We start from the raw sequence: 55734 nt of genomic DNA on the forward strand, positions 1-55734 counted from the left end.
ATGTAGCGCGCCGACAGGTCCACGGCGGTCTTGATGGCGTCATTGGTGTATTTGACGCTGTGGTGTTCCTCGAAATAGGGTTTGAGGCCCTTGAGGATCTTGACCGTGTCTTCGGTGGTCGGTTCCACCACGTCGATTTTCTGGAACCGGCGCGACAATGCGCGGTCCTTTTCGAAATGCTGGCGGAATTCCTTGTAGGTGGTCGAGCCCATGCAGCGAAGCTTGCCGCCCTGAAGCGCGGGTTTGAGCAGGTTCGAGGCGTCCATCGCCCCGCCCGAGGTGGCGCCCGCGCCGATCACGGTATGGATTTCGTCGATGAACAGCACCGCGTCGGGATGGCTTTCCAATTCGGTCACGACGGCCTTGAGCCGCTCTTCGAAATCGCCGCGGTAGCGTGTGCCGGCCAGCAACGCGCCCATGTCGAGGCTGTAGATCGTGGTGTTGGCCAGAACTTCGGGCGTGTCGCCCTTGACGATCTTGTGCGCCAGGCCTTCGGCGATGGCGGTTTTGCCGACGCCGGGATCGCCCACCAGGAGCGGATTGTTCTTGCGGCGGCGGCACAGCACCTGAATGCAGCGCTCGACTTCGGAATCGCGTCCGATCAACGGGTCCACGTCGCCGCGGCGCGATTTCTCGTTCAGGTCGACGCAATATTTGGCAAGCGCGGATTCACCGGCTTCGACCGCGTCGGATTCGGACTGCGTATGTGTGCTCTCGGTGTCGTTCTCTTCGGCGCCGCTGACAGGGCGGGCCTCGCCATAGGCGGGGTCCTTGGCAACACCGTGGGCGATGAAATTCACCGCGTCATAGCGCGTCATGTCCTGTTCTTGCAGGAAATAGGCGGCGTTCGATTCGCGCTCGGCGAAAATCGCGACCAGCACGTTTGCGCCGGTGACTTCGGTCCGGCCCGAAGACTGGACATGGATCGCCGCGCGCTGGATCACGCGCTGGAAGGCGGCGGTCGGCACGGCCTCGGAGCCTTCGATGTCGGTCACGAGGTTGGAGAGGTCCTCGTCGATGAACTCGACCAGGGTGCCACGCAAATCTTCGGTGTCGACGCTGCATGCCTTGAGAACGCGGGCGGCGTCGGGTTCGTCTATCAGTGCCAGCAGAAGATGTTCGAGCGTGGCGAATTCGTGCTGGCGGGCATTGGCCAAGGCCAGTGCCGCGTGGATTGCCTGTTCCAGCGTGTTCGAGAATGAAGGCACGAGGATGCTCCTTCTGATCTGGGTCGGAGACGTCGCCCCCGACCGTGGCCTCATAGTATTAAAGTTTGGTCGATATGGCCGTGGCTTCAAGTTTTTTTTGGACAAATCCGTTCACTTTCGCGGCGTGAGGCGGGATTTGCGGCATATCGGGCATCAGAACCGGTCCTTGCGGCGCCGGATTTCGGCAAACACCTCGGCTGGGTCCTTGCCGGTCATGTCGAGGTTGGCCTGAATCGCGGGGTCTGCGGCGCGCAGAAACGGATTGGTGGCCAGTTCCTCGGACAGTTTCGAGGGAACGGTGGGGTGGCCCTTGGCACGGGCGGCGTCCACCGCGGCTGCACGTGATGTAAGCGCGGGATTGTCGGGGTCAATAGTCAGCGCGAATTTTGCGTTCGCCTGCGTGTATTCATGGCCGGAATAGACGGTGGTTTCGGGGGGCAGGGCGGCGAGCTTGGACAGGCTGTCCCACATCTGTTCCATCGTGCCCTCGAACACCCGCCCGCAGCCGAGCGCCATCAGGCTGTCGGCGGTGAACACGGCGGCGCTTTCGGGGAAATGAAAGGCGATATGGCCGACGGTGTGGCCGGGCACGTCCATGACACGGCCGGTGGCGTTGCCGATGATGATCGTGTCTCCGTCCTCGACCGCGATGTCGAGGGGGGGCAGGCGGTGGGCGTCGGCGGCGGCGCCGATCACCCTGGCGGGCGCGTTTTCCAGCAGTTCGGGAAGGCCATCCACATGGTCGGCGTGATGATGCGTGATCAGCACATGACTGAGAAGCCACTCTTTTTCGTCCAGCATGGCGAGGATGGGCGCGGCTTCGGGGACGTCGATGGCCGCGGTCATGCCGGTATCGGGGTCATGCGCCAGGTAGGCGTAATTGTCCGAAAGGCAAGGGATGGTTTCGATCTCAAGGGTCATGGTGTTTTCCCGATTGCCGGTTAATGTTAAACCAAGACTGACCGATCATGGGCTTGGCTGCAATGCATCTGGACGTGCAGGACCTTCGGAACTTCTATTATCGCAGCCGATTGGGGCGGGCGGCGCAGAAGGCGGTGCGTGAAGAGGTGCTGCAGTTCTGGCCCGAGGCGCAGGGGCAGACGGTGGTGGGGTTCGGATTCGCGGTGCCCTTCCTGCGCCCCTACCTGCAGGATGCGCGGCGGGTGATCGGATTAATGCCGGGACCTCAAGGGGTTATCAACTGGCCGCAGGGGATGGCGAATGTCTCGGTGCTGTGCGAGGAGACCCTCTGGCCGTTGGAAACGGGCCGGGTCGACAAGCTGCTGGTGATGCATGGGCTGGAGACCAGCGAACACCCTGGTGCATTGCTGGAGGAATGCTGGCGGGTGCTGGGGCCGGGGGGATCGGCGCTGTTCATGGTGCCGAACCGGGCCGGGCTGTGGTCGCGCTCGGACAAGACGCCGTTCGGATATGGGCGCCCCTATTCGCAAAGTCAGCTTGAGAACCAGTTGAAATTGCACAGCTTTCTGCCTATCGGCCATGCGACAACCCTGTACCAGCCGCCCTCGGAAGGGCGGTTCTGGCGCAGGACGGCGGGGATGTGGGAGCGGCTGGGCGGACGGTTCTCGATGGTGGTGTCGGGGGGCGTACTGCTGGTCGAGGCGACCAAGCGGGTGCAGGCCCCGTCGGGGCCGGGATTGCGCGAGACGGTGCGCCGCCCGCTGGAGGTGCTCAAGCCCAAACCCAAGCCCGAGGCCAAGCCGGTCTGAGTTTCGTACGTTTTGTACGATGTGTACGCGGGTTTTGTACGAAAATCGGGGGGTGTTCGGAAATTTGCGTCCAACAGGGGCGCAAACCGGGGCGCTTGGGGCGTTGCGGAAACCGGCGCGCATCGGGGTAACGCCCGGTTAATCAGTTTGCGTCATAACCGGGGTGTCGGCGCGAGGTGGCGCTTGTGGCGACTGTCTGGAGGGAGGCCGGAGCCGACAAGGGGGGCTATGCTTAAGCCGTCGGCATTTTCCAAATGCGGGTAAGAGATTGGCTGTAAAATCTGGCAAAAACATCGTGATTGTCCAGCCTTCGGAGACAATCGTTAATGTGGCAAAAACAAGTCGACTTTACGACGGAAACATGGTTGTCTGCTGCACTATAGTTAACTCTATCGGCCTGCGGTTGTTTAGGTAGTTTTTTGGGGATTTGGATAATGAGATTGAAGTTTTTTGGAACGATTGGAGCGGCAGCGATCATGGCGCTGGGTTTATTCGCGGCAGGTTCTGCAAGTGCTGCCACACTCCAGTTCAGTAATCCGGGCAGTACGACGGCGCGTGCCCAAGTTGACTGCTCGTTTTGCGAGGTATGGTATATCAGTGGCTCGGATTATTCCGCTGAAAACTGGGGGAATGGATTCTGGAACGGGGAAGGCCCCGGCCCTGACGGCACGCTCTTTTCCAGAAGTCTGGTCAGCGGGACTGGCAACGATGACACGTCGCGCCGCGCTATAACAAACCTTGTACTCGGAACAAACTTCGTTGCAACGGACCGTACGGAAACTGGCGGCAATGCCAGTGTCTGGACCAGTTCTGCCGAAGCGCTGTTGGTGTGGATCGGCACGCAGGGCAACCCCAGTTCGCCGGATGTCTATCGCTACGCATTCATTCGCAACCAAGTAGCCGACAACACGTTCACCTGGACCGGCCTTTCAGGCGGTGGCGGCGGAAAGAGCGGTTACGATGGGTTCGGTACTGTGTCACCTGTTCCGCTGCCCGCGGCGGCGTGGATGCTCCTTGCCGGTCTTGGCGGTCTTTTCCTCGTGAAGCGGAGGACGAACGCCGCGGTGTGAGCGGTATTTCGTATCGGATTTTGGAATGGGGCGGCTGATCGGGCCGCCCCTTCTTGTTCCACTCTGTCACTGGATTGGTCAGGTCGCCTTTTTCCTTGATACCGAAAGACGGCACCTCGTCACGGTCTTTGTCGGGAAGTCGAAGCGGATTGCAACTGCACGGCGGCAACCGCTTCATCCTGTATTGCAACCATCCGCGCAAGGTGAGGTTGCTGGTCGGATCGAGCCCGTTTTGCTTAGTTCCAAGCGCGAAACAGAGCCGAAGGCGCCGCGCATCGCCATACCGCCCCTATGGGCTGGCGATGCGTGCACAGGCAATGGCAGCTAATCCCGCATAGCGACCATCGGCACCATGTCCGGCGATTGTCAGGATTGAAACCGCAGAGGTCTTCCCACCTGCGCGAAATAGAGGCCGAAGGCCGCCGCGCATCGCCAGACCGCCCGCACGGGCTGGCGATTGGGTGAGGTCCGCGCCCCGTTCTGGCCTCTTTCGGATTTGGCTGGGATAAACTGCAAAGAATGGCCGTTTGATCGCCATCCCGCGGTCTGGCGATGCGCGGCTTACGTTGAAAAACAGCAAAGTCCGCATAGCCGCCTATGACACCAAGTGAGGCTGGTGCCGAGCGAGCTTGTGCAGGTCTTTCTTCTGGCACGAAACAGCCGCCGCAGGCCTCTGAGTATCACCGGGCTATGGTTCGCTCTCAATATTGACAGTTTCATGCGGTATTTCCATGTTCCAGTCATGGAAAGTGATTTTGATCTGTCCCTCCTCATCAAGCTGACACCGTTTGGTATCCTTCTTCTCCTCGCTGTCTACTTCAATTTCATCCGACTGGACCCGAAGGGAGTGAAGCGGCTCGACAACGCGTTGAGAAATAATCGGGCGGTTCAGGCCATTCGAAACTATTTTGCCGGATAACAAGTCCCCGTCAGGCCCGTGCGCGGATCAGGCCGGGCAGGGAGCCGAGGGCGATGCCGATGCCGTCGGCCAGCAGGTCGGCCCATTCGGCGGAGCGTCCGAAAGAGGGCTGGATCAGTTCGATCGCGCCGCCAAAGGCCAGCGCCAGGGGCGCGAGCCAGAGCGCGCTGCGCGCCCGCACCCATGTCAGCGGCAGGACCAGTGCGGCGAAACCCGAGGCATGCATGACCTTGTCCATGTAAGGCATCGGCGGGCCGGGCGGCCCCGGCGGGCTGAGCGTGCCCCAGCCGATCAGGAGGGCGAGGGCGAGGGTGAGGGCGACAGCGGTTTTGTACGGCACGGGCGGGCGATCCTTGTGAAATCGGAGCGCGGACCGGGTTACACCGCCTTGCCGGGGGTGAAAACACCGGGTTTCGGGTGATAGCGATAACGACCGCGCCCGCCGCGCGGGCAAGGGTGACGCGAAGGAATCGCGAAAAGTCGGAAAATTCATAACATTTTCAATCGGCAAATTTTGCGCAAACGGTCGCACTTGGCGCAAGTGTATGAAAACATGTGGTATTCGATGGTGTGCAATGGTTTTCCTGTAGCTTGCTAGGTGCGCAAGGCTCTGCTACACCGCGTTCAAATTTCGGTGTTTTAATATCTGAATACCTGTCAACGCCCCCGGACGCATGGAAATGCTGTGCGCGAAACCGGGGCCAGAAAATCGGAAGGGTGGACGTGTCCGAACCAGCTTCGATCTCCTCCGGCATCGCCGAGCGCTATGCCACCGCCATTTTCGAGATTGCGAAAGAGAGCGAATCTCTGCCCAAGCTTGAATCCAACATTGCCGATCTCGCCGCCGCGCTGGACAGCAGCGAAGAGCTGCGCGAGGTCATCGCCTCGCCGGTGCTGTCGCGCGCCGGTCAGGGCAAGGTCATGGCCGCACTGGCCAAGAAGATGAAACTCGAACCGGCGATGGGCAACGGGCTGGCCGTGATGGCCGGGAAGCGCCGCCTGTTCGTGCTGCCGCAGCTGCTGACCCGGCTGTCGGACATGATCGCCGAGGACAAGGGCGAAGTCACCGCACAAGTGACCAGCGCCAAGGCGCTGACCAAGACACAGGCAGACAAGCTGGCGAAGACGCTGAAGGCGCGCGTGGGCAAGGACGTCAAGATCAATGCGACCGTCGATGAAAGCCTCATCGGCGGTCTCGTCGTAAAGGTGGGCTCGAAGATGATCGACACCTCGATCCGCTCGCGCCTGAATTCCCTACAGAATGCAATGAAAGAGGTCGGATAAATGGGTATCCAAGCTGCAGAGATTTCTGCGATCCTGAAGGACCAGATCAAGAACTTCGGCCAAGAGGCCGAGGTGGCCGAGGTCGGCCGGGTTCTGTCGGTTGGTGACGGTATTGCGCGTGTATACGGTCTGGACAACGTCCAGGCCGGCGAACTGGTCGAATTCCCCGGCGGTGTCATGGGGATGGCGCTGAACCTCGAAGCCGACAACGTGGGTGTCGTGATCTTCGGGTCGGACCGCGAGATCAAGGAAGGCGACACCGTCAAGCGCACCAAGTCCATCGTGGACGTGCCCGCCGGTGACGAACTGCTGGGCCGCGTCGTGGACGGTCTGGGCAACCCGCTGGACGGCAAGGGCCCGATCAAGACCGACAAGCGCCTGCTGGCCGACGTGAAGGCTCCCGGCATCATCCCGCGTAAATCGGTGCACGAGCCGATGGCGACCGGCCTGAAATCGGTCGACGCGATGATCCCGATCGGCCGTGGCCAGCGTGAGCTGATCATCGGCGACCGCCAGACCGGCAAGACCGCCGTGGCGCTGGACGCGATCCTGAACCAGAAATCCTATAACGACGCCGCCGGCGACGACGAGGGCAAGAAACTCTACTGCGTCTACGTGGCCATCGGCCAGAAGCGTTCGACCGTGGCGCAGCTGGTGAAGAAGCTGGAAGAGTCGGGCGCGATCGAATATTCGATCGTCGTGGCCGCCACCGCGTCGGACCCCGCGCCGATGCAGTTCCTGGCGCCCTATGCCGCCACCGCCATGGCCGAGCATTTCCGCGACAATGGCCGTCATGCCCTGATCGTGTACGATGACCTGTCCAAGCAGGCCGTCGCGTATCGTCAGATGTCGCTGCTGCTGCGTCGTCCGCCGGGGCGTGAAGCCTATCCGGGTGACGTGTTCTACCTGCACTCCCGCCTGCTGGAGCGTTCGGCCAAGCTGAACGAAGACAACGGCTCGGGCTCGCTGACGGCGCTGCCGATCATCGAAACGCAGGGCGGCGACGTGTCGGCCTTTATTCCGACCAACGTGATTTCGATCACCGACGGGCAGATCTTCCTGGAAACGGAACTGTTCTACCAGGGTATCCGCCCGGCCGTGAACACCGGTCTGTCGGTGTCGCGTGTGGGCTCGTCGGCCCAGACCAATGCGATGAAATCGGTTGCCGGTCCGGTGAAACTGGAGCTGGCGCAGTATCGCGAGATGGCCGCCTTTGCCCAGTTCGGGTCGGACCTCGACGCCGCCACCCAGCAGTTGCTGAACCGTGGTGCGCGCCTGACCGAGCTGATGAAACAGCCGCAGTATTCGCCGCTGACCAACGCCGAGATCGTCTGTGTGATCTATGCCGGGACGCATGGCTACCTGGACAAGATCCCGGTGGATCAGGTGGGCCGTTTCGAAGAGGGCCTGCTGAACCACCTGCGTGGCAAGCACCAGGACCTGCTGGACTTCATCACCAAGGACGACCCCAAGGTGAAGGGGGACGCCGAGGACAAGATCAAGGCTGCGCTGGACGAATTCGCCGCCGACTTCGCATAAGGGGGAGATAAGGCAATGCCGAGTCTCAAGGACCTTAAAAACAGGATCGAGTCGGTCAAATCGACCCGCAAGATCACCAAGGCCATGCAGATGGTTGCCGCGGCGAAACTTCGCCGCGCGCAGGACGCTGCCGAGCAGTCGCGCCCCTATGCCGAGCGGTTCAACGCCGTCATGGGCAAGCTGGCCGCCTCGGTGGGGGACAGCGACAGCGCACCCAAGTTGCTGCGCGGGACGGGGTCGGACGACGTGCACCTGCTTGTCGTGCTGACCGCCGAACGCGGGCTGTGCGGGGGCTTCAACGCCAATATCGCCAAGCTGGCGAGGGCCGAGGCCGAAGATCTGCGCGCCAAGGGCAAGACCGTGAAGATCATCACGGTGGGCAAGAAGGGCCGCGACGCGCTGAAGCGCGATCTGGGCGAGCTGTTCATCCACCATGTCGATCTGAGCGAGGTGAAGAATATCGGTTATGCGGACGCCCAGACGATCGCCGCCGATGTTCTGAGCCGGTTCGACGTGGGCGAGTTCGACGTGGCCAAGATCTTCTACTCGAAGTTCGTGAACGTCGTCAGCCAGGTGCCGACCATGCAGCAGGTCATCCCGTTCCAGGTGGACGCGGATGCAGCCGAAGAGGCCCCCGAGGCCAGTGTCGTTTACGACTATGAGCCGGACGAAGAGGGCATTCTTGCCGATCTTCTGCCGCGCGGCGTGGCCACGGCGATCTTCAGCGCGCTGCTGGAAAACGGCGCATCGGAACAGGGCGCGCGGATGTCCGCCATGGACAACGCCACCCGCAACGCCGGCGAGATGATCGACAAGCTGACCATCGAATACAACCGTTCGCGTCAGGCCGTCATCACGAACGAGCTTATTGAAATCATTTCGGGCGCTGAGGCGCTCTGACGAGAAACCGGAGAGACGAAACAATGGCAAACGCAAAAGGCACAATCACTCAGGTGATCGGCGCCGTGGTGGACGTTCAGTTCGACGACCACCTGCCCGAGATTCTGAACGCCCTCGAAACCGACAACAACGGCAAGCGCCTGGTTCTGGAAGTTGCCCAGCACCTGGGTGAAAACACCGTGCGCACCATCGCCATGGACGCGACCGAAGGTCTGGTCCGTGGTCAGGAAGTGGGCGACACCGGCGGCCCGATCACCGTTCCGGTGGGCGACGCCACCCTGGGCCGCATCCTGAACGTCGTGGGCGAGCCCGTTGACGAAGGCGCACCGATCAAGGCGAAAGAAAGCCGCGCGATCCACCAGCCCGCGCCGGAATTCAGCGAACAGTCCACCGAATCCGAAGTCCTGGTGACCGGCATCAAGGTGATCGACCTGCTGGCGCCTTACGCCAAGGGCGGCAAGATCGGCCTGTTCGGCGGCGCCGGTGTGGGCAAGACGGTTCTGATCATGGAACTGATCAACAACATCGCCAAGGTGCACTCGGGCTACTCGGTGTTCGCCGGTGTGGGCGAACGGACCCGTGAGGGGAACGACCTGTATCACGAGATGATCGAATCGAACGTGATCAAGCCCGACAACCTGGAAGACTCGCAGGTGGCGCTGGTTTACGGCCAGATGAACGAGCCGCCGGGAGCCCGTGCCCGTGTTGCCCTGACCGGCCTGACGCTGGCCGAGCAGTTCCGCGACCAGTCGGGGACCGACGTTCTGTTCTTCGTCGACAACATCTTCCGCTTTACGCAGGCGGGGTCCGAGGTGTCGGCGCTTCTGGGTCGTATTCCTTCGGCTGTGGGCTATCAGCCGACGCTGGCCACCGACATGGGCGCGATGCAGGAACGCATCACCTCGACCAAGCAGGGCTCGATCACCTCGATCCAGGCCGTCTACGTTCCCGCGGACGACCTGACCGACCCGGCCCCGGCCACGACCTTTGCCCACCTCGACGCCACGACCGTTCTGAGCCGTGCGATTTCGGAACTGGGTATCTACCCGGCTGTGGACCCGCTCGACTCGACTTCGCGCCTGATGGACCCCTCCATCGTGGGTGAAGAGCACTACAAGGTGGCCCGTGACGTTCAGGGTATCCTGCAACGCTACAAGTCGCTTCAGGACATCATCGCCATTCTGGGCATGGACGAACTGAGCGAAGAGGACAAGCTGACCGTGGCCCGCGCCCGGAAAATCCAGCGTTTCCTGTCGCAGCCCTTCGACGTGGCCAAGGTGTTCACCGGCTCGGACGGTGTGCAGGTGCCGCTGGAAGAGACGATCAAATCGTTCAAGGCCGTTGTGGCCGGCGAATACGATCACCTGCCCGAGGGCGCCTTCTACATGGTCGGCGGCATCGACGAGGTGCTTGCCAAAGCCGAGAAGATGGCTGCCGACGCGGCCTGATGAACGCCTGTCCGACCCCGGATCGCTTTGGTCCGGGGAAGGGCAAGACAAGGAGGCCCGAGAATGGCTGAAACAGTGCAATTCGATCTGGTGTCGCCCGAGCGGCGTCTGGTCTCGGTCGAGGCGACGGAGGTACGTATCCCCGGTGCCGAGGGCGATCTGACGGCCATGGCCCAGCACAGCCCGCTGATCACCACGCTGCGCCCCGGTATCCTGACGGTGTCGGGCCCCGAGGGTGAGGCCGAATACATCGTGACCGGCGGTTTTGCCGAGATCGGCGGCGACAGCGTGTCGGTTCTGGCCGAAAAGGCGATCCCGCGCGGTGACATGACGCAAGAGCATTTCAAGGCGCTTGTGGACGAGGCCACCGACAAGCTGGCCAAGGCGCAGGAAACCTTCGTCAACGAGCCCGGCCCGGTGGACGACGCGGCCAAGCTGCTGTCGGACATGGTGGCGATGGGGGATCATATCGGCCTGTCGGCCAACTGATCCGCCGCGAGACCGCGAGATAGCGAAAGGCCCGCCCGGTGTGGCGGGCCTTTTGCTGTTTGGGGGCAGGGGTCAGACGTGTTGCGCGCCGTTCACTTCGATTTCTGCGCCCGACACGTAAGAGCTTTGATCGGAGCAGAGGTAATAGATGGCGTCGGCCACTTCGGAGGGTTGGCCGAGGCGGCGCAGGGGCAGGCGTTCGACGATCTTGTCGGTGCCTTCGCTGAGGATGCTGGTTTCGACCTCGCCGGGTGCAATGGCGTTGACGCGCACGCCCGAGGGGCCGAAATCATGCGCCATTTCGCGGGTCAGCGCGGCCAGGGCGGCCTTGGAGGTGGCATAGGCGGCCCCGGCAAAGGGATGCACCCGCGACCCCGCGATCGAGGTGACGTTGACCACCGCGCCGCGCGCTGCCGACAATTCGGTGATCAATCCGCGCGCCAGCACCACGGGGGCGAAAAAATTGACGTGGAACACCTGCCCCCAGGCATCGAGTTCGGTGTCGATGGTGTTGAGCCGTTCACCCTGCGGCCCCTTGGGCGAGATGCCCGCATTGTTGACCAGCGCGTGCAATTTCCCGCCCTCCAGCCGGGCGCGGATTTCCTCGACGGCGGCGATGGTCTGGCGGGGATCGGACAGGTCGACCTGGATGTGATCCCGCTCGCCGCTGGGCCAGGGGCAGTCGGTGGAAAAGGGTTGGCGCGAGCAACTGATGACACGCCAGCCCTCGTCGGCGAATTTTCGCACCGTGGCGTGGCCGATTCCGCGGCTTGCGCCGGTCAGGAGCAGGGTCTTGCGTCGGGCGGTGTCTGGCATGGGGGCGGTCCATCCTGTTGATCCGAAGGCGATTTTGTGGGCGGGGCGGGGCGATTGCAACCGGGAAACCAGCAGCGGATGCGGCGGGATTCCGATTTTGCCTTTTCGCCTTCTCAATCCTGCCCAAAAGACGTATTACAGCAGGCCGGGAAAGCTAGGCGGCGCGATGAAACATCTGACCAGTCAATCTATCGGAATCGATCAGGGCGATGACGTGCTGTTCTCGGATTACGAGGATGGCGGCGAGATGTGGACCGGGGAAGGGGCGCGCGAGCGGCGCAAATCCCTGACCTTCCGCGAGCCCTTCAGGTCGGCGCCGGTGGTGCATGTTTCGTTGTCGATGTGGGACATGGACAGCGCGACCAATGCGCGTGCGGACGTGACCGCCGAAAAGATCACGGCCAACGGGTTCGACGTGGTGTTCCGCACATGGGGCGATACGCGCGTGGCGCGTGCGCGCATCCGCTGGATGGCGATCGGAGAGTTGCAGCACGAGGACGACTGGCAGCTTTACTGACGCGCCTTGCGGCGGATCGCCCCGCGTATGGCGGCGGGGCGAGGCCCATACCAGTCGGATCAGTGGCCGAACTGGCCCTCATAGATCGGTTCGAGCGTGGGCGTGTCGAACAGCGACGACACCGACGTGCCGTTCCAGATGTTCAGGATCGCCTGCGCCAGAATGGGCGCGGTGGGGATGATGCGGATGTTGGGCGCGGCCTTGACCGCGTCGGTCGGCTGGATCGTGTCGGTGATGACCAGCGATTTCATGACCGAGTTGGTGATCCGTTCGACCGCCGGGCCGGACAACACGCCGTGGGTGATATAGGCGTGGACCTCGGCGGCGCCTTCATCGAGCAGCACCTGCGCGGCCTTGCAGAGCGTTCCGGCGGTATCGCAGATGTCATCCACGATCACGCATTTCTTGCCGGTCACGTCACCGATGACGGTCATTTCCGCGACTTCGCCGGCTTTCTCGCGGCGCTTGTCGACGATGGCGAGCGGCGCCTCGATCCGCTTGGCCAGTTCGCGGGCACGGGCCACGCCGCCGACATCGGGGGATACGATCATCACGTCATCGAGCGAGTCCCGGAAATGTTCCTTGATGTCGAGCGCAAAGATCGGCGCGGCATAGAGGTTATCGACGGGAATGTCGAAGAAGCCCTGAATCTGGGTGGCGTGCAGGTCCATCGTGAGAATCCGCTCGATCCCGGCTTCGACCAGCATGTTGGCCACCAGCTTGGCCGAGATGGGCGTGCGGGCCTTGGAGCGGCGATCCTGGCGGGCATAGCCGAAATAGGGGATCACGGCGGTGATGCGCTTGGCCGAGGAGCGGCGCAGCGCGTCGGACATGATCAGCAGTTCCATCAGGTTGTCATTGGCCGGGTTCGAGGTGGACTGGACGATGAACATGTCCTCGCCGCGGACGTTTTCGTAGACCTCGACAAAGACCTCCTGATCGTTGAAGCGTTCGACGCGGGCATCGACCAGCCCGACATTGACGCCGCGATGCATGGACATGCGGCGGGCGATCGCGGTGGCAAGCGGTTTGTTGGCGTTGCCGGTGATCAGTTTCGGCTCGGACGTGATCGACATTCGGAAAGGTCCCCAGGTGGTCTTTGATAACAGATTCGTGACGTTGAACTTCGCTTAGCATGGGCGTAGCGTCGGGCAAAGATATGCCTAGGGGGTATAGGTTAAAATGGCCCGTCACATCGACTATTATTTCTCGACCCTGTCGCCTTATGCCTATCTGGCGGGCGGTCGTCTGGAAGAGATCGCGCAGAAACACGGCGCAAGCATCACCTACAAGCCGCTGGACATCATGCAGCTTTTCCCGCGCACCGGCGGGGCCGCCCCCAAGGACCGGCACCCGGTGCGCATGGCCTATCGGGCGCAGGAATTGCCGCGTCAGGCGAAAAAGGCGGGTATGGCGCTGAATTTCCAGCCCGCGCACTGGCCGACCAACGCCGCGCCTTCGTCCTATGCGATCATCGCGGCGCAGGCGGACGGATCGGGCGATCTGGGGGCGCTGGTGCATGGGGTTTTGCGGGCCTGTTGGGCCGAGGATCGCGATATCGCGCAGGACGACGTGATCCGCGACTGTCTGGAGCAGGCGGGATTCGATCCGAAACTGGCCGATAGCGGGCTCTTGAGCGGGGCCGAGACCTATGCCGCCAATCTGGAAGAGGCGGTTGCCGCCAATGTCTTTGGCGCGCCGTTCTATGTGGTCGACAGCGGGCAGAGTTTCTGGGGGCAGGACCGGCTGGAGGATCTGGACATGCATCTGGCGGGCAAGCTGTAGCTCATGCCACGGGACGAGCGGGCGGGGTTTCCGACCTATTGGACGACATACGGGAAGGGCCCGCGCAACGCGTTGGCGATCCATTGTTCGCTGGCGCATTCCGGCAGTTGGGGGGCGATGGCGCAGCACCTGTCGGACAGGCTGAGCTTGCGGGCCTTCGACGTTCCCGGCCACGGGCGCAGCGCGTCCTGGGACGGGCGCGGCGAGATTCAGGAAGTGACGGCGCGCATTGCCGCCGATCTGTGCGAGGGGCGGACCGATCTGATCGGGCATTCCTTTGGCGCGACGGTCGCCTTGCGGCTGGCGGTGATGCGCCCCGATCTGGTGCGTTCGCTGGTGTTGATCGAGCCGGTGTTCTTTGCCGCCGGGTTTGCCGATGCGCCCGAAGCGCGGGCGGAATTCGAGCGGGACATGGCGGATTATGCCGCGGCGATGGCGCAGGGCGACCGGATGGCGGCGGCGCGGGCCTTTACCGACCTTTGGGGCAACGGCGCGCCCTGGGAGGCGATTCCCGAGGTGCTGCGCAACTCGATGGCGGCGCAGATGCCGCTGATCGAAGCGACGGAGCCGGTTCTTCATGACGATGCGGCGGGCCTGTTGGACGAGGGTGTGTTGCAGGCGGTAAAGGTGCCGGTCTTGTTGATCGAGGGGAGTGAATCGCCCGGCATCATCGGCCATGTCAACCGGGCACTGGCGGCGCGGCTGCCGGATGCGCGGCGCGCGGTCATTGTGGGGGCCGGGCATATGGCGCCGATCACCCATCCTGCGCAGGTCGCCTCCGAGGTGTTGCGGTTCTTGTGAGGGGGCTTGGCGCCTAGCCCCTGGCGATGTCGAGGAAGCGGTCGATCGCGTCTTCGGCGATCGACCAGTCGCAGACGAGGCGCATGGGCAGGGGCGCGTCGGGATCGCCGGTTTCGAGCGGGCCGCCGTTGAGACCGTAATGCGCGCCGGCGGCGTGCAGCCGTTGGTGGGTGGCGCGCGACAGGGTGGCAAAGATCATGTTGGCCTGCGGTTCGGCCAGAAAGTGACAGTCGGGCAGGGCGCGCAGCCCGTCGGCCAGCCGCGCGGCGCGGGCGTTGGCGGTGCGCGCGGAGGTCAGCCAGAGATCGTCGGCGAGATAGGCCAGCATCTGCGCGGCAAGGTAGCGGTGCTTGGACAGAAGGTGCCCGGCGCGTTTGCGGCGCAGTTCGAACTCCCATGATTTTTCGGGGTTGAAGAAGATCACCGCCTCGACCTCGAGGCAGCCGTTCTTGGTGCCACCGAAGCTGACGGCGTCGATCCCGGCCTTCCATGTCATGTCTGCCGGGGTGCAGCCCAGAACGGTGAGCGCATTGGCGAACCGCGCGCCATCGAGATGCACGGGCAGGCCGTGGTCGGCGGCGGTTTCGGTGACGGCCGAAAGCTCGTCCAGGGTGTAGAGGCGGCCCATTTCGGTGACTTGCGTGAGCGAGACCGGGCCGGGTTGCGACACGCCGACATCGCCCGGAGGGCTGGCGGCGATGGCGCGGGCTAGGTCGGCGGCGGTCATCTTGTCGCCGGTGCCGACGGGGATCAGTTTCGCGCCGCCGGTGAAGAATTCCGGGGCGTGGCATTCATCGCCGTAGATATGCGCGCGCGGGGTGCAATAGATCGCCTGCCACGGGTGCGCCAGCGTGGCCAGCGCCAGCGCGTTGGCCGCCGTGCCGGTGGAGACGAGGTGGATCTCGGCCTGCGGGGCCTCGAACAGCTCGCGCAGGCGGGCGCCGGCCTGTGCAGTCAGGTCGTCGGCGCCGTAGGAGCGGGCAAAGCCGGTATTGGCGTGGGCGAGGGCCTCGATCACCTGCGGGTGAGCGGGGCCGCAATTGTCGGAGGCGAAATTCATGTGCCGGGTTCCTCGATCAGGTGGTCTTCCCACTCGTCGTCGGAGACTTCGAATTCCGGCACGGTGCGGCTTTGCATGGAGATGCCCGCATCGTGCACGGATTGCGCGTCGCCCGAGATCAGCGGGTGCCAGTCGTAAAGCGGCTTGCCCTCGTTCAGCAGCTTGTAGGCGCAGGTTTCGGGCATCCAGTAGAGGTGCCCCTGAAGGTTGCGCGCGGTGAGGGTGATGCATTCGGGGACGAACTGATGGCGGATGTCGTATTGCGCGCAGCGGCAGGTGGTGTCGTCGAACAGGCGGCAGGCGACGCGGGTGAGGGCGACCTCGCCGGTATCTTCGTCTTCGAGCTTGTTCATGCAGCATTTGCCGCAGCCGTCGCAGAGCGCCTCCCACTCCTTGCGGGTCATCTTGTCGAGCGGGGTGGTTTCCCAGTAGCGCGGGCGCAGGCCGCTGCGGTCGATGGGGTCGTCGGTGCTCATAGCGATCCGAGGATGTCGCGGGCTTGCGCGCAGTCGGCGTCCATCTGGGTGATGAAGGCGTCGAGGCTGTCGAATGTCGCCTCGGGGCGGAGATAGTCGATCAGGGCGATGGACAGGTCCGCGCCGTAGAGATCGCCGGAAAAGTCGAAGATGAAGGTTTCGAGGTTGGGAACCTCGCCGTTGAACATCGGGCGCACGCCGAGCGAGGCCGCGCCGTGGTAGTGGCCCGCATGGGGGCCGTCGAGCACATCGACCAGCACGGCATAGACGCCGAAGCGCGGCGGGTGCAGCCCGGCGATGGACATGTTGGTGGTGGGGTAGCCCAGTTCGCGGCCGCGCTGTTCGCCGCCCACGACCGGACCTTCGATGCGGTGCCAGTGGCCCAGCATGGCGGCAACGTCGCGCGGGCGGCCCTCGCTGAGGGCCTGACGGATCGCGGTGGAGGAAACCTGCCCCGTCTTCCCCTCGATCAGCTCTGCGATGGTGACGCCGAAGCCCATGTCGCGCCCGAACCGTTCGAGATCGCGCGCATTTCCGGCGCGGCCCTTGCCGAAACAGAAATCCGCGCCGACGACCACATGGCGCAGCCCGAGCCCGTTGGCGATCACGTTGCGGGCGAAGTCATGGGGCGACAGGGCGGCCATGCCCGCGTTGAAGTTCAGTTCGTAGAGTTTTTCGACGCCCAGTTTCGCCAGCCGGTGCGCGCGCGCCTCGCTTCCCATCAGGCGGAACGGGGGGGCGTCGGGGGCGAAGTATTCACGCGGGTGGGGTTCGAAGGTCAGGACGCCGAGGGGGGCGTTCACGGCCTGCCCTTCCCGGCGGGCGATGTCGATCACCGATTGGTGGCCAAGGTGCACACCATCGAAATTCCCGATGGCGACGGAAGCGCCCCGGTTGGCCTGATCCACATAGTCGAAGTCGCGCACGATTTGCATGGCGCAGGGGTAGCCTCAAGCGCCGCCGGGTGCAAGCAGCACGGGCCTTGACCTAATCGGTCAGATCGCGGGGAACGATGAAATCGACGGTCTGGCCGGTGCCGGGGGCGAGATCGGCCCAGTCGGTGACGGGAAAATCGGCCACCAGCGTGGCGCAGGTGGGGTAGGTTTCGAATCCCGGATGGGGCGGAGGCGTGGCCACGAGGGCATGGGCGAAATCCGCGATGCCGGGGTTATGGCCCAGCATCAGGACGGTTTGGCCGCTGGCCTCGCGCAAGACGCTGAGCATCGTGGCCGGTCCGGCGTGGTAGAGCGTATCGGTGAAGTGTGCCGGGGCGTCCAGCCCGAGGCGGGCGCAGGTTTCGCGGGTGCGTTCGGAGGAGGAGCTGAGGATCTGATCGGGCAGGAAGCCCTGGGCGCGCAGCCAGTCGCCCAGGGCGCGGGCCGAGCGGCGCCCCCGGCCATTCAGCGGGCGGGCGTGATCGGACAGCGCCGGGTCGTTCCAACTGGATTTCGCGTGCCGCATGAGAATCAGTCGAAGGGTCATTGGAATGCCCGCATGTGAAAGGCCGATTGCGATTCGACCCTGCCATGGGTGCGGCTGACCGGGCAAGCACGGCGCACGGCGCAGCCGCGCGTCAGGCAATCGTTGCCCGTGCGCTCGAGATCGGCCTTGCATGCGGCCACGTCGTAGTCCTGTGGCGAGAGGGCATCGACGGGGCAGGCCGTAAGGCAGGGACGGTCGGCGCAGCTGGTGCACGGGTTGGGGGCTGGCGAGGGCAGGTCGATTGCATGGGCAAAGCCGAGTGCGCCCCGGTACGAGATCATCAGCCCTGCGCTATCGTGCACCAGGAGCCCGACGGGCGAGATATGCGCGCGCCCCGAGTCGCGCGCCCAGCCGGTGAAGGGCTGCCAGGGCGGGCCGCCGAAGGGAAAGAAGGCCCGCGCGCCAAGCTGCGCGGCCAGCGCCCCGATCACGCGGGAAGACCAGCGGTCAAGCGGATCGGGCCGGCCGTCGCCATATTCCGGCGTGGCGGTGAAGCGGGGCCAGAAGCCCGGTTCCAGCGGGCCGAGCAGGATCAGGGTGGCAATGCCGGGCGGCAGGCTGTCGGCATTCGCGACCCCGCCGAAGATATCCAGCCCGGCAGCCTGTGCCGCCTCGGCGATCTGCGGCAGGGCGGGGGCGGTCATTTCGGGCGGATCAGCGAGCCCGCGCCGTGTTCGGTGTAAAGTTCCAGCAACACGGCATTGGGCGCGCGCCCGTCGAGGATGACCACGGCGCGCACGCCGCCCTCGATTGCGGCAAGGGCGGTTTCGGTTTTCGGGATCATGCCGCCCGCGATGGTGCCGTCCTTTGTCATTTCGCGAATCTGGTCGGCGGTGAGTTCGGTCACCACCTCGCCCGAGGCATCGCGCACCCCGTCCACATCGGTGAGCAGCAGCAGCCGGTCGGCCTTGAGCGCGGCGGCCACGGCCCCGGCGGCGGTGTCGCCGTTGATGTTGTAGGTTTCGCCGTCCCGGCCCGCGCCGAGCGGGGCGATCACCGGGATCGCGTCGTCGCGGAACAGGGTGTGCAGGATCGCCGGATCGACCTGGCTGGGGTTGCCGACAAGGCCGAGCCTGGGATCGGCGGGGTCGCAGGTGATCAGGTTGGCATCCTTGCCCGAGAGGCCCACGGCGCGCCCGCCCTGTGCGTTGATCGCCTGCACGATGCGTTTGTTCACCCGGCCCGACAGGACCATTTCCACCACTTCCATCGTCGCGGCGTCGGTCACGCGCTTGCCGCCGACGAAATCGGATTTGATATCCAGCTTGTCCAGCATCTGGTTGATCATCGGGCCGCCGCCATGGACGATCACCGGGTTGACCCCCACCTGCCGCAGCAGCACCACATCGCGGGCGAAGGTTTCCATCGCCTCGTCGCTGCCCATGGCGTGACCGCCGAACTTGATGACGACAATCGCGCCGTCATAGCGTTGCAGGTAGGGCAGGGCCTCGGACAGGGTGCGGGCGGTGGCGATCCAGTCGCGGTTCATGTCACGTTTCTTCATCTTGGGCGTCCTTCGGGTTCACCCGGTTATCCTCATAAGCGCGGCGGCCTTCAAGGGGGATCGGACGGACGAGGGGGATCAGACCTTGGTGGCCGGGACGGGCGGGGTGACGGCGCGGCGTTTCAGGCGGGATTCGCGCCAGCTGATGAAGCTGACCGCGCCGACGATGACCGAGCCGCCCAGGATGACGAACAGATCGACGCCTTCGTCGAACACCAGCGCGCCCAGCAGGACCGCCCAGACCAGTTGCAGGAAGGTCACGGGCTGTGTGACGGTCAGCGGCGCGGCGCGGAAGGCCAGCGTCATGGTGTAGTGCCCTACCGTCGCGATCAGGGCAACGGCCATGAGAATCGCTAGCTCGCCCCAGGTGGGCGGCACCCAGTTCATCAGGGCCACCGGGGCCAGCCCGATGGTCACGGCAATCGAGAGCATGGCCACCACGATTCCGGGGCTGGCGCTGGCCGAGGCGCGTTTGGCGATCAGGTAGGAGGCGCCGAAAAAGATGGCGGTGAACAGCATGGCGAGGTGGCCGGGGCCGACCTCGCGAAAGCCGGGGCGCAGGATGATCAGCGCGCCGATCAGGGCCGCGACCACGGCCATGATCCGCCGCAAGGCTAGGGTTTCGCCCAGAAACAGTGCCGCGCCGATGGTGACATAGACCGGCGAGAGATAGTTCATCGCGGTCACGTCCGCGATGGGGATGCGCGCCATGGCATAAAACCACAGCGCCACGCCGACGGTATGGGCCAGCCCCCGACCCGCGAACAGCGTCCATGTGGTGCGGTCGAAATTCGCGCGGCGCAACGATCCGAGTACGGGGATCAGGAAGACCAGCCCCAGCAGGTAGCGCAGGAAGGCCGCTTGCGGTGCGGGAATGCGGGTGCCCAGAATTTTGACGAGGGCGGTGACGCCGACGAACAGCATCCCGGTCACCACCATCCAGAAGATACCCCATCCGGGGCGCGTTGCCTGTGTGTCCATGCGCGCATTAAGACTCTGGCGTGCCGGATTGTCGAGCAGGTTCCCGGAGATCGGGACAGATGAGGCGTGCCCGTCAAACGGCCACGCCTGATTTTTTGTTCGCGGTTTCCGGTCCACCGTTCATCCGGGGATACATGTGGACCGGCAGAGCAGGGATGTTTCCCTGCTGTCGCGATGCTCTAGAAGTCCGAGGACAGCGTCAGGTCGAGCCCGAAATTCTCGTAGCGCGACTGACCGAGGCCATCGTAGAAGGTTGCCGCGCGCAGGAGTGCGCCCGAGGCGAATTCGTGGCTGAACCCGAGCCGGACCGCCCCTCTTGTGCCTTCGTAGGTGGAGCTGATGGCCTGGGCCACTCCCGAGCCGCCGGCGTCGCTCACGATACCGGAGACGCCGCCGAAGATCAGGATGTCCCTGTAGGGCACGGAAAAGTCCAGGCCGAAGGAAAACTCGGTCAGCCACACGTCCTGGGACGGGATGAAATTGCCGTTGCCGTCCATATACGAGGATTGATCGTCGGTCGTATGGGACAGGATCATGTTCGGTATGTAGGTGACATTGCCATACTGCAATTCGCCCGCCACCTTGGCGCGTGCAAGGACACGATCCGACGAGAAGCTGTCGGTGTAGGTGCCGATCGGAGAGACCCTGTTGTCGGACTGCCCCGCCAGAACGCGCAGGTCGAAATAGAGCGGCTGGTCGGGTGCGCGAACGAGAAGATAGGGGCCGACAAACCAGCCGGTGCCTTTCACCGACGCGAGGCCGTTATCCCATTTGGAATGATCGAACTGCAGCATGCCGCCGAGGAAGATATCCGGCGTCAGAGCCCAATGCGCGCCGACCGCGCCCAGTGCGTAGGAACCGTCGGCCCCGTCGATATCCGACCAGCTTGCCGAAAGCGTGGCCCAGACCGGCTTGTCGGGGTTGCTTGCAATATCAATGTTTCCGAAGCCGCGCGTGACCTCGGCGTTGAAACGGGCGCCGCCACTTCCCGAGAGGAACGGGATCAGATCCGGCTGATTGCTGACGAGACTGCTGGCCCGGTTGAGGCCGAAACGCGCCCGCGCTTCCTGTGCCGCTTTGGTCGTGTCGATCTTTTTGGTGTTTTGCTGAACACCGACAAAGCCCGAGCATTCCCAGTTAACCGTATATCGAAGGCTCGTGACCGAGCCGCCGCCGCCATCGTATGTTTCTTGACCGGGGGTTCCGCAATAGCCGCAAACAGTTCCGCAAGTGCCGCCCTGGTTCGTGACGCTGGTATAACCGACAGATTGGCAGGCCTCGACCGCGTTATAGGTGCCGGAAGTATTGGCCGAAAGCCATGCGGTATTCGTATCCGCACGACAGACTGTCCAAGGGCTACCGGATTGTACGCCTGTCGTTCCGCCGGTGCCAACCGCCGGAGGCGGGCTGCTTTGCGCGAAGGCCGCTCCTGTGGCGAAGGCAAGAATGATGAGAATTAGTTGAGCGATCCGCTCGATACGGCGAAGTGCAGTTTGTGCCATGTGTACCCACTGAAAATTGTTTTTTAGTAACTGTTTAAGTAGAAATCACAAAAAGTTTACTGCGTCCAGCCGGACATATGGAGAAGCGAAAAATCCCTCCGAAAGTGACACGCATGCCACTTCCCAAGGCCTTGACGGGTTGTATTGAACGTCAGCGGCTGCGCAGGTGCCTGAGCAGGGATTGCGAGGGGTAGCCATCGGCGGCGACGCCGATCGAGCGCTGGAAGGCGCGGATCGCGTTGACGGTGTTGGGACCGGCGATGCCGTCGATCTTTTCCAGGTCGTAGCCCTTGCGGCGCAGGAGGCGCTGCATTTCCTTACGCTCTTCGAAGCTGAGCGGATCGTATCCGCGCGGCCAGCTTGCCTGAATCGGCGGTCCGCCGATCAGCCGGTCCGACAGGTGCCCCACGCCAAGCGCATAAGCGTCGGAATTGTTGTAGCGCTTGATGACGTCGAAATTGGCGAACACCATGAAGGACGCGCCCTGTGGGCCTGCCGGTTGCAGGATGCGGGCCGATCCGTAATCGCGCACGGGCCGCCCGTTGATGTCGGTGACACCGCGTGTGGCCCAGTCCGAGGGCATCCGTTTGGTATTGCCGAAGGACGCGCCGCGCGGCATCCGCACCTCGACGCCCCAGGGCATGCCCTTGCGCCAGCCGAACCGCTTGAGATAGGCCGCCGTCGAGGCCAGCGCATCGGTGGGATCGTCCGACCAGATGTCACGCTTGCCGTCGCCGGTGAAATCCACCGCATAGGCCAGGTAGGATGTGGGAATGAATTGCGTGTGGCCCATCGCCCCGGCCCACGAGCCTTTCATGTTGCGCGGGGTGACATCGCCCGATTGCAGGATTTTCAGCGCCGCGATCAGCTGTCTTTCAAAGAACGCGCCGCGCCGCCCGTCATAGGACAGCGTGGCCAGCGCGTCGATCAGGGGGATGTCGCCGCGCCGTTCGCCATAGGTGGACTCCATGCCCCAGACGGCGGCGACCACCTGTTTTTCGACGCCGTAATGCGCCTCGATCCGGTTCAGGGCGCGGCGGTGACGGCGCAGGGCCTTCTGGCCGTTCTCGACGCGCACGGGGCTGGCGGCGTTATCGAGGTAATCCCAGATCTCGGATTTGAATTCCGACTGGTTGCGATCCTTGTGGACGACATCGGGCCTGTATTGCGCGCCGCGAAAGGCCGCGTCGAACACCCGCGCGTTGATGCCCTGATTGAGAGCCCGGCCGCGAAATCCCCCGACCCAGCGGTCGAAGGCCGCGTTCGAGGTGGATACCTGTTGGACCGATGTCTCGGTGGCGCGCGGCAGATCGGCCGGGCGCAGCACCGGGCGCAGGCTGCTGACGGGAACATCGACGGAAATCACCGTGACACCCGGCCCTGCCGCGCCGGGCCGCCCCTGCGGCCTGAGAGAGGTTTCGACCGCCGCTGCCTGGGCGGTGGTTCCGATGAGAATGCCTGCGATTGCCCCGCAGAGACCACTGATACGCATTGCCCGATCCTGCTTTTGCTTTTTCGGCATGGTAACGCGATTGTGCCCGATTCAAAAGCAATGATGCGGATTGCCGGGCGGCGATCTGCCGATTGTTTCCGAAGCGGGGCGGTTCAGCGGCGCTTGCGGTCCACCTTGCGTTTGGTCTTTGCGGCCTTGTGCCGGGTTTTGGCCTGCTTGCGGCGGGGCGGTTTGCCGCGTCCGCGCGCCGGACCTCGGGGCAGGGATTTGCCTTCGATGCTGACCAGTTCCAGCGCGATGCCGCCGGTGACGGGCGCGGCCTCGGACAGTTTGACCGTCACGCGCTGGCCCAGTTCTACGGTCAGGCCTGTATCGGCGCCCATCAGCGTGCCGGCGTCACGGTCGAAATGGAAGAACTCGCGCCCGAGGCTGCGCACCGGAATCAGCCCGTCGGCCCCGGTTTCGTCGAGCCGCACGAAAGCGCCGAACTTGGCCACGCCGCTGATGCGCCCGGTGAATTCCTCGCCCACGCGTTCGGACAGGAAGGCGGCAAGGTAACGGTCGTTGGTGTCGCGCTCGGCGGTCATCGAGCGCCGCTCGGTTTCCGAGATATGTTGCGCGGTGCTTTCCAGCCGTTCGATATCCTGCGGGCGCAGCCCGTCATCGCCCCAGCCATGCGCCGCGATCAGCGCGCGATGCACCACCAGATCGGCATAGCGCCGGATCGGCGAGGTGAAATGCGCATAGGCCTGCAGGGCGAGCCCGAAATGCCCGAAATTGCTGGGCGCGTAATAGGCCTGCGTCATGGCGCGCAGCGTGGACATGTTGATGACTTCGGCATGATCGGTGTCATCGGCGGCGCTGAGAAGCGCATTCAGGTGCGCGGTTTTCAGAACCTGCCCCTTGGCCAGCGTCAGCCCGGCGGCCTCGGCCACGTCGCGCAGGGTGTCCAGCTTCTCGGGAGAGGGTTCTTCGTGCACCCGGAACAGCAGCGGGGATTTGCGCGCAATCAGGGTTTCGGCAGCGGCCACGTTGGCCAGCACCATGAATTCCTCGATCAGCTTGTGGGCGTCCAGCCGCTCGGCGAAATTGACCGACAGAACCTGCCCTTCGTCGCTGAGGATCACCTTGCGCTCGGGCAGGTCCAGGTTCAGCGGCTGGCGGCGCTTGCGCGCCTTTTCGAGCGCGGCATAGGCGGCGTAAAGCGGGCGGATCACGTCCTCCATCAGGGGGCCGCACTGATCGTCGGGATCGCCGTCCATCGCCTGTTGCACCTGCTGATAGTTCAGCGATGCCGCCGAGCGCATCAGCCCGCGCACGAAACGGTGCCCCACCTTTTCGCCCTGCGCGTCGATCTGCAAGCGCACGGCCACGCAGGCGCGCGGCACGCCCTCGTGCAGCGAACACAGGTCGCCCGACAGGCGGTCGGGCAGCATCGGCACGACGCGGTCGGGGAAATAGCTGGAATTGCCGCGCTTGCGAGCCTCGCCGTCCAGCGCGCTGCCGGGGGTGACGTAATGGGCGACATCGGCGATGGCGACCCAGATCACATGCCCGCCCTCGTTTTTCGGATCGTCATCGGCATGCGCCCAGACCGCATCGTCATGGTCGCGCGCATCCGCCGGGTCGATGGTGACGAGGGGCAGGTCGCGCATGTCCTCGCGGCCCTTGAGACCGGCGGGTTTCATGCGGTCGGCCTCGGCGATCACCTCGTCGGGGAAATCGTCGGGGATGCCGTGCTGATGGATGGCGATGAGCGACACCGCCTTGGGCGCCGAAGGATCGCCAAGCCGGTCCAGAACGCGGGCACGGGGCAGGCCCATGCGGCCCTTGGGGCCGGATTGCTCGGCCTCGACCAGTTCACCGTCCTGCGCGCCGCCGGTGGCGTCGGCGGGCACCTGCCATTCCTTGCCGTCGCCCTTGTCGATGGGCACGATCCGCCCGCCTTCGTCGCGTTTGCGGAAAATCCCCAGCACCTTGCGCGGGTTGGTGCCGATGCGGCGGATCAGGCGGGCGTCGTAATGGTGATCCTCGCCCTTGACCTCCTGCAGGCGGGCCAGGATGCGGTCGCCCTCGCCAAGCGCCAGGTCGCTGGCGCGCGGGATCAGCAGCACCACGGGTTCCACCCCTTCGCCATGCCATTCCAGCGGCCTAGCCAGCAATTCGCCGTCCGATGTCTGGCCGGATACCTGCAACACGCTGACCGGCGGCAGTTTTTCCGGATCGCGATAGGTCTTCTTGCGCTTTTCCAGATGGCCCTCGGCCTCGAGTTCCTTGAGGATGCGTTTGAGGTCGATCCGCGCAGCGCCCTTGATCCCGAAGGCCTTGGCGATGTCGCGTTTCGAGGTGAGGGTCGGGTTATCGGAAATCCATTGCAGGATTTCGTCCTTGGTGGGCAACTGGCTCATGCGGGTGGCGTAGCACGAATGAAAATGGCGCGCCATGTCGGAAAGCACCTGCACAGCGGGAACCGGGCTTTCTTCTTGCCGAAAATATCCTGGTGGGTGAGGGGCGTCCCGGAAACGATCCGGGAGATCGTTTCAGCCCCGAACGGGCGGAGCCCCGGACAGGCCCAAGGGGCGACGGGGGCAGCACCCCCGGCAACGTTCCTCACAGATCCCCCGTCAGAGCAGATCGGCGGCGCTGTCCACGTCGTTCAGCATATCCGTCAGCCCCACACGCAGCCCCGGAAGAGACGCGATACTGTCGGCGAGCGCGTGTTTGCTGGACCAGCGCACATCGCGAAACAGCGTGGCCGGGGGTGGGGCCGTGCGTTTCATCCCCACCAGCCAATAGCCTCCGTCAGGCGCGGGGCCGAACACCGCGTCATGAGTGCCCAGCAGTCCAAAGGCGCGGTCGATATGCGCCGGGCCGAGGCCGGGGATGTCGCCGCCCACGATACAGACCGGGCCGGGCGGCATCGTGCGCAGGATGCGGCCCATCCTGTCGCCCAGATCGCCCGGACCCTGCGGGATGCGCGGCAGGTGCGCGGGCCAGGCCCGGCTGGTCAAGCCGGCATGATCGGGGGAAACCGCCAGCACGAGGCGCCAGCGCGGATCGTCCAGCCGCCGCAGCAGCCCCGCGACCTGATGGCGAAACCACCATGCCGCGCCGATCATGCCGATGTCGCGGCCCAGACGGGTTTTCACCCGGCCCGGTCGTGGCTCTTTCAGCATGACGACAAGCTGGCGGCGGGCTGTCACAGGGGGCGGTCCATGTCGCGATGCGGGATGTCCGCGTCGAGATATTCGGGCCCGAATGCGGTGAAGCCCAGTTTCTCGTAGAACCCGATGGCGTGGGTTTGTGCGCCCAGCATCGCGCGGGCGATGCCCGGTTTGCCTTGGAGGTGGTCGAGGCAGGCGCGAATGAGCGCCGCGCCCAGCCCGGTGCCGCGCGCCTGTGGCAGGACGCAGACACGCCCGATCTTGCCGGTATCGCCCTTGTAAAGGATACGCGCACAGCCCACGGGCTGGCCGTTCAGGCGGGCAAGGATATGGTCGGCCCGATCGTCAAGCCCGTCGTATTCCTCGGTCTCCGAAACACCCTGTTCCTGGATGAACACGGTTTCGCGCAGGGCGTGGCAGGCGGCCTGATCGTCGGTCAGGCCAATGACCGGCGTCATGCGAAATAGTCCTGCAGGATGCGCGTGTAGATGGCTTTCAGCTGCGGGATTTGTGCGATCTCGACCCGTTCGTCGACCTGATGCATGGTGCGGCCCACGAGGCCGAATTCGACCACCGGGCAGTGATCCTTGACGAAGCGCGCATCGGAGGTGCCGCCGGTGGTGGACAGCTCGGGCGTGATGCCGGTTTCGGCCTGCACTGCGCGGGACACCAGATCCGAGAGCGGCCCCGGCGGGGTCAGGAAACTTTCGCCCGAGACCCTGGTTTTCATTTCGCCCGCGATACCGAACTCCTGCGCCACGCTATCCAGTTCGCCTTGCATCCATCCGATCAGGCCTGCGCTGTCATGGGCGTCGTTGAAGCGGATGTTCACGGTGGCGCGACATTGCGCCGGGATCACGTTGGTGGCCGGGTTGCCGGTGTCGATGGTTACCACGGCCAGCGTGGAGGGGTCGAAATGGTCGGTGCCGCTGTCCAGTTCGTGACTGGCCAGCCGGTCCATCAGCCGCGCCATGGCGGGCAGGGGGTTGCGGGCCCGGTGGGGATAGGCGGCGTGGCCCTGTTCGCCGGTCAGGGTGAACCAGGCGGTGAGAGATCCGCGCCGCCCGATCTTGATCATCTCGCCCAGTGTGTCGGGGCAGGTGGGTTCGCCCACAAGGCAGGCGTCCATCGCTTCGCCATTGTCGCGCATCCAGTCCAGCAGGGCGGCGGTGCCGTCGGTGGCGTCGCCCTCTTCGTCGCCGGTGATGGTCAGGATCAGGGCGCCGTTTTCGGGCGGCGTGTCGGTAACGAAATCGACCGCCGCCGCCACAAAGGCCGCCACGCCCGATTTCATGTCGGTCGCGCCGCGCCCCCAGAGGAAACCGTCCTTCTGTTCGGCGCCGAAGGGCGGCATCGTCCAGGCGGTTTCGTCGCCCAGGGGCACGACATCGGTATGACCATTGAATCCAAAGGTTTTCGCCGCGTCCTTGTCGCCCCAGCGGGCGAACAGGTTGGACACCCCGTTGCGATCCACCCGCGTGCAGGCAAAGCCCGCCTTGCTCAGCAACTCCCCGAGCAGGACAAGCGCACCGCCTTCCTCGGGGGTGACGGAGGGGCAGCGGACCAGATCGGCGGTCAGGGTGACGGGGTCGGTGGGGGCGTTGGGCATGGGGCCTCGGGCGGATTGATGGGTAACGTGACGGTTTGCCTAGCGCGCTTCGGGCCCAAGCGCAAATGCCGTTGGGCCGGGGCGGCGTAAGTGGTTGGCGAAACAGGCTTAACAGGCCTGCGCGAGTGTGTTAACCTTTCGGTAATAATAACCCGAGGCAGGGCAAAAGACAGCATGGCCGCAAAAGGCCCGCGATCGAGCGGACACTGAATACTGTCCATCACATAACGGCGGCGATGCCCGTCGTGCTGCGCTTTTGCGCTGTCCCGCATGCAAGAGTGTTGGGGCAGACAACATGGTGACACCCGCGGAGCTTCCGATCGATACATCGGCCAGCGCCATGCAGATGGCGAACGCGATCTTCGGGGATGGGGTAACGGTGGTAAACGCCTCTTACACGGGGGCGAACGGATCGTCGGGCATTTACAGCAATGGCGACAGCATCGCGCCCGGTGTGACCCCGTCCGACAGCGGTGTGATCCTGTCGACGGGGAACGCGGGCGATATCACGAACCCGCCCTCGTCCGGGTGGGGGTGGTGGAGCCAGCCGAACGAGGCCAACGAGGATCCCGACACATCGACCGACACATCGGGGCCGAACAACAACCCGATGTTCAACGCGGCAGCGGGCACCAATACCTATGACGCGTCGTTCATGGACGTGGATTTCATCCCCACCGGCGATACGATGACGATGCAGTTCGTCTTCGCATCCGAGGAATTCCCCGAGTACCAGACCGGAGTCTATCAGGATTTCGTCGGGGTCTGGGTGAATGGCCAGCAGGTCGAACTGTCGGTCGGGGACGGTGATGCGGACCCCAACAACCTGAACGCCACGTCGAACGAGAACCTGTATATCGACAACGCCAACGACCAGTACAATACCGAGATGGACGGGTTCACGGTGACCATGACCCTGACCATTCCGGTGGTGCCGGGCGAGTTGAACTCGATCCGCATCGGGATCGCCGATGTGGTGGACAGCCAGTACGATTCCAACCTGCTGATCGCGGGAAACAGCATTCAGACCACGCTGGTGGCGATGGACGATGCGACGACGTTGTATCCCGACGGGTCCAAGACGGTGGACCTGCTGGGGAACGATATCAACAACACCAGCGGGACGCTGAGCATCACACAGATCAACGGTCACGATGTGGTGGCGGGTGATGTGGTGACGTTGGCCACTGGCCAGCAGGTGCAGGTGAACGGCGACGGCACGGTCACGCTGTTGGGTGACGGCGATATCGAGAACGTCAATTTCACCTACGAGGTGAGCAGCAGTTCGGGGCAATCCGATACCGGGTTCGTCAATGTCGATTCCGTGCCCTGTTTCGTGGCCGGGACGCTGATCCAGACGCCGGATGGCCATGTGCCGGTGGAAACGCTGAGCCCCGGCGACATGGTCCTGACCAAGGACGAAGGCGCACAGCCGCTGCGCTGGATCGGGCGCCGCACGGTGGCCGCCGACGGAACCTTCGCGCCGATCCGCATCGCGGCGGGCACGTTCGGGGCGCATGACGAGGTGCTGCTGTCGCCGCTGCATCGGGTGTTGATCCGCGACAGCCTGGCCGAAATCCTGTTCGGTGAACCCGAGGTTCTGGTGGCAGCGCGCGATCTGGTCAATGACCGCAGCGTGCGCCGGGTCGAGGGTGGCGCGGTAGACTATGTGCACCTGCTGTTCGACCGGCACCAGGTGATCTTTTCGGGCGGTCTTGAGACCGAAAGCTTCCTGCCCGGCCCGCAGATCGCCAGCAGTTTCGAGGCGGAAATCGTCGCCGAGATATGCGCGCTGTTTCCTGAAATCGACCCGCTCACCGGGGAGGGCTACAGCCCGGCGGCGCGCCGCTGTCTGAAGCGGTACGAGGCGCAGTTGTTCCTGCAACAGGCACGGGTGGCCTGACCCGATGGGATGGGTCGCCATAGCCAGCCGATACGGCGGGCGCTTTGCGGCCGACGGGCTGGAGCGGGCGTCGTCTGGCGAGGGGTGTTCCGACATGCGGCTGATGCCGCGCGGCACGTTGTTGCTGGAAACCAAGCTGTCGCCGGACGGCCGCCCGCAGACCCTGCTGTCGTTTCAGCGCAACTACCCGTGGCCGGGCAGTTTCTGCCTGCGGGCCTTGCCCTGTGGCGGGATCATTCTGGTGGAAACGCAGGGCGAGGACATTCGCCATGCCACCTTGCCGCATCAACCCGACGGGCGCATGGATACGGTGCGTCTGACCTATAGCTGGGACGCTCCGGCGCGGTGGGGGCAACTGACGCTGGAACGTCCCGAAAGCGGCAGCCTGCATTCAGTCGATTTGCCGCCGCCCCATCCGATGCTGATGGCCGAGATCGCCGCCGTGACCACCGATCCCGAGCGCAGGGTGATGGATCGTGACGTGGATTTCTTCGCCGTGTCCGACCGGATCGAGCCGGTCGGCCCGATGCCGACGCTGACCAGCCAGGTGCCGATTGCCACCACGATGGGCGAGCGCAAGGCCGGAGAGCTGCGCCGGGGGGACGTGGTGCGGACGGAACACGGCCAGACGGTGCCGGTTCTGCGCTCGGTGTCGCGCACCGTGCCGGCCCTTGGCAGTTTCCGCCCGGTGCGCCTGCGCGCGCCCTATTTCGGGTTGCGCCGCGATATCGTGGTCGCGCCGCAGCAGAGGCTGGTGATCGGCGGCAGCCAGGTGGAATACATGTTCGGGCGCGAGGCGGTTCTGGTGCCGGCGCAATATCTGGTCAACGGGGTGTCGGCGCTTTACGCCAACGGGCCGGAACTGGTGACCTATCATCACCTGCTTTTGCCGGGGCACGAGGCGATCATTGCCGCGGGGTGCGCCGTCGAAAGCCTGTATGTGGGGCGGCTGCGGCGCAAGCCCGAGCAACTGGCCCGTTCGGTTCTGGCGCAGGCCGACCGCGCTCGCCTGCCGGAACACGCCAAGCCGGTCTGGCCGGTGCTGAAACCGTTCGAGGCGATCACGCTGGCGCTGGAGCGCGCGGCCTGATCCCCGGCCGGGGCGTTGCGTCAGTGAACCGTCTGATCGAAGAACGGGGTCATCTGCGCGACGATCACCGCGTTTTCATCCAGGGCGCGCTGCATCAGGTCGCGTTCCTCGTCGCTGATGTCGTGGCCTTCGGCCTCGCGTTCGGCCAGGGTGCCGTAGCCGGTGACATCGAGCGGCGCGGTGTCAGCCTGTTTCAGCACGGCCACGGTTTCGCGCACGGCCTCTTCTTCGTCCACGCCCGAGGCATAGACCATGAGCGCCGCACCCGTCGCCTGCTTGGGCAGGCCGTCGCCGTCCTTGCGTCCGATCTGCACGAGCAGGGTGTAGACCTGCTGCCGTTTCGGGGGTTTCGTTTTGCCGGTGCTCATGGGCGCGATCCTTTTTGCTGGTGACTGCCCTGCAATCGGCGGGCCGCGAAGTCAAGCGCGGGGTGGTCTTTTCGCCGGTCTTGAGGTGTTTTAGGCTGGAAGCAGGCCAGCAGGAGGAGACAGGTATGAAACGCGCCAAGGATATGGTGGCCGAGGCCAACGCCGTGATCGAGCATGCCCCGGCGGCAGAGATGATGACATTGCATGGGCGCGAGGACGTGACCTTTGTCGATCTGCGCGATCCGCGCGAACTGGAGCGCGAGGGCATGATCCCCGGTGCGTTCCATTGTCCGCGCGGGATGCTGGAATTCTGGATCGACCCGGAAAGCCCCTATGCCAAGCCGCAATTCCAGAGTGGTAACCGGTTCGTGTTCTATTGCGCGTCGGGCTGGCGGTCGGCCCTGTCGGCGCGCGTGGCGCAGGAAATGGGGCTGACGGGCGTCAGCCATATCGACGACGGGTTCACGGGCTGGAAAAAGGCCGGTGGCCCGGTCGGTGAGAAGCCTCGCAAAAAGTGAGGTCTGACAGGCGGGCGAGGGCGGTTGCCATCGTGTCCCCTAGCGATGGCGTTGCGATGGCTCATCCCGCGCGCTCCCCTGAGTATTTGGGGAAAGATGAAGGGGACCGGGTTTCGCGATTGGCGGGTCAGCCGCGCGGATCGAGCAGCTTGGCCAGGATGCGGTTGCGGGTGATCTGCCCGATTAGCGCGCCGTTTTCCACCACGCCGACCGCCATGTCGTGGCCTTGGCTGACCTCCATCACCTGTCGGATCGTGGCCTGTGGTGGCACGGTTTCGTCCGGGGTGCCGGTGGCCGGCTCCATCACGTCGCGGGCGCACAGAACCCCGAGCGGGTTCATATGGGCCACGAATTCGGCAACGTAATCGGTGGCGGGGTTGGTGAAGATGTCCTGCGGTGTGCCGCATTGCACGATACGCCCGCCTTCCATGATGGCGATCCGGTCGCCCAGCTTGAACGCCTCGTCCAGATCGTGACTGACGAAGACGATCGTGCGATTGAGTTTCTGCTGAAGCTCCAGAAGTTCGTCCTGCAGGTGGTTGCGGATCAGCGGGTCGAGCGCCGAGAACGGTTCGTCCATCAGCAGGATCGGGGCCTCGGTGGCGAAGGCGCGCGCCAGGCCGACGCGCTGCTGCATGCCGCCGGAGAGTTCGCTCACCTTGCGGTCGGCCCAGTCGGACAGGCCGACAAGGTCGAGCTGGTGGGCGATGCGCTGATCGCGTTCGGCGCGTGGCAGCCCGGCCAGTTCGAGGCCGAGGCCGACATTTTCGCGCACGCTGCGCCAGGGCAGAAGGCCGAACTGCTGGAATACCATGGCGACATGGTTCTGGCGGATGCGGCGCAAGGTGGCGGCGTCGGCGGTGGTGACATTGACCATGCCGGTGCCGTCATTCACATGCACCGCGCCACGCGTGACCGGGTTGAGCGCATTGACCGCACGCAGGAGCGTGGATTTGCCCGAGCCCGAGAGGCCCATCAGCACCACGATTTCCCCCTGCCCGACGGTCAGGCTGCAATCGTGAACGCCCAGAACCTGCCCGCAGCGGGTCTGGATTTCGGCCCGGTCCAGCCCGTCATCCATCAGCGGCAAAGCGGCGTCGGGGTGATCGCCGAAGACGATCGAGACATTGTCGAACTGCACGGCATCGGTCATTGGTCACGCTCCAGCCGCAGCATCCGGTCGAGAATGATGGCGACCACCACGATCATCAGCCCGGATTCGAAACCGAGCGCGATGTTCACCGTGTTGATGGCGCGCAGCACCGGAACGCCCAGCCCGTCGGCCCCCACAAGCGCCGCGATCACGACCATCGAGAGCGACAGCATGATCGTCTGGTTCAGGCCCGCCATGATCTGCGGCAGGGCATAGGGCAGTTCGACCTTCCACAGGGTTTGCCGGGGCGTCGCGCCAAAGGCCTGTGCCGCTTCGAGCAGGGGTTTGGGGGTCGAGGAGATGCCCAGATGGGTCAGGCGGATCGGGGCGGGGACCACGAAGATCACCGTGGCGATCAGGCCTGGCACCATGCCGATGCCGAAAAACACGATGGCCGGGATCAGGTAGACGAAGGGCGGCAGGGTCTGCATCAGGTCCAGAACCGGGCGCAGGCCGCGATAGAGACCGGGCCGGTGTGCGGCGGCGATGCCGATGGGCACGCCGATGGCCATGCAGAACACGCAGGCCGACAGCACCAGCGTGAGGCTTTCGGTCATTTCTTCCCAATAGTCCTGATTGAGGACAAAAAGAAATCCGAGCGCGACGAACAGGCAGGTTTTCCAGTTGCGCTGGAATAGCCATGTCAGGGCGACGAAGACGGCGATCAGAATCAGTGGGTGCGGGGTTTGGAGTATCCAGAGAAACCCCTCGATCATGCTGTCCATCGCGGCGGCGAGCGCATCGAAGAACAGGGCGGCATGATCCTGAAGCCACAGGAAAAAGATCTCGGCGGCGTCGCCAATGGGAATCTTGGTGTCGGTGAGCCAGTTCAAGCGGGGGCCTCTTGTGATTTTGGGCGGGGCCGAGGCGGGATGGAACCGCCGGGCTGGCCCGTGCCATGTGCGCCCGCGCCCCGCAGGGGGGCGGCGGGCATGTCAGGGGAATAACCCTGGCCGGATCAGAGGCCGAGGCCGGATTTGACCGCGGCCATCGCGTCACCGCCGTCCCTGGCGGTCACGCCGTCGAGCCAGCCGTCCAGAACGCCGGGGTTGGCCTTGAGCCACGCGCTGGCGGCCTCGGCGGGGTCGGTGCCGTCATTCAGGATCGCGCCCATGATCTCGTTTTCCATGGCCAGCGTGAATTCGAGGTTTTCCAGCAGTTTGCCGACATTCGGGCAGCTTTCGGCATAGCCCGCCGAGGTGTTGGTATAAACCGTCGCGCCGCCCAGATCGGGGCCGAACCACTCGTCGCCGCCGGTCAGGTAGGTCATGTCGTGATTGGCGTTCATCGGGTGGGGTTCCCAGCCGAGGAAGATGATCGGCTCGTCCCGGCGGTCGGCGCGGCTGACCTGCGCCAGCATGCCCTGTTCCGAGCTTTCCTTGACCTCGAAACCCGACAGGCCGAAGGCGTCGGCCTCGATCATGTCCATGATCAGGCGGTTGCCGTCATTGCCCGGCTCGATGCCGTAGATGGTTTCCTCCAGCGCCTCGGCGTGGTCCGCGATATCTGCGAAATCGGCGATGCCGAGGGCCGCCCCGGCGGCGTTGGTGGCCAGCGTGTACTTGGCGCCTTCGAGATTGGCGCGCACGGTGTCCACGGTGCCGGCCTCGCGATAGGGGGCGATGTCGCCTTCCATGGTGGGCATCCAGTTGCCGAGGAAGACGTCGATATCGCCTTCGGCCAGCGAGGTATAGGTCACCGGCACCGACAGAACCTTGATGTCGGTTTCATAGCCGAGCGCCTCGAGCACCGTCGTGGTCGCGGCGGTGGTGGCGGTGATATCGGTCCAGCCCACGTCGGAAAACGTGACGGTGTCGCAATCGGCGAGGGCAGGGCCAGCGGCCATCAGGGCGGCTGCGGTCAGCGAATATTTGAGGGTCATTCCGGATACCTCCGTTGAGCGGTTTCTTTTGGGGGCCTTGGAAAGGCTGCGCCGGCGCGATGGTTTGCGCCGGCGCGGTGTATGTCTAACGTGATTGCGATCCCGAAGGGATCAGACGAACCACCAGCGCTCGATGAAACGCATGCCGTCCACATCCCAGTTCGAGCTCATCTGCTCGGTATGGCCGACCTTGGTGGAGTTGCCGAAGACCCAGTTGGCGAACATCGGGATCACGACGCCCCCTTCGTTTGCCACGAGGTCCTGCATTTCGTAATACATCTGGCGGCGCTTGGCCTCGTCCAGCTCCGAACGGGCGTTAACCATCAACTCGTCAAAGCGGTCATTGCACCAGAAAGTGTCGTTCCACGATGCACCGCATTTGTAGGCGGTCGAGAACATCTGATCTTCGACCACGCGGCCCGACCAGTAAACCGAGACGAAGGGTTTCTTCATCCAGACATCCGACCAGTAGCCGTCATTGGGTTCGCGGACGGGTTTGAGGTTGATGCCCGCCTTGGCGGCAGAGGCCTGATACAGCACGGTCGCATCGACCGCGCCGACAAAGGCGGCGTCGGCCGCCGAGAGCGATACGTCGATGCTGTCGAGCCCGGCCTGCTGAAGGTGCCACTTGGCCTTGTCGGGGTCGTAGGTTTTCTGCTCCATCTCGGAATTGAAGAAGCGTTGCCCGCGCCCGATGGGGTGGTCGTTGCCGACCGAGCCGTAACCGAACAGGATTTTCTCGACCAGTTCTTCGCGGTTCACCGCGTATTTCAGGGCCTGACGCACATGATTGTCGGTGAAGGGATCGGCGCGGGTGTCCATGGCGAAAGTATAGTGCTGCGTGCCTGCGACCGAGTTGATCTGGATATCCGGTTTGCGCGCCAGCAGCCCGACGGTCTTGAGGTCAAGCCGGTCGGCCACGTCGACATCGCCGGACACCAGCGCGGTGGTGCGGGCGTTCTGATCGACCAGTGCCAGAATCTCGGCGCTGTCGAACCACGCGACATCGTCGCGCCAGTGGTTTTCGTGACGCTCCAGCGAATAGGAGACGCCGGGGTTGAAATTGGTCAGCTTGTAGCTGCCGCAGCCGTCGCCCGATTTCCAGTCGATGCTGTCGCCGTCGGCCTTGCAGATCGCGATGTGATAATCGCTGAGCGTGAAGGGGAAGTCGGCATTGCCGCCATTCAGCGTGATCACCACGGTATCGGTGCCTTCGGTGGCGATTTCCTTGATCGGAGCCACGATGGGGCCGGCGGCCGAGGTCGAATCTTCGCCGCGGTGGAAGTTGATCGAATTGACGATGTCCTGCAGTTCCAGCGGTTTGCCCGAGTGGAACTCGACGCCCTGCCGGATCTTGAAGCGCCAGACGGTGGCGTCGTCCGAGGCCTCCCAGCTTTCGGCCAGTTCGGGGATGAGCGAGCCGTCCTGCGCGACCTCGGTCAGGTGGCCGTGAATGGCGTAGGCCAGCGAGGTGGTGAAGCTGTTTTCATACGTGCCGGGGTTGAGCGTGTCGGTGGTCTGGCCGTGGCCGATCCCGGCGCGCAGGTGCCCGCCGCGCTTGGGCGCGGCCATCGCGCCGCCCATCGGCAGCGATGCGGCGATTGCGGTGGCGGCGGTGGTTTTCAGAAATCCGCGGCGGTTCAGCATGCCGCTTTTGATAAGTGCCATTACTGTTTCTCCCTGTTGTCGTTCGTCGTTTGTCTGATCGGCGGCCCGTATCGCGGCAAGGCGCGGGAGGGGCCGGTTTTCGGGGGTGTCGGGCGCTTTGGCCGGGCTTTCGGTCTCAAAGCGACACCCTGCATGTTTTTCCGACATTATGATGACGCGGCGATGACTCGCAACGCGTTAGTTGCCGGTGAGGTGGTGAATAAGGTGTTGCGTCCCCTTCGTGATTGCGACTGCAATTATTATTGATTGACGGGTCAATTAAACACGAATACTCCGGTCTGGCAACCAATGATGGAGGCCGCGGTGCCAAAGGTCGGAATGGAGCCCATACGCCGCTCGGCGCTGGTGGAGGCGACGATCCACGAAATCGGCGCGCGTGGCACTCTGGATGTGACGGTCAGCCAGATCGCACGGCGCGCCGGTGTGTCCAGCGCCCTTGCGCATCACTATTTCGGCTCCAAGGAACAGATTTTCGCCGCCGCCATGCGCCATATCCTGACGCTTTACGGGGCCGAGGTGCGTGGCGCGCTGATCATGGCGAAAACCCCGCGTGAGCGGGTCGAGGCGATCATTCGCGCCAGTTTCGGCCCCGCACAGTTCCGCACGGAAATGGTGTCGGCCTGGCTGAATTTCTATGTGCAGGCGCAGAAATCCGACGAGGCGCGGCGGTTGCTGCATATCTATCAGCGGCGGTTGCGTTCGAACCTGCACCATGCCTTGCGGCAGGTGCTGCCGGTCCACGCCTCGGACCTGACGCGCGGTCTGGCGGCCATGATCGATGGGCTTTACATCCGCCAGGCGCTGAGGATCGACCCGATCGAGCCGGAGCGCGCGATCGAAGTACTGATGCACTATCTCGAAATTTCCCTTAAAGCGGAGGCTGGCCAGTGACGCGCCCGAATATCCTGATTCTGATGGTCGACCAGTTGAACGGAACGCTGTTCCCGGATGGCCCGACCGAATGGCTGCACGTCCCCAACCTGAGAAAGCTGGCCGCGCGCTCGACCCGGTTTGCCAATGCCTATACGGCCAGTCCCCTGTGCGCGCCGGGGCGGGCGAGCTTCATGTCGGGGCTGCTGCCGTCGCGCAGCCGGGTCTATGACAACGCCGCCGAGTTCTGCGCTGATGTACCCACCTATGCTCACCACCTGCGGCGCGCGGGATACCAGACCTGCCTGTCGGGCAAGATGCACTTCGTCGGCCCCGACCAGTTGCACGGGTTCGAGGAACGCCTGACCACCGATATCTACCCCGCCGATTTCGGCTGGACCCCGGATTACCGCAAGCCGGGCGAGCGGATCGACTGGTGGTATCACAACATGGGCAGCGTCACGGGGGCGGGCGTGGCCGAGATTTCCAACCAGATGGAGTATGACGACGAGGTCGCCTATAACGCCACGCGCAAGATTTACGATCTGGGGCGCGGCCATGACGCGCGACCGTGGTGCCTGACCGTCAGCTTCACCCACCCGCACGATCCTTATGTGGCGCGGCGGAAATACTGGGATCTTTACGAGGATTGCGAGCATCTGCTGCCCGACGTGCCGGCGATGGCGTATGAGGATCACGACCCGCATTCCAAGCGGATTTTCGATGCGAATGACTGGCGCTCGTTCGATATCACCGACGAGGATATCCGCCGCTCGCGCCGGGCCTATTTCGCCAATGTCTCGTATCTGGACGACAAGATCGGGCAGATCATGGAGGCCCTCGAAGGGACGCGGCAGCAGGACGATACCATCGTGCTGTTCGTGTCGGATCATGGCGACATGCTGGGCGAGCGGGGCCTGTGGTTCAAGATGTCCTTCTACGAGGGCTCGTCGCGGGTGCCGCTGATGGTGGCTGCGCCGGGGATGGAGCCCGGTCTGGTCACCGATCCGGTCAGCAATATCGACGTGTGCCCCACGCTGTGCGATCTGGCGGGCGTGTCGATGGACGAGGTCGCGCCGTGGACCGAGGGGCATTCGCTGGTGCCTCTCGGGCAGGGGCGCCCACGCTCTGCGCCGGTGGCGATGGAGTATGCTGCGGAAGCCTCCTATGCGCCGATGGTTTGCCTGCGCGAGGGCAAGTGGAAATTCACCCGCTGTGCGCTGGACCCCGATCAGCTTTTCGATCTCGAGACCGACCCGAAGGAGCTGACCAACCTGGCCGGTGATCCGGCACATGCCGAAACGCTGAGCTATTTCAGCGATATGGCCGATGCGCGCTGGAACCTCGATCGGTTCGACGCCGAGGTGCGTGAAAGTCAGGCGCGCCGGTGGATCGTTTACGAGGCGCTGCGCAAGGGCGGGTATTACCCGTGGGATTACCAGCCGCTTCAAAAGGCCAGCGAACGCTACATGCGCAATCACATGGACCTCAACGATGTCGAGGAAAACCAGCGTTTCCCGCGTGGCGAATAGCCCGTTCACCGTTCCCCAAATACTCCCGCCGGAGGCGACATGACCTATGACACCCAACCCAAGGCCAGCCATTTCGTGAATGGGGCTTATCTTGAAGATACCGGCGGCGCAGCGATGGAGGTGATCTATCCCGCGACCGGAGAGGTGATCGCCAGGCTGCACGAGGCCACCGCGGACGTGATCGAACAGGCCATCACCGGCGCGCAGGCGGCGCAGGTGGAATGGGCGAAACTGTCGGGGATGGAGCGGGGCCGGGTGCTGCGCCGGGCCGCCGACCTGATGTGCGAACGCAATCACGACCTGTCGGTTCTGGAAACCCGTGACACCGGCAAACCGTTGCAGGAAACGCTGGTGGCGGATGCCAGCAGCGGGGCGGATGCGCTGGAATATTTCGGCGGGCTGGCGGCCAGTCTGACGGGCGAGCATATCCCGCTGCCGGGGGGGGACTGGGCCTATACCATGCGCGAACCGCTTGGCGTGTGTGTCGGGCTGGGGGCGTGGAATTATCCGACGCAGATCGCCTGCTGGAAGGCCGCGCCCGCGCTGGCCTGCGGCAATGCGATGGTGTTCAAGCCGTCCGAAACCACGCCCTTGTCGGCATTGAAAGTGGCCGAAATCCTGATCGAGGCGGGCGCGCCGGCGGGGCTGTTCAACGTGGTGCAGGGGGCGGGCGCCGTGGGCGGGCCGCTGGTGAGCGATCCGCGTATCGCCAAGGTCTCGCTGACCGGATCGGTGCCGACGGGCCGCAAGGTTTATGCGGCTGCGGCGGAGGGCATGAAGCATGTCACGATGGAACTGGGCGGCAAATCCCCCCTGATCGTGTTCGACGATGCGTCCATCGAGGACGCGGTTTCCGGTGCCATCCTGGGCAATTTCTATTCCTCCGGGCAGGTCTGTTCCAACGGGACGCGGGTGTTCGTGCAGCGCGATATCAAGGAAGCGTTTCTCGAACGGCTCGCCGAACGCACCGCCCAGGCGGTGATTGGCGATCCGCTGGACGAGGCCACGAATTTCGGCCCGATGGTCAGCGAGGGGCAGTTGCAGATCGTGCTGAACTATATCGAGGCGGGCAAGGCCGAAGGCGCGCGGCTGATCTGCGGCGGCGAGCGGATCGACCGGGCCGGTGCGTGGATCGAACCCACGGTTTTTGCAGATGTCACCGACGACATGACCATCGCGCGCGAGGAAATCTTCGGCCCGGTGCTGAGCGTTCTGGATTTCGAGGACGAAGACGAGGTGATCGCCCGTGCCAATGCCACGGAATACGGGCTGTCGGCAGGGGTTTATACGCGCGATCTGCAGCGCGGGCATCGGGTGATCGGGCAGTTGCAGGCGGGCAGTTGTTTCCTGAACTCCTACAACGACGCGCCGGTCGAGGTGCCCTTTGGCGGGGTCAAGGCCTCGGGGGTGGGGCGCGAGAACTCGAAGGCGGCGATCGAACATTACAGCCAGCTCAAGTCGGTTTACGTGCGCATGGGTGAAACCGAAGCGCCGTTCTGAGGATCTGTTTTCAAGGGAATATGACATGGAAGCGGATTATGTCATCGTCGGGGCCGGAAGCGCGGGTTGCGCCATGGCCTATCGTCTGAGCGAGGCGGGCAAATCGGTCTTGGTGATCGAGCATGGCGGCACCGATGCGGGGCCGTTCATCCAGATGCCCGGTGCGCTGAGTTATCCGATGAACATGAAACGCTACGACTGGGGCTATCGCAGCGAACCGGAACCGCATCTTGGCGGTCGGCGGCTGGTTTGCCCGCGGGGCAAGGTGATTGGCGGCTCAAGCAGCATCAACGGCATGGTTTATGTACGTGGGCATGCCTGCGATTACGATCACTGGCGCGATCAGGGGGCCGATGGCTGGGGCTATTCCGACGTGCTGCCCTATTTCAAGCGGATGGAGCACTGGCACGATGGCGGTCATGGCGGCGATCCCGACTGGCGTGGAAACGACGGGCCGTTGCATGTGTCGCGCGGGGGGATGGCCAACCCGCTGACACGCGCCTTTATCGCCGCAGGCGGGCAGGCGGGGTATGAGTTGACCGATGATTACAACGGCGAAAAGCAGGAAGGGTTCGGCCCCTTCGACATGACCGTCTGGAACGGGCGGCGCTGGTCGGCGGCCAACGCCTATTTGCGCCCGGCGCTGAGGCGTGACAATTGCGATCTGGTGCGCGCTTTGGCGCAGAAAGTCGTGATCGAAGAGGGGCGCGCGGTTGGGGTCGAAGTGCTTCGCAGGGGGCGGCGGGAGGTGGTGCGCGCGCGCTCCGAAGTGATCCTTGCCGCTTCGTCGATCAACTCGCCCAAGCTTCTGATGCTGTCGGGGATCGGTCCGGCGGCGCATCTGGCGGAGCATGAAATCGATGTGGTGGCGGACCGCCCCGGCGTGGGCGGGAACCTGCAGGACCATCTTGAACTCTATATCCAGATGGCGGCGAGCCAGCCGGTGAGCCTTTACAAGTACTGGAACCTGCCGGGCAAGGCCTGGGTCGGGGCGCAGTGGCTTTTCGGTAAACGCGGCCCCGGTGCCTCGAACCAGTTCGAAAGCTGCGGTTTCATCCGCTCGGCCGCCGGGGTTGAGTATCCCGACATCCAGTTCCATTTCCTGCCGATTGCCGTGCGGTATGACGGACAGGCGGCGGCCGAAGGGCACGGATTTCAGGCGCATGTCGGGCCGATGCGCAGTGTCTCGCGCGGGCGTATTTCGTTGCGCAGTGCGACTCCGGGTGACGATCCGGTGATCCGGTTCAATTACATGAGCGACGAAAGCGATTGGCGCGATTTCCGCAAGTGCATTCGCCTGACCCGCGAGATTTTCGAACAGGAGGCCTTCGCGCCTTATCGACGTCATGAAATCCAGCCGGGCGGCGATGTGCAAAGCGACGATGAACTCGACGGTTTCATCCGCGAACATGCCGAAAGCGCCTATCATCCGTGCGGCACCTGCCGGATGGGGCGTCCGGACGATGCGGATTCGGTGGTGGACAGCGAGGCCCGCGTGATCGGCGTGGACCGCCTGCGTGTGGCCGACAGCAGTATTTTTCCGCGAATCACGAACGGGAATCTCAACGCGCCGTCGATCATGGTGGGGGAAAAGGTGGCGGCGCATGTGCTGGGGCAGGGTATGCTGCCCCCCGACAATGCGCAGCCCTGGATTCATCCCGGCTGCCGCGAGGCGCAGCGATGAATCCTGCACAAGAGAGAGTCTGGGCTGCCTTTCTTTTGATCCGTGTCAAAGACGCATTCGGGTTCACGTCTTAGAATCGATATAAGGAATGGAAAGGAACGCTGCGACATGTCTCATACCCCCCATGAATTGCATGAGGAATTCCCCGAACTGGTTGGCAAAATCACCGAACTGAAACAGTCGGATCAGCATTTTGCGCGGTTGGCTGAGGAGTATCATGAAGTCAACCGTGCGGTTCATCGCGCCGAAACCAATGTGGAGCCGGTACAGGAACTGGTTGAGGTCGAGATGCGCAAGAAACGCGCCTCGCTCAAGGATGAACTGTATCGTCTGCTGACAGCTTAAAGCGGCTTTTTACCAGTGACTGGTTGAGTTGACGGCGGTCGGGTTTAACCCGCCGCCGTTTTTAATGCGCAGGTGTCAGCCCACCTTGTAGGGCAGCACGTCGCGCTCGTCGGGGGTGACTTGCAAACGGCGCTCCAGTGGCGGAACCGAGCGTTGGTGGCAGTCCGTGCGTTCGCAGATCCGGCAGGAAATTCCGATAGGTTCGAATGCGCGGGCATTGGTCGGGTCCAGATCGTCGGCATAGACGAGGGCATCGGCGTGTTTCACCTCGCATCCCAGAGAGATGGCGAAGCGCCGCACGGGGGCGCCGAAACTGCCGCCCGGCTTGCTGACATCGCGTGCAAGGCTGATATAGCGCACGCCATCGGGCGTTTCGGCCAGTTGCCGCAGGAACCGCCCCGGCGTTTCAAACGCGCGGTGCACGTTCCACAGCGGGCAGGCCCCGCCGAAACGGGCGAATTGCAGCCGCGTGGCCGAGTGCCGTTTGGTGATCGTGCCGGCCTGATCGACCCGCACGAAGAAGAACGGGATGCCCTTGGCCCCCGGACGTTGCAGGGTCGACAGGCGGTGGCAGACCTGTTCGATCGAAGCGCCGAAGCGATTGGCGAGGATTTCCAGATCGTGACGCGTATCCTGAGCCGCCTGAAGAAAGGCGCCGTATGGCATTTGCGCCGCCCCGGCAAAGTAGTTGGCGAGCCCGATCTTGGCGATCGCGCGGGCGGCGTCGGATTGAAACCGCGCCAGATCGAGCGTGGCCTCCAGCAGTTTGTCCTGTGTCAGAAGGGCCAGTTGCAACAGCATCTGGAAGGTGCGGGTTTCCGGCTCGGCCCGAGAGGACAGGTGCAGGGTTTTCGTTCCACGGTCGAAATGGCGCAGTTTGCCGCTGTCCGATCCGGCTATGGTGATGCCGAGGCTGGCGAGCTTGTCGGCGGCGTGGTCGCTGATCGTACGGCCGGGCGCTGCAGAGGTGGCAAAGCGTTCGGCGGCGTGATCGACGGCATCTATATAATTGTCGCAATAATGAAAGAAGTCGCGCACCTCGTCCCAGGGGCTTGGTTGGGTGCGCGCGTCTTCGCGGCCCAACGCCTCGTCGAGGCTGGCCAGGCGCTCGTGCGTTTGCCGGTAGGCGCGGTGCAGTTCCAGAAATGCGCGCGCAAAGGCCGGAGCATTCGACGCCGTCAGCCGCAGGTCGGCCAGTGGCGGCGGATCGTCGGCGAAAACCGGATCGGCCAGCGCTTCGCGCATGTCGCTGACCATGCGTTCGGCATCGCCGGTGGAAAGCTCGGTTACGTCAAAGCCGAACTCCTGCGCCAGGGCCAGAACCACGGTGGTGCTGACCGGGCGGTTGTTGTTTTCCATCTGGTTCAGATAGGGCAGGGACACGCCCAGCTTGACGGCGAAATCCTTTTGCGTCAGGCCGAGCCGCTGGCGCGTTTCGCGCAGCTTGGCCCCGGCATAAAGCTTTTGGGTGGGCATGGGCGTGGTCCGGATTTGCAGATTTGCGTTTCCGGAATGGTATGTTTGCAAAGCGGGCGGCGCAAGTGCCGGATCAGCGGAGCGGCCCCGGTGTGCAATCGTCCCCGCGAAAGCAACTGTGGACCTTTTCAAGCGCCGCATCGGACGGGTTGGCAAACCCGAATCCGCCGCAGGGCGTGAGGCTGAGAAGGTAGCCGTCAGCCCCTTTTTTCAAGAAGGCCAGATATTCCGTGCCCGATGCCGCGCCCGCGCACCAGGGTCCGAAACATTGGGCGTTGAGCGTGATTTCGCGGTTGAAGGGGATCGTAAAGCCGTCAAACGACATGGCCTTGCCGTCGATCCGTGCCGGAATCAGCGTATCGGGCGGTGTTGCTTGCTGATTGGCCATGTCCGTCTTGGGCAAGCGGGATTCGTCGAAATCCAGCCGCCCATGCACAACGATATAGGCCTCTTCGGCGTCGGCGGCTTCCTGATAGGTGCGCGCCACGTCGGGGCGCATGCAGCTGAGCGCGAAGGCCGGGCCCGACAGTGCAATCAAAAGGGATATGCCAAGCGCGCGGATCAAAGCCGGTCTCCGAACTCGGCCATGACCCGTTCATAGACGGTGCGTTTGAACGGCACGATATTGGCGATCAGTTCAGCCGGGTCCAGCCAGCGCCATTCCGAAAACTCGGGGTGTTCGGTTTCTATGTTCACGTCCGAATCCTGCCCGTGAAAGCGCAGCAGGAACCATTTCTGTTCCTGTCCCTTGTAGCGCCCCTTCCAGATACGCGGCACGATGTCGTGCGGCAGCTCATAAGGAATCCAGCCCTCGGTTTCGGTTTCGACCGTGACCAGATCGGCGGGGACGCCGGTTTCTTCCCAAAGTTCGCGCAGGGCCGCATCGCGGGGGGCTTCGCCGGGGTCGATGCCGCCCTGGGGCATTTGCCAGGCGGTGATGTCCTGATCTATCCGCTGGCCGACAAAAACGCGCCCCTCGGCATTGGCCAGCATCACGCCGACACAAGGACGATAGGGCAGTTTGGCGATATCTTCGGGGGTCATTTGTGTTCCGGAACCTTATCCAGAGCTGAAATACACTGCGCCGCCCGCATGGGCGGCGCAGTCGGTGCACACGATTATTTTGCCGGTGAAAGGGCCGTCAGGCCGGTCAGGATATCAATGGCGTAGGCCAGTTGGTAATCCTCTTCGCGCAGCTTGGCGGTTTCTTCGGCATGGGCGCGTTCTTCTTCGATCTGACGAATCTCGTCTTCGGAGAGACTGTCATTGTCGAGGCTTCCGCGCAGGTCGGCTTCGAAACGACCGGTCGGGCCGTTATCCTCTTCCTCGGTCTCCGGTGCGCGGCGCGGTTGTTCGACGACGATATCGGGCGAAATGCCGAGGGCCTGGATCGAACGGCCCGACGGGGTATAGTAGCGTGCGGTCGTCAGGCGCATGGCGCCGTCGCCGCGCAGGGGCATGACCGTCTGGACCGAGCCCTTGCCGAAACTCTTCGTGCCGACGACAATCGCGCGGCGGTGGTCCTGCAACGCGCCGGTCACGATCTCCGAGGCCGAGGCCGAACCGCCATTGATCAGAACGACGATTGGTTTGCCATCGGTCAGGTCGCCCGGCGTGGCGTTGAAGCGTTCGCCGTCTTCGGGATTGCGGCCACGGGTGCTGACGATCTCGCCTTTTTCGAGGAACGCGTCGGAGACCTTGATCGCCTGCGTTAGCAGGCCGCCCGGGTTGTTGCGCAGGTCCAGAACGATCCCGCTAACATTTTCGGCGCCGCCAGCGGCTTCGAATTGCTCGGCAAGGCCGTTTTCGAGATTCTTGAAGGTCTGGTCGTTGAAGGTGGTGACCCGCAGGACCACGGTGTTGCGCTCGGTCCGGGCGCGCACGGCCGTCAGTTTGATCGTATCGCGAATGATCGACACGTCGAACGGCTCGGTTTCGCCTTCGCGTGCGATGGTAATGACGATCTCGCTGCCGACAGGGCCGCGCATCAGGTCCACGGCTTCGTCCAAGGTCAGGCCGAGGACGCTTTCGCCATCGACATGGGTGATGAAATCGCCGGCTTCGACCCCGGCATTGTCCGCCGGTGTGCCATCAATCGGCGAGACGACCTTGACGAACCCTTCTTCCTGCGTGACCTCGATCCCGAGGCCGCCGAATTCGCCGCGCGTCTGAACGCGCATGTCGGCGGCGTCGTCGGGGGACATGTAGCTGGAATGCGGGTCCAGCGACGTCAGCATGCCATTGATGGCGGCCTCGATCAGGTCGGCCTCGTCGACCTCTTCCACATATTGCGAGCGAATCCGCTCGAAGATATCGCCAAACAAGTCCAGCTGCTCGTAAACATTGACGTTTTTCGTGGCCTCTTGCGCCAGAAGCGGCGCCGCCACCTGCGTGGTCACCACGACACCGGCCAGAGTTCCGGCGGCTGCGGCCATCAGGAATTTCTTCATTGGTCAGTCATCCTTGTCTGTCCTGAACCACTCCAGCGGATCGACCGGAGTATTGTCTTCTCTGAGCTCTATATAGAGCGTTTCGGTTTGTCTGGCACCCGTCTCTGTGCCCGTGCCGGTCTGAACCACGTCATCACCGGCCCCGGCCCCGCCCATCAGCCCCACGGGGCTGCCGCCCGGCAGAACCTGCCCTGTCTCACCATAGACCACGTCCAAGCCCGCCAGCACCAGCAAAATTCCGGTCTGCGGTTCCAGAATAATCACGTTTCCGTAATCCAGAAGCGGGCCGCGGTAACGCACCGTGGCGGCGGCGGGGGTGGTGACGAGCGCGCGCGGGCGGGCGGCCATGACGATTCCGGGGCGGGCGATACCGGCGGCATCCTCTTCGCCCGCGCGCCGCAGGATACGGCCCTGCACGGGCAGGGGCAGGTCGCCCTTACGCCCGGCGATGCCCGGCAGACTGCCGGGGGCCTCGTCCACGGCGATCTGACTGAGGCCGCTGGCGAAACCCTCGAGGGTTTCGGTCGAGGCGATCAGCAGTGCCGTCTTGACCGCGTCTTCGGTAAAGCGGCGCGGCAGGTCGGTGCGGTCGGCGATGGCCTGGCTGAGGGCCGTGCGGGCCTTTTGTGCGCCGTCGAGCCCCTCTTGCAACCTGCTGGCGGCGCTTTGTTGCAGCGCGCGCAATACGCTGACCTCTTCCAGGGTGTCGCGCAAATCCTGAGCGCGCTCATCCAGCGCGGGGGCCACATCGGCCAGGATCATGGCCGAGCGGGCGGTGCCCACCGGCCCCGACGGGTGCAGCAAGAGAACGGGGGCGGGCGTATCCCCGATGCCCATCAGGACACCCAGGAACTGCGCCACCTCATCCTCGCGCGATTGCAATTCGCGGCTGAGGGTCTGTTCGCGGATCGCGGCGCGGCGCAGCCCCTCGCGCATGGCCTGAAGGCCGTCTTCGTAGGCGTGGACGGTTTCGGACAGGGCCTTGACCCGGTTGCGCGCGCTTTTGGCGCCACTCAGCATTTCGCCCGCGCGGGCAAGGCGGTCGGCGGCGGCCCGCGCATCGGCGGCGGGATCGGGGCTTTGGGCCAGGGCCGTGGCCGCCCACAGGCAGGACGATATGACCGCCGCCGCCAGTCTCATGCGATCAGGCTTTCTCCGGTCATTTCGCCGGGTTGCGGCAATCCCATCAGCTCCAGCAGGGTCGGGGCCAGATCGGCCAGCCGTCCCGGTTTGAGTTGGACATCATCAGGGCCACCCACCAGAATGACCGGAACCGGGTTCAGCGTATGCGCCGTATGCGGGCCGCCGGTTTCGGGATCGACCATGACCTCGCAATTTCCGTGGTCGGCGGTGACGATCATCGCGCCGCCTTTTTTCTCAAGCGCGTCAATCACTTGCCCCAACCCCTTGTCGACGGCTTCGCAGGCGGTCATGGCGGCGCGCAGATCGCCGGTATGACCGACCATGTCGGGGTTGGCGTAGTTCACCACGATCAGATCATAGCCCTCCTCGATGGCGGCGACGAAATGCTGCGTGACCTCGTCGGCGCTCATTTCGGGCTGGAGGTCGTAGGTCGCGACCTTGGGCGAGGGGGCCATGTAGCGATCTTCGCCGGGTTCGGGCTCTTCCTTGCCGCCGTTCAGGAAAAAGGTGACATGCGGATATTTCTCGGTTTCGGCCAGATGAAATTGCCGTTTCCCGTGTTTGGCCACCCATTCGCCGAGGGTGTTGACGATTTCCCGTGCGGGAAAGACCGTGTCCATATAGGCGTTGTGGGCGTCGGAATATTCCACCATGCCAAGCAGGCCGGCCCATTCGGGGCGCGCGCCCGTTTCAAAGGCGTCAAACGCCGGATCGCCAATGGCCGCAAGAATTTCACGTGATCTATCTGCCCGGAAATTAAGGCAAAAATAGCCGTCCCCGTCCCTTGCCCCGGTATAGTCGCCGATCACCGTGGGGGTCACGAATTCGTCGGTTTCGGACCGGGCATAGGCGTTGGTCACGGCGATGCGGGCGGTTTTGGCGCGGGGGGCCTTGGCGTGGATCATCGCCTCGAAGGCCTCTTGCACGCGGTCCCAGCGATTGTCGCGATCCATGGCGAAATAGCGCCCGCAGACGGTAGCGACAGTTATATTGCTGGTGCCGTGCAGGGCCTCTTCAAGCCGTTCGAGATAGCCGCGTGCGGATTTGGGCAGCACGTCGCGCCCGTCGGTTATGGCATGCAGCGCCACGGGCACGCCGGCATCGGCGATGACGCGCGCGGCGGCGAGAACGTGATCGAGATGCCCGTGCACTCCGCCGTCCGAGATCACCCCCATCAGATGCGCCGTGCCGCCGGTGGATTTCAGACCTGCAATGAAATCCTGTAACGGCTTGTTTTTGCTGAAACTTCCGTCCTCTATCGCAAGGTCGATCTGGCCCAGGTCCATCGCCACCACGCGGCCCGCGCCGATATTGGTATGGCCCACTTCGGAATTGCCCATCTGCCCCGAGGGCAGGCCCACATCCGGGCCGTGGGTGATCAGGGTGGCATGCGGGCAGGTGGACCAGATCCGGTCGAAATTCGGGGTGTCGGCCAGCGCCGGGGCGTTGGCGGCGGTTTGCTCGGACAGGCCCCAGCCATCGAGAATGCACAAGACAACGGGGATCGGGGTGGTCATGGTCTGCTCCTGCCTGGTTGGGGGCGTTCTAGCGTCTTGCGGCGGCGGGGTGAAGCGTTGAAACGGGCCGTATCGCGCGAATCGGGGGCAAGCCCTTGGTTAACAAGCGAAACCCCTGTTCGGCATCGTGTCGGTATGACGTCGGTATCGTGTCGGTACGGGGCGCCGGCCGGGACGAGGTTAACGATGCGCGCGCCCAAATGCGGGCGGAACGGTGGCAATGCCGCGCTGCCGCGGCTTGACTCCCCGCCGCCTGCGCCGCATGAAGCCCCCGGACGCCAAGCAGCGGAGGGCCCATGGCCAGCGAAGCCAAATCCAAAAGCGCAATCTGGGAAACCGTCAAGACGGTCTTCTGGGCCCTGGTGCTCGCGGGAATTTTCCGCACCATCTTTTTCCAGCCCTTCTGGATTCCGTCCGGGTCGATGAAGGACACGTTGCTGATCGGGGATTTCCTGTTCGTCAACAAGATGGCCTATGGCTATTCCTATGCGTCCTGCCCCTCGGTCAGGATTCCGGCGGTGGGCCTCGATATCGACGCGCAGGATATCTGCGGGTTTCTGGACGGCGACAACAGCCGCCTGATGGGGGCCGAGCCCGAGCGCGGCGACATCATCGTGTTCCGTCATCCGGTTTCCGGAGCGGATTTCATCAAGCGCCTGATCGGCCTGCCCGGCGACACGGTGCAGATGCGCGGCGGGGTTTTGTATCTGAATGGCGAGCCGGTCGAGGTGGAACCGGCGGGCACCTTCGAAGAGGAATTCGCGCCGCAAGGGCCGATGGGTATCCGGCCGCGCTGTGAAAACGGGGTGGTCGGCATGGGTGGCACCTGCATCAAGTCGCGTTTTGTCGAAACGCTGCCGGGCGGAAGATCGCACAGTATCCTGAATATCGGCCCGCAACGGTCGGACGATACGGGGGTCTATACGGTTCCCGAAGGGCATTATTTCTTCATGGGAGACAACCGCGACAATTCCACCGACTCGCGCTTTCCGCAGGCGGTGGGCGGTGTCGGCTTCGTTCCTTACGAAAACCTGATCGGGCGCGCCGGACGGGTTCTGTTCTCGTCAGCCGGGCGTTCGATGCTGTTCTTCTGGACATGGCGCGGCGACCGCTTCTTCGAGAAGCTCGACTGAGGCCGGGACGATGAAACTGTCGGGTGAGTTGAAAGCGTTCGAGGGGCGGTTGGGCCATCGTTTCGCGCAGCCCGCGCTTCTGGTGCGGGCGGTGACGCATTCCTCGATGGTCTCGCCCACGCGCGACGACAACCAGCGGCTGGAATTTCTGGGCGACCGGGTGCTGGGGCTGGTGATGGCCGAGGCATTGCTGGAACGCGATCCGTCGGCGGAAGAGGGGCAACTGGCCCCGCGGTTCAATGCCCTTGTGCGCAAGGAAGCCTGCGCCGATGTGGCGCGCGAGATCGACCTGGGGGCTGTTCTGAAACTGGGTCGCTCCGAGATGCTGTCGGGCGGACGGCGCAAACAGGCGCTGTTGGGCGATGCGATGGAGGCGGTGATCGCCGCCGTGTATCGCGATGCGGGATTCGAGGCGGCGAAGCAGATGGTGCTGCGCCTGTGGGGCAGCCGGATCGACAAGGTCAAGGACGATGCCCGCGACGCCAAGACCGCGTTGCAGGAATGGGCGCAGGCGCGCGGCCTGCCACCGCCCGCCTATGTGGAAATCGCCCGGTCGGGGCCGGATCACGCGCCGAAATTCACCATCGAGGCGCGGTTGGAGAACGGCGCGTGCGAAAGCGCGCAGGCCGGATCGAAACGTCAGGCCGAGCAGGCTGCGGCCAAGGCGCTGCTGGCGCGGGTCGAGGCGGGCTGAGGTTCTGCAGGTAAAATGTGCGCTGCACGCGCAGGATCGTTTGTAGAGGGGTTTCACCCCTCAAACTCCCTAGGATATTTTCGGCAAGAAGAAGAGGGGTTCTGGCGATGGGCCCGGTTTTGGGCTAGGGCAGTGGGATCGACAGACGGGAACAGCAGATCATGACCACACGCGCCGGATTCATTGCCCTGATCGGGGAGCCCAATGCGGGCAAGTCCACCTTGCTCAATCGTATGGTGGGCGCGAAGGTGAGCATCGTCACCCACAAGGTGCAGACGACGCGCGCGCGCATTCGCGGCGTGGCGATGGAGGGGGACAGCCAGCTGGTGTTTGTCGACACGCCCGGCCTGTTCCGCCCGCGCCGCCGCCTTGACCGGGCGATGGTGGCCGCCGCCTGGGGCGGGGCCGCGGATGCCGATATCATCGTTCTGCTGATCGAGGCGCATCGCGGTATCACCGAAGGGGTGGAGCGGATTCTGGAAGGTCTGGGCGAGGTCGCGAAGGGCCGCAAGGTGGCGCTTGCGATCAACAAGATCGACCGGGTGAAATCCGAGGTGTTGCTGGGCCTGTCGGCGGAGTTGAATGAACGGTTCGGGTTCGAGCGGACCTTCATGATTTCCGCCGAGAAGGGGCACGGGGTGGACGATCTGCGCCAGTGGCTGGCCGGTGAGTTGCCCGAGGGGCCGTGGCTGTATCCCGAGGATCAGATCGCCGACCTGCCGATGCGGATGATCGCCGCCGAGATGACCCGTGAAAAGCTGACGCTGCGCCTGCATCAGGAATTGCCCTATCAGCTGACGGTCGAGACCGAAGCCTGGGAAGAGCGCAAGGACGGGTCGGCCAGGATCGACCAGATCGTCTATGTCGCGCGGGACGGTCACAAGGGGATCATCCTTGGCAAGGGCGGCGAGACGATCAAGGCGGTCGGCAAGGCCGCGCGCGAGGAGCTGGAAGAGTTTCTTGGCCGCAAGGTGCATCTGTTCCTGCAGGTCAAGGTGCGGCCCGGATGGCTGGAGGAATCCGAGCGGTATTCCGAGATGGGGCTGGATTTCCGCGACGGGAACGACTGACCGTGGCGCGGCTGACCGCGGAGTTCTGGGTGCAGGCCTATCTGGCGCGGCTGCGGCTGGCCGATATCCCGGCTTTCGTGACGGCCCATGGCGATGACACGGCGGGCGCGGTTCTGGTCAAGCTGAACACGCTGGACGGGCAGGCGCGGGTGTTTCAGCGCGGTTTCGACCTGATGAGCGGGGCGCGGCACTGGGCGGTGCTGGCCGAGGGCGATGAGCGCGCGGTGGACGAGGCGATTGCGCGGCAGCGCGGGTTCGATCCCGATCTGTGGGTGATCGAGGTCGAGGATCGGGAGGGGCGTCATTTGCTGGATCAGGACGGGTTGAGCGACTGAGCCGTTGACAGGTGTCAACGGCCTGCGCGGGGAGGATGCGGGTATCGGTGCGCCAGGGATACCGACGGATCGCGCCGAGACGGGCTTGGCTCGGGCTGCGATCTGGTGTCAGATGGCGAAAGACGGCGCAGGAGCGGTTCATGGAATGGCGCGATCAGGGGATCTTGCTGTCGGCCCGGACGCATGGCGAGACATCGGCGATCATCGAGGTGTTCACCCCCGCGCAGGGGCGGCACGCGGGTGTCGTGCGCGGGGGCACGTCGCGCAAGCTGGCGCCGGTCTTGCAGCCGGGTGCGCAGCTCGATCTGGCGTGGCGGGCGCGGCTGGAGGATCATATCGGCACGTTCACGGTGGAGCCCGTGCGCTCGCGCGCGGCGGCGTCGATGGGCGACCGGATGGCGCTTGCCGGGCTGAATGCGGTTTGTGCCTTGCTGATGTTCTGCCTGCCCGAGCGGGAGGCGCATCGGCGGCTATACGACAGGACCGAACAGTTGCTGGACCTTCTGGGACAGTCGGACATCTGGCCGCTGGCCTATCTCAACTGGGAACTGGCATTGCTGGAGGATATGGGGTTCGGTCTGGATCTGGGCAGTTGCGCGGTGATGGGAGCGCAGGCCAATGACCTGAGCTATGTGTCGCCGCGCACCGGGCGGGCGGTGTCGCGTGCCGGTGCGGGAGAGTGGGCGGACCGGCTGTTGCCGTTGCCACCCTGTCTGCTGGGCGCGGGGCCGGCGCCGGATGCCGAGGTGCTGGAGGGGCTCAGGGTGACGGGGCATTTCCTGCACAACCATCTGGCGCCGGAGATGGGGCACAAGCCCCTGCCTGCCGCGCGCCAGAGGTTCGTCGACCGTTTTTGCGCCATGACCGGCCTTGCGGGAGCGCATCCGGCCCGCGAATGATGCATGTCGCCCGCCCTTGGGGCGAAGGCATGTCAGGCGCTGGACCAGGGGAGTTTGCTGCCGCTCGATTCCTGCCGGGGTGTCAGGCCAAAGGCGGCGCGGTAGCTTTTGGAAAAATGCGAGGGCGATTGGAAGCCGCAGGCGATGGCCACGTCGATGACGGGCAGGTTGGTCTGCATCAGCAACTGCCGGGCTTTTTCCAGCCGCAGCTGGAAATAGTATTTCCTGGGAGAGGTGCTCAGGTATCTGGCAAAGAGCCGTTCCAGTTGCCGTGTGGAAAGTTCGACATACGCCGCGATTTCCTGGGGTGAAATCGGGTCTTCCAGATTGGCCTCCATCAGTTCCACGGCCTGGGCCAGTTTGAGATGCCTTATGCCGGTCTTGTTCAGGACCGAGATGCGCTGTGCGTGTTCGGTGCTGCGCGGCATGGTATAGATCATCTGGTCGGCCACCCATCCGGCCAGGTCCTCGCCGTAATCGCGGAAGATGCGGTGCAGCATCAGGTCCATCGATGCGGCCCCGCCCGCGCAGGTGAAGATCGTGCCGTCTTCGGTAAAGATGTTGTCGACCAGTTTGACCTGGGCCATCATCTCGGACAGCGAGGCGTGATATTCCCAGTGTGTCGTGACCTGCTTTTCGCTGAGCAACCCGGCCTTGCCCAGGGTGTAGACCGCCGAGGAGATCGCGCCGATGGTGACACCGCGGCGTGCCTCGCGGCGCAGCCAGTTGATCACCGGAACGGTGGTGGCCCTGGCGATCCGTTCGCCCCCCACGACCACCAGCACATCATCGTGCCTGAGCGGAACCAGCCCGGCATCGCAGGGAACATGAAAGCCGTTCCACCCTACGGCGTGGGTTTCGCGTTCGTGCAGGATTTTCCAGCTATAGCAGGTGGCATCGGAGTGGTAGCGGTTGGCATGGGCCAGCGTTTCGACCGCACAGTGAAACCCGAGTGGCGAAAACCCGTCGAGCAGCAGAAAGACATAGTTTTTCGGGGTCACGTCTTGGGACATAAGCAGGCACCGTGCAGAAACTGGCGCGCAGGGTGGCGATCGGATGGGGCATTCCGCCGCAAGGCGCGACCGGGTCTGCCTATCATTCATGGGCGAGATCGCGTGTCACTTTTGCGTCACGAAAAGCGACAGTCTCCGACATTTGGCGGGGATCACCCTGACGATAGCGGGATCAGCGCAGGGCCAGAACCAGATCGACGAGCGAGCCGATGGCGTCGCGATTATGGCCGGGGCGATCCTGTTCCAGCCCCGCCATGCCGATCCCGGCGGCGCAGATGATGCGCGCCATTTCCGGGTTGCGGATGCCGGTGTCCGACAGAAGGTGCTGCGCGAGGGTCAGCCAATAGGCATCGACGCGCGCCACCGTTTGCGCCGCGCCGTCATGGCCTGCCGCCCAGGCCCGGATCGCGGGTTCGGCGGGAATGTCACGGGACGGGTCAGCGATGATCTGAGCAAGGGCACGCAGCTTGCCGACCGGGTTTTCCTGCGTGGCAAGGGCCGCGTCGGTTTCGGCGATGACTCGGACTTCCCATGTTTCCAGCAATGCGGCGTGGTAATCCGGGACATCCTTGAAATGCCAATAGAACGATCCCTTGGTCGTTCCCAGCCTGCGGGCCAGTGGTTCGGCCTTCAGGGCGTCGGGGCCGCTTTGGGTCAAGGCTTCGAACCCGGCGCTCAGCCAGTCATGCCGGTCGAGTCGTTTCGCTGCGGCGTTCATGGCGCAAGGATACGCTCGCGTGTGTGGGCCATGCAAGCGCGGCGTTGTCACGTCCCGTCGAGCGCCATGCCCGGCCGGCGCGACCAGGGTGCGCAAGGCCGGCATTTTGCCGTTGCGTGCGGGCAAACGCGTCGGTTTTGCGCGTTCTTGTGTCGGCTGGACTCTGCGCAGGTCAACAGGCCTGATAAACAGGGATGAACCGGGTACCAAGGAGTCGCACCCCATGAAGACCAACGTCAAAGCGCTTATCGTCGGTGGCGGCGCCATCGGCACCTCGATCGCCTATCATCTGGCCAGGTTCGGCTGGGACGATGTCATGCTGCTGGAGCGGGACGAACTGACGAGCGGCTCTACCTGGCACGCGGCCGGTCTGCTGCCGCTGTTCAACATGTCCTATGCGGTGACGCATATCCATGATTACTCGGTCAAGTTCTACAAGACGCTGGAAGAAGAGACCGGGCTGAACGCCGGGTTTTCCGTGGTGGGCAACCTGCGCATGGCGCAGACGCAGGAGCGTATGGACGAATACATGGTCTATGCCTCGACCGCCGAAACCGTGGGCGTGCCCTTTGAATGGCTGACCCCGGCGCAGATCAAGGAGCGCTGGCCGCTGGTCAATTGCGACGACCTGAAGGGCGCGATCTATCACCCGACGGACGGCTATATCAACCCGGCGGACGTGACCATGGCGATGGCCAAGGGCGCGCGTCAGCGCGGTGTCATGATCGAGCGCAAGTGGCAGGCCGACGCCTATCACTGGAACGGCGAAGCGTGGGAAGTGACCTGCACCAAGATGGTGGAAAAGGGCGGCAATCTCGTGCCCTCGGACGAGCAGATTGTCATCACCGCCGAGCATGTCGTGACCGCCACGGGCAACCACGCGCAGCGCACCGCGCGCCTGTTGGGGATCAAGACCCCGGCGATTCCGGTGGAACACCAGTTCATCGTGACCGAACCCGACCCCGCGCTGGTGGACTACCGCAAGGACGGGAACCCCGAGCATCCGGTGCTGCGCGATGCCGACGCCAAGTGGTAC

At 64.1% G+C, this 55734-nt stretch carries 56 protein-coding genes (2 of these 56 only partly in view); 25 read left to right on the plus strand and 31 right to left on the minus strand.

Translation table 11 applies throughout. The annotated features are described in order from the left end of the window. Both clpA and gloB read right to left on the minus strand, forming a co-directional pair. Positions 1-1208, minus strand: partial view of an ATP-dependent Clp protease ATP-binding subunit ClpA gene (gene clpA, locus KPG71_RS03595; RefSeq protein WP_216336777.1) — the 5' portion only. The gene continues 1126 nt to the left of window position 1, outside the view; only the first 1208 of its 2334 coding nucleotides appear in the window; its start codon is at positions 1206-1208; its stop codon lies off the left edge, out of view. Positions 1209-1361: 153 nt separating this feature from the next. Further along, positions 1362-2129 carry a hydroxyacylglutathione hydrolase gene (gene gloB, locus KPG71_RS03600; protein WP_216336778.1) on the minus strand — a complete coding sequence of 256 codons (768 nt, stop codon included), beginning with the start codon at positions 2127-2129 and terminating at the stop codon, positions 1362-1364. Positions 2130-2191: 62 nt separating this feature from the next. Here gloB and KPG71_RS03605 point away from each other — a divergent pair, with 62 nt between their 5' ends. The 3 genes from KPG71_RS03605 to KPG71_RS03615 all read left to right on the plus strand — a co-directional run bounded on the left by KPG71_RS03605 (position 2192) and on the right by KPG71_RS03615 (position 4927). Beyond that, positions 2192-2938 (plus strand): class I SAM-dependent methyltransferase, encoded by a 747-nt coding sequence (locus tag KPG71_RS03605; protein WP_216337194.1) that lies wholly within the window; start codon positions 2192-2194, stop codon positions 2936-2938. A 434-nt stretch (positions 2939-3372) separates the two neighbouring features. After that, positions 3373-4008 carry a VPLPA-CTERM sorting domain-containing protein gene (locus KPG71_RS19595; RefSeq protein WP_253196083.1) on the plus strand — a complete coding sequence of 212 codons (636 nt, stop codon included), beginning with the start codon at positions 3373-3375 and terminating at the stop codon, positions 4006-4008. Between the two features lie 742 nt (positions 4009-4750). Beyond that, entirely contained in the window at positions 4751-4927 is a 177-nt protein-coding gene (locus KPG71_RS03615; protein WP_216336779.1) for a hypothetical protein, read from the plus strand. Between the two features lie 10 nt (positions 4928-4937). On the opposite strand, the gene KPG71_RS03620 is transcribed toward KPG71_RS03615, so the two are convergent. Further along, on the minus strand, positions 4938-5267 hold the full coding sequence (locus tag KPG71_RS03620; RefSeq protein WP_216336780.1) for a VanZ family protein: 330 nt from the start codon (positions 5265-5267) through the stop codon (positions 4938-4940). 383 nt (positions 5268-5650) lie between these two features. Here KPG71_RS03620 and KPG71_RS03625 point away from each other — a divergent pair, with 383 nt between their 5' ends. The 5 genes from KPG71_RS03625 (at position 5651) to KPG71_RS03645 (ending at position 10587) form a co-directional block, all read left to right on the plus strand. Then, the gene (locus KPG71_RS03625; protein ID WP_216336781.1) at positions 5651-6211 is read left to right on the plus strand and encodes a F0F1 ATP synthase subunit delta; all 561 of its coding nucleotides are present in this window, start codon (positions 5651-5653) and stop codon (positions 6209-6211) included. Beyond that, entirely contained in the window at positions 6212-7750 is a 1539-nt protein-coding gene (gene atpA, locus KPG71_RS03630; RefSeq protein ID WP_216336782.1) for a F0F1 ATP synthase subunit alpha, read from the plus strand. It abuts the gene before it with no gap. Positions 7751-7765: 15 nt separating this feature from the next. Then, positions 7766-8650: a F0F1 ATP synthase subunit gamma gene (locus KPG71_RS03635; protein WP_216336783.1), complete on the plus strand. Its 885-nt coding sequence runs from the start codon at positions 7766-7768 to the stop codon at positions 8648-8650. Positions 8651-8673: 23 nt separating this feature from the next. Beyond that, positions 8674-10098 carry a F0F1 ATP synthase subunit beta gene (atpD, locus tag KPG71_RS03640; protein WP_216336784.1) on the plus strand — a complete coding sequence of 475 codons (1425 nt, stop codon included), beginning with the start codon at positions 8674-8676 and terminating at the stop codon, positions 10096-10098. A gap of 63 nt (positions 10099-10161) precedes the next feature. Next, the gene (locus KPG71_RS03645; RefSeq protein WP_216336785.1) at positions 10162-10587 is read left to right on the plus strand and encodes a F0F1 ATP synthase subunit epsilon; all 426 of its coding nucleotides are present in this window, start codon (positions 10162-10164) and stop codon (positions 10585-10587) included. 72 nt (positions 10588-10659) lie between these two features. On the opposite strand, the gene KPG71_RS03650 is transcribed toward KPG71_RS03645, so the two are convergent. Further along, positions 10660-11403 (minus strand): SDR family NAD(P)-dependent oxidoreductase, encoded by a 744-nt coding sequence (locus tag KPG71_RS03650; RefSeq protein ID WP_216336786.1) that lies wholly within the window; start codon positions 11401-11403, stop codon positions 10660-10662. A 166-nt stretch (positions 11404-11569) separates the two neighbouring features. Here KPG71_RS03650 and KPG71_RS03655 point away from each other — a divergent pair, with 166 nt between their 5' ends. After that, a complete protein-coding gene (locus tag KPG71_RS03655) occupies positions 11570-11920 on the plus strand; it encodes an H-type lectin domain-containing protein (protein WP_216336787.1) in 351 nt (116 codons plus the stop codon). Positions 11921-11979: 59 nt separating this feature from the next. On the opposite strand, the gene KPG71_RS03660 is transcribed toward KPG71_RS03655, so the two are convergent. Beyond that, positions 11980-12996: a ribose-phosphate pyrophosphokinase gene (locus tag KPG71_RS03660; RefSeq protein ID WP_216336788.1), complete on the minus strand. Its 1017-nt coding sequence runs from the start codon at positions 12994-12996 to the stop codon at positions 11980-11982. Between the two features lie 106 nt (positions 12997-13102). On the opposite strand from KPG71_RS03660, the gene KPG71_RS03665 reads away from it, so the two are divergent. Further along, positions 13103-13705, plus strand: coding sequence for a 2-hydroxychromene-2-carboxylate isomerase (locus tag KPG71_RS03665; protein ID WP_216336789.1), 603 nt, complete (start codon positions 13103-13105; stop codon positions 13703-13705). 3 nt (positions 13706-13708) lie between these two features. Next, positions 13709-14506 carry an alpha/beta fold hydrolase gene (locus KPG71_RS03670; protein WP_216336790.1) on the plus strand — a complete coding sequence of 266 codons (798 nt, stop codon included), beginning with the start codon at positions 13709-13711 and terminating at the stop codon, positions 14504-14506. A gap of 13 nt (positions 14507-14519) precedes the next feature. Here KPG71_RS03670 and KPG71_RS03675 read toward each other — a convergent pair whose 3' ends face one another. The 13 genes from KPG71_RS03675 to dapE form a co-directional block, all read right to left on the minus strand. Then, positions 14520-15566 (minus strand): low specificity L-threonine aldolase, encoded by a 1047-nt coding sequence (locus KPG71_RS03675; RefSeq protein WP_216336791.1) that lies wholly within the window; start codon positions 15564-15566, stop codon positions 14520-14522. After that, on the minus strand, positions 15563-16042 hold the full coding sequence (locus KPG71_RS03680) for a YcgN family cysteine cluster protein (RefSeq protein WP_216336792.1): 480 nt from the start codon (positions 16040-16042) through the stop codon (positions 15563-15565). The genes KPG71_RS03675 and KPG71_RS03680 overlap by 4 nt, the downstream gene beginning before the upstream one ends. Next, complete coding sequence (locus tag KPG71_RS03685) at positions 16039-16977, minus strand: bifunctional riboflavin kinase/FAD synthetase (protein WP_216336793.1); 939 nt, start codon at positions 16975-16977, stop codon at positions 16039-16041. The genes KPG71_RS03680 and KPG71_RS03685 overlap by 4 nt, the downstream gene beginning before the upstream one ends. A 52-nt stretch (positions 16978-17029) precedes the next feature. Continuing rightward, positions 17030-17524, minus strand: coding sequence for a histidine phosphatase family protein (locus KPG71_RS03690; protein WP_216336794.1), 495 nt, complete (start codon positions 17522-17524; stop codon positions 17030-17032). Further along, a complete protein-coding gene (locus KPG71_RS03695) occupies positions 17521-18168 on the minus strand; it encodes a ferredoxin (protein ID WP_216336795.1) in 648 nt (215 codons plus the stop codon). The genes KPG71_RS03690 and KPG71_RS03695 overlap by 4 nt, the downstream gene beginning before the upstream one ends. Beyond that, a complete protein-coding gene (argB, locus tag KPG71_RS03700) occupies positions 18165-19028 on the minus strand; it encodes an acetylglutamate kinase (RefSeq protein WP_216336796.1) in 864 nt (287 codons plus the stop codon). Before argB ends, KPG71_RS03695 begins: the two co-directional genes overlap by 4 nt. A gap of 78 nt (positions 19029-19106) precedes the next feature. Then, positions 19107-20009 carry a DMT family transporter gene (locus tag KPG71_RS03705; protein WP_253196085.1) on the minus strand — a complete coding sequence of 301 codons (903 nt, stop codon included), beginning with the start codon at positions 20007-20009 and terminating at the stop codon, positions 19107-19109. 179 nt (positions 20010-20188) lie between these two features. Further along, a complete protein-coding gene (locus tag KPG71_RS03710) occupies positions 20189-21511 on the minus strand; it encodes an autotransporter domain-containing protein (protein WP_216336797.1) in 1323 nt (440 codons plus the stop codon). A 151-nt stretch (positions 21512-21662) separates the two neighbouring features. Then, entirely contained in the window at positions 21663-23003 is a 1341-nt protein-coding gene (locus tag KPG71_RS03715) for a lytic murein transglycosylase (protein WP_216336798.1), read from the minus strand. Between the two features lie 113 nt (positions 23004-23116). After that, entirely contained in the window at positions 23117-25372 is a 2256-nt protein-coding gene (rnr, locus tag KPG71_RS03720) for a ribonuclease R (RefSeq protein ID WP_216336799.1), read from the minus strand. Positions 25373-25588: 216 nt separating this feature from the next. Continuing rightward, positions 25589-26140: a DUF2064 domain-containing protein gene (locus tag KPG71_RS03725; RefSeq protein WP_216337196.1), complete on the minus strand. Its 552-nt coding sequence runs from the start codon at positions 26138-26140 to the stop codon at positions 25589-25591. A 23-nt stretch (positions 26141-26163) separates the two neighbouring features. Then, positions 26164-26586, minus strand: a complete 423-nt coding sequence (locus KPG71_RS03730; protein ID WP_216336800.1) for a GNAT family N-acetyltransferase — start codon at positions 26584-26586, stop codon at positions 26164-26166. After that, positions 26583-27737, minus strand: coding sequence for a succinyl-diaminopimelate desuccinylase (gene dapE, locus KPG71_RS03735; protein ID WP_216336801.1), 1155 nt, complete (start codon positions 27735-27737; stop codon positions 26583-26585). Before dapE ends, KPG71_RS03730 begins: the two co-directional genes overlap by 4 nt. A 295-nt stretch (positions 27738-28032) precedes the next feature. Between dapE and KPG71_RS03740 the strand changes: the two genes are divergently transcribed. Together KPG71_RS03740 and KPG71_RS03745 are read left to right on the plus strand one after the other, a co-directional pair. Then, a complete protein-coding gene (locus KPG71_RS03740) occupies positions 28033-29640 on the plus strand; it encodes a Hint domain-containing protein (protein ID WP_216336802.1) in 1608 nt (535 codons plus the stop codon). A gap of 4 nt (positions 29641-29644) precedes the next feature. Continuing rightward, on the plus strand, positions 29645-30730 hold the full coding sequence (locus KPG71_RS03745) for a Hint domain-containing protein (protein WP_216336803.1): 1086 nt from the start codon (positions 29645-29647) through the stop codon (positions 30728-30730). A 20-nt stretch (positions 30731-30750) separates the two neighbouring features. Here the strand turns inward: KPG71_RS03745 and KPG71_RS03750 are convergent, their stop codons facing one another. Continuing rightward, complete coding sequence (locus KPG71_RS03750; RefSeq protein WP_073036158.1) at positions 30751-31098, minus strand: hypothetical protein; 348 nt, start codon at positions 31096-31098, stop codon at positions 30751-30753. A gap of 125 nt (positions 31099-31223) precedes the next feature. Here KPG71_RS03750 and KPG71_RS03755 point away from each other — a divergent pair, with 125 nt between their 5' ends. Next, positions 31224-31616 (plus strand): rhodanese-like domain-containing protein, encoded by a 393-nt coding sequence (locus KPG71_RS03755; RefSeq protein ID WP_216336804.1) that lies wholly within the window; start codon positions 31224-31226, stop codon positions 31614-31616. A gap of 127 nt (positions 31617-31743) precedes the next feature. Here KPG71_RS03755 and choV read toward each other — a convergent pair whose 3' ends face one another. From choV to KPG71_RS03775, 4 genes are all read right to left on the minus strand, one after another. Then, positions 31744-32769, minus strand: coding sequence for a choline ABC transporter ATP-binding protein (choV, locus tag KPG71_RS03760; protein ID WP_216336805.1), 1026 nt, complete (start codon positions 32767-32769; stop codon positions 31744-31746). Further along, on the minus strand, positions 32766-33602 hold the full coding sequence (gene choW, locus KPG71_RS03765) for a choline ABC transporter permease subunit (RefSeq protein ID WP_073036175.1): 837 nt from the start codon (positions 33600-33602) through the stop codon (positions 32766-32768). The genes choV and choW overlap by 4 nt, the downstream gene beginning before the upstream one ends. A gap of 125 nt (positions 33603-33727) precedes the next feature. Then, a complete protein-coding gene (gene choX, locus KPG71_RS03770; protein ID WP_216336806.1) occupies positions 33728-34651 on the minus strand; it encodes a choline ABC transporter substrate-binding protein in 924 nt (307 codons plus the stop codon). Positions 34652-34762: 111 nt separating this feature from the next. Further along, on the minus strand, positions 34763-36319 hold the full coding sequence (locus tag KPG71_RS03775; protein WP_216336807.1) for an ABC transporter substrate-binding protein: 1557 nt from the start codon (positions 36317-36319) through the stop codon (positions 34763-34765). Between the two features lie 318 nt (positions 36320-36637). On the opposite strand from KPG71_RS03775, the gene betI reads away from it, so the two are divergent. The 5 genes from betI to KPG71_RS03800 all read left to right on the plus strand — a co-directional run bounded on the left by betI (position 36638) and on the right by KPG71_RS03800 (position 42250). Then, complete coding sequence (betI, locus tag KPG71_RS03780; protein WP_143163257.1) at positions 36638-37210, plus strand: transcriptional regulator BetI; 573 nt, start codon at positions 36638-36640, stop codon at positions 37208-37210. Further along, the gene (gene betC, locus KPG71_RS03785; RefSeq protein ID WP_216336808.1) at positions 37207-38721 is read left to right on the plus strand and encodes a choline-sulfatase; all 1515 of its coding nucleotides are present in this window, start codon (positions 37207-37209) and stop codon (positions 38719-38721) included. Before betI ends, betC begins: the two co-directional genes overlap by 4 nt. A 39-nt stretch (positions 38722-38760) precedes the next feature. Beyond that, positions 38761-40221 (plus strand): betaine-aldehyde dehydrogenase, encoded by a 1461-nt coding sequence (gene betB, locus KPG71_RS03790; RefSeq protein ID WP_216336809.1) that lies wholly within the window; start codon positions 38761-38763, stop codon positions 40219-40221. 25 nt (positions 40222-40246) lie between these two features. Next, complete coding sequence (betA, locus tag KPG71_RS03795) at positions 40247-41905, plus strand: choline dehydrogenase (protein ID WP_216336810.1); 1659 nt, start codon at positions 40247-40249, stop codon at positions 41903-41905. A 108-nt stretch (positions 41906-42013) separates the two neighbouring features. Then, positions 42014-42250: a YdcH family protein gene (locus tag KPG71_RS03800; protein ID WP_216336811.1), complete on the plus strand. Its 237-nt coding sequence runs from the start codon at positions 42014-42016 to the stop codon at positions 42248-42250. A 75-nt stretch (positions 42251-42325) separates the two neighbouring features. On the opposite strand, the gene KPG71_RS03805 is transcribed toward KPG71_RS03800, so the two are convergent. From KPG71_RS03805 to gpmI, 6 genes are all read right to left on the minus strand, one after another. Then, a complete protein-coding gene (locus tag KPG71_RS03805; protein ID WP_216336812.1) occupies positions 42326-43726 on the minus strand; it encodes a short-chain fatty acyl-CoA regulator family protein in 1401 nt (466 codons plus the stop codon). Positions 43727-43799: 73 nt separating this feature from the next. Continuing rightward, entirely contained in the window at positions 43800-44225 is a 426-nt protein-coding gene (locus tag KPG71_RS03810; RefSeq protein ID WP_253196087.1) for a hypothetical protein, read from the minus strand. A 62-nt stretch (positions 44226-44287) separates the two neighbouring features. Continuing rightward, positions 44288-44770 carry an RNA pyrophosphohydrolase gene (locus KPG71_RS03815; RefSeq protein ID WP_216336814.1) on the minus strand — a complete coding sequence of 161 codons (483 nt, stop codon included), beginning with the start codon at positions 44768-44770 and terminating at the stop codon, positions 44288-44290. A gap of 74 nt (positions 44771-44844) precedes the next feature. Then, a complete protein-coding gene (locus KPG71_RS03820) occupies positions 44845-46176 on the minus strand; it encodes a S41 family peptidase (RefSeq protein WP_216336815.1) in 1332 nt (443 codons plus the stop codon). A gap of 3 nt (positions 46177-46179) precedes the next feature. Further along, positions 46180-47316 (minus strand): murein hydrolase activator EnvC, encoded by a 1137-nt coding sequence (locus KPG71_RS03825; protein ID WP_216336816.1) that lies wholly within the window; start codon positions 47314-47316, stop codon positions 46180-46182. Beyond that, on the minus strand, positions 47313-48836 hold the full coding sequence (gene gpmI / locus KPG71_RS03830; RefSeq protein ID WP_216336817.1) for a 2,3-bisphosphoglycerate-independent phosphoglycerate mutase: 1524 nt from the start codon (positions 48834-48836) through the stop codon (positions 47313-47315). The genes KPG71_RS03825 and gpmI overlap by 4 nt, the downstream gene beginning before the upstream one ends. 296 nt (positions 48837-49132) lie before the next feature. Between gpmI and lepB the strand changes: the two genes are divergently transcribed. From lepB to recO, 5 genes are all read left to right on the plus strand, one after another. Further along, complete coding sequence (lepB, locus tag KPG71_RS03835) at positions 49133-49969, plus strand: signal peptidase I (protein ID WP_216336818.1); 837 nt, start codon at positions 49133-49135, stop codon at positions 49967-49969. Positions 49970-49979: 10 nt separating this feature from the next. After that, positions 49980-50663, plus strand: a complete 684-nt coding sequence (rnc, locus tag KPG71_RS03840) for a ribonuclease III (RefSeq protein WP_216336819.1) — start codon at positions 49980-49982, stop codon at positions 50661-50663. Positions 50664-50824: 161 nt separating this feature from the next. Next, complete coding sequence (gene era, locus KPG71_RS03845; protein ID WP_216336820.1) at positions 50825-51733, plus strand: GTPase Era; 909 nt, start codon at positions 50825-50827, stop codon at positions 51731-51733. 2 nt (positions 51734-51735) lie between these two features. Next, entirely contained in the window at positions 51736-52068 is a 333-nt protein-coding gene (locus tag KPG71_RS03850; RefSeq protein ID WP_216336821.1) for a DUF1491 family protein, read from the plus strand. Positions 52069-52208: 140 nt separating this feature from the next. Further along, positions 52209-52967: a DNA repair protein RecO gene (recO, locus tag KPG71_RS03855; RefSeq protein ID WP_216336822.1), complete on the plus strand. Its 759-nt coding sequence runs from the start codon at positions 52209-52211 to the stop codon at positions 52965-52967. A gap of 32 nt (positions 52968-52999) precedes the next feature. Here the strand turns inward: recO and KPG71_RS03860 are convergent, their stop codons facing one another. Both KPG71_RS03860 and KPG71_RS03865 read right to left on the minus strand, forming a co-directional pair. Continuing rightward, a complete protein-coding gene (locus KPG71_RS03860) occupies positions 53000-53980 on the minus strand; it encodes a GlxA family transcriptional regulator (RefSeq protein WP_216336823.1) in 981 nt (326 codons plus the stop codon). Positions 53981-54152: 172 nt separating this feature from the next. Continuing rightward, positions 54153-54698 (minus strand): TetR/AcrR family transcriptional regulator, encoded by a 546-nt coding sequence (locus tag KPG71_RS03865; protein WP_216336824.1) that lies wholly within the window; start codon positions 54696-54698, stop codon positions 54153-54155. 223 nt (positions 54699-54921) lie between these two features. Between KPG71_RS03865 and KPG71_RS03870 the strand changes: the two genes are divergently transcribed. Continuing rightward, positions 54922-55734, plus strand: partial view of an FAD-dependent oxidoreductase gene (locus KPG71_RS03870; protein WP_216336825.1) — the 5' end (the start) only. It continues 1689 nt past the right edge of the window; the window shows 813 of its 2502 coding nt (coding positions 1-813); the start codon lies at positions 54922-54924; its stop codon lies beyond the right edge, outside the window.

The organism is Roseovarius sp. PS-C2, assembly GCF_018862045.1.
Lineage (GTDB): Bacteria > Pseudomonadota > Alphaproteobacteria > Rhodobacterales > Rhodobacteraceae > Roseovarius.

Excerpts from the sequence above, each read along its gene's own strand:
- rnr (WP_216336799.1), bottom strand. The coding sequence starts at position 25,372 with ATGAGCCAGTTGCCCACCAAGGACGAAATCCTGCAATGGATTTCCGAT.
- KPG71_RS03825 (WP_216336816.1), bottom strand. The coding sequence starts at position 47,316 with ATGAGACTGGCGGCGGCGGTCATATCGTCCTGCCTGTGGGCGGCCACG.
- gpmI (WP_216336817.1), bottom strand. The coding sequence starts at position 48,836 with ATGACCACCCCGATCCCCGTTGTCTTGTGCATTCTCGATGGCTGGGGC.
- KPG71_RS03710 (WP_216336797.1), bottom strand. The coding sequence starts at position 21,511 with ATGGCACAAACTGCACTTCGCCGTATCGAGCGGATCGCTCAACTAATT.
- KPG71_RS03775 (WP_216336807.1), bottom strand. The coding sequence starts at position 36,319 with ATGGCACTTATCAAAAGCGGCATGCTGAACCGCCGCGGATTTCTGAAA.
- choV (WP_216336805.1), bottom strand. The coding sequence starts at position 32,769 with ATGACCGATGCCGTGCAGTTCGACAATGTCTCGATCGTCTTCGGCGAT.
- KPG71_RS03685 (WP_216336793.1), bottom strand. The coding sequence starts at position 16,977 with ATGCAAATCGTGCGCGACTTCGACTATGTGGATCAGGCCAACCGGGGC.
- KPG71_RS03615 (WP_216336779.1), top strand. The coding sequence starts at position 4,751 with ATGGAAAGTGATTTTGATCTGTCCCTCCTCATCAAGCTGACACCGTTT.
- KPG71_RS03655 (WP_216336787.1), top strand. The coding sequence starts at position 11,570 with ATGAAACATCTGACCAGTCAATCTATCGGAATCGATCAGGGCGATGAC.
- betB (WP_216336809.1), top strand. The coding sequence starts at position 38,761 with ATGACCTATGACACCCAACCCAAGGCCAGCCATTTCGTGAATGGGGCT.
- KPG71_RS03730 (WP_216336800.1), bottom strand. The coding sequence starts at position 26,586 with ATGACGCCGGTCATTGGCCTGACCGACGATCAGGCCGCCTGCCACGCC.
- KPG71_RS03675 (WP_216336791.1), bottom strand. The coding sequence starts at position 15,566 with ATGAATTTCGCCTCCGACAATTGCGGCCCCGCTCACCCGCAGGTGATC.
- KPG71_RS03645 (WP_216336785.1), top strand. The coding sequence starts at position 10,162 with ATGGCTGAAACAGTGCAATTCGATCTGGTGTCGCCCGAGCGGCGTCTG.
- dapE (WP_216336801.1), bottom strand. The coding sequence starts at position 27,737 with ATGCCCAACGCCCCCACCGACCCCGTCACCCTGACCGCCGATCTGGTC.
- KPG71_RS03860 (WP_216336823.1), bottom strand. The coding sequence starts at position 53,980 with ATGTCCCAAGACGTGACCCCGAAAAACTATGTCTTTCTGCTGCTCGAC.
- KPG71_RS03605 (WP_216337194.1), top strand. The coding sequence starts at position 2,192 with ATGCATCTGGACGTGCAGGACCTTCGGAACTTCTATTATCGCAGCCGA.
- KPG71_RS03820 (WP_216336815.1), bottom strand. The coding sequence starts at position 46,176 with ATGAAGAAATTCCTGATGGCCGCAGCCGCCGGAACTCTGGCCGGTGTC.
- KPG71_RS03650 (WP_216336786.1), bottom strand. The coding sequence starts at position 11,403 with ATGCCAGACACCGCCCGACGCAAGACCCTGCTCCTGACCGGCGCAAGC.
- recO (WP_216336822.1), top strand. The coding sequence starts at position 52,209 with ATGGAATGGCGCGATCAGGGGATCTTGCTGTCGGCCCGGACGCATGGC.
- choX (WP_216336806.1), bottom strand. The coding sequence starts at position 34,651 with ATGACCCTCAAATATTCGCTGACCGCAGCCGCCCTGATGGCCGCTGGC.
- argB (WP_216336796.1), bottom strand. The coding sequence starts at position 19,028 with ATGAAGAAACGTGACATGAACCGCGACTGGATCGCCACCGCCCGCACC.
- KPG71_RS03815 (WP_216336814.1), bottom strand. The coding sequence starts at position 44,770 with ATGACCCCCGAAGATATCGCCAAACTGCCCTATCGTCCTTGTGTCGGC.
- atpD (WP_216336784.1), top strand. The coding sequence starts at position 8,674 with ATGGCAAACGCAAAAGGCACAATCACTCAGGTGATCGGCGCCGTGGTG.
- KPG71_RS03635 (WP_216336783.1), top strand. The coding sequence starts at position 7,766 with ATGCCGAGTCTCAAGGACCTTAAAAACAGGATCGAGTCGGTCAAATCG.
- betA (WP_216336810.1), top strand. The coding sequence starts at position 40,247 with ATGGAAGCGGATTATGTCATCGTCGGGGCCGGAAGCGCGGGTTGCGCC.
- KPG71_RS03690 (WP_216336794.1), bottom strand. The coding sequence starts at position 17,524 with ATGACCCTTCGACTGATTCTCATGCGGCACGCGAAATCCAGTTGGAAC.
- KPG71_RS03705 (WP_253196085.1), bottom strand. The coding sequence starts at position 20,009 with ATGGACACACAGGCAACGCGCCCCGGATGGGGTATCTTCTGGATGGTG.
- KPG71_RS03805 (WP_216336812.1), bottom strand. The coding sequence starts at position 43,726 with ATGCCCACCCAAAAGCTTTATGCCGGGGCCAAGCTGCGCGAAACGCGC.
- KPG71_RS03695 (WP_216336795.1), bottom strand. The coding sequence starts at position 18,168 with ATGACCGCCCCCGCCCTGCCGCAGATCGCCGAGGCGGCACAGGCTGCC.
- KPG71_RS03725 (WP_216337196.1), bottom strand. The coding sequence starts at position 26,140 with ATGCTGAAAGAGCCACGACCGGGCCGGGTGAAAACCCGTCTGGGCCGC.
- betI (WP_143163257.1), top strand. The coding sequence starts at position 36,638 with ATGGAGCCCATACGCCGCTCGGCGCTGGTGGAGGCGACGATCCACGAA.
- rnc (WP_216336819.1), top strand. The coding sequence starts at position 49,980 with ATGAAACTGTCGGGTGAGTTGAAAGCGTTCGAGGGGCGGTTGGGCCAT.
- lepB (WP_216336818.1), top strand. The coding sequence starts at position 49,133 with ATGGCCAGCGAAGCCAAATCCAAAAGCGCAATCTGGGAAACCGTCAAG.
- KPG71_RS03745 (WP_216336803.1), top strand. The coding sequence starts at position 29,645 with ATGGGATGGGTCGCCATAGCCAGCCGATACGGCGGGCGCTTTGCGGCC.
- atpA (WP_216336782.1), top strand. The coding sequence starts at position 6,212 with ATGGGTATCCAAGCTGCAGAGATTTCTGCGATCCTGAAGGACCAGATC.
- KPG71_RS03800 (WP_216336811.1), top strand. The coding sequence starts at position 42,014 with ATGTCTCATACCCCCCATGAATTGCATGAGGAATTCCCCGAACTGGTT.
- KPG71_RS03670 (WP_216336790.1), top strand. The coding sequence starts at position 13,709 with ATGCCACGGGACGAGCGGGCGGGGTTTCCGACCTATTGGACGACATAC.
- KPG71_RS03665 (WP_216336789.1), top strand. The coding sequence starts at position 13,103 with ATGGCCCGTCACATCGACTATTATTTCTCGACCCTGTCGCCTTATGCC.
- KPG71_RS03865 (WP_216336824.1), bottom strand. The coding sequence starts at position 54,698 with ATGAACGCCGCAGCGAAACGACTCGACCGGCATGACTGGCTGAGCGCC.
- KPG71_RS03680 (WP_216336792.1), bottom strand. The coding sequence starts at position 16,042 with ATGAGCACCGACGACCCCATCGACCGCAGCGGCCTGCGCCCGCGCTAC.
- KPG71_RS03750 (WP_073036158.1), bottom strand. The coding sequence starts at position 31,098 with ATGAGCACCGGCAAAACGAAACCCCCGAAACGGCAGCAGGTCTACACC.
- KPG71_RS03740 (WP_216336802.1), top strand. The coding sequence starts at position 28,033 with ATGGTGACACCCGCGGAGCTTCCGATCGATACATCGGCCAGCGCCATG.
- KPG71_RS03810 (WP_253196087.1), bottom strand. The coding sequence starts at position 44,225 with ATGCGCCCCGACGTGGCGCGCACCTATCAGGAAGCCGCCGACGCCGAA.
- KPG71_RS03660 (WP_216336788.1), bottom strand. The coding sequence starts at position 12,996 with ATGTCGATCACGTCCGAGCCGAAACTGATCACCGGCAACGCCAACAAA.
- KPG71_RS19595 (WP_253196083.1), top strand. The coding sequence starts at position 3,373 with ATGAGATTGAAGTTTTTTGGAACGATTGGAGCGGCAGCGATCATGGCG.
- KPG71_RS03715 (WP_216336798.1), bottom strand. The coding sequence starts at position 23,003 with ATGCGTATCAGTGGTCTCTGCGGGGCAATCGCAGGCATTCTCATCGGA.
- era (WP_216336820.1), top strand. The coding sequence starts at position 50,825 with ATGACCACACGCGCCGGATTCATTGCCCTGATCGGGGAGCCCAATGCG.
- KPG71_RS03755 (WP_216336804.1), top strand. The coding sequence starts at position 31,224 with ATGAAACGCGCCAAGGATATGGTGGCCGAGGCCAACGCCGTGATCGAG.
- gloB (WP_216336778.1), bottom strand. The coding sequence starts at position 2,129 with ATGACCCTTGAGATCGAAACCATCCCTTGCCTTTCGGACAATTACGCC.